Origin of the sequence: Halomonas sp. KX33721, assembly GCF_001596805.1 — a bacterium.
In the GTDB taxonomy this organism is placed as follows: domain Bacteria; phylum Pseudomonadota; class Gammaproteobacteria; order Pseudomonadales; family Halomonadaceae; genus Vreelandella; species Vreelandella aquamarina.
In genome coordinates, this window is record NZ_LVIA01000003.1 from 115,344 (window position 1) to 166,388 (window position 51,045).

Genomic DNA, 51,045 nt, shown 5'->3' on the forward strand with positions numbered 1-51,045 from the left:
GTCTTTCCGGTGCCGAACTCGTAGAAGTTGTTGTAGTTACTGGCGTCATCATAAGGGGCGATCTTATCTTTATCGGGGTCGTCCGGCGTAATGGCCCGCCACTCTGTCCCACTAATTTTCTCTTTTAGCCAAGCGGGTGAGTCTCCTTGCGGAACATCGGAGTAATCGGCATTGGCGTGCGTGGGGTTGGAGAGGGCAAGGCCTGCCCCCAGGCCGACGACTCCCCCCATAAAGCGTCGGCGTGACAGGTAGATAGACTCCGGGGTGACATCCGCTTCAGTAAGATCGCTTGGTTTTGCAATGTTTATCAACATGGGAAGCCTCCGGGTGAAAAATCTATTAGGTAGACGCAGTGTGACCCTCTTTAAGACGTCTCAGGGAGTACTAAGTTCGTCAAAACTTATGCAAGCGTACAATATTTATGGCATATGAAAAGGTGGCAACACCATAGCGCCTACCCTGTTCGGTAAGCTTCCGTGCCACTCTTGCTTGCCGGATAGGGTAACGTGGTCTGTACTTTGACCAACCATCGACACGGATAGCCCACTGATTTAAATGGGCGGGCGGCACAAGCCGTTGGTTGATGGCGGGTATTGGCTCACTTTTACTGAATAAGGCAAGTATGAAAAATTACAGCTCGTGGCCCGTTTGGGGTGTGCTGGTCGTCACGCTACTGTTCTCTAGCGTTGGCATGGCGCAAACGCAAGGCGATGAGAGCGAGAACCCGCGTTGGTTCACCATGGATGCGATCAACACAGGGTTGGGTGAAGTTCCCGAAGAGGCGAAGCGTATGTCGCCACGGGAAACGATCCGCAGCTTTTTAAACTTCACCGAAGAGGAAAATTACGCCGATGCGGCGCATTTGTTGAACCTAGCAGACGTTGATCCTAGCGAGCAGTCAACGCGGGGAGCCGAGCTGGCCAAACAGCTGGCGGAAGTGCTAAGGCGCGGCGAGTGGCTGAACGCTTCTAATTTGCCTGGCCGCCAAGACGCTGCTATTGAGGATCCGTCTGGCCAAAACCCTTTGGCTGGCGAGCCACGGCGCAACATTGAACTGGCTGCGTTGCAGGTAGAAGGCCAAGCCTATGATGTGCGCTTAGGCCGCTACCGTGTTGGCGAGGAAGACCCCGTATGGTTGATTATGCCGGAAAGCGTGTCGTCGATTCCCGCACTGTATGAGGAGTATGGCCCCTCCATGCTGGAAAGCTATATTCCCGAACGCTTCAAAGCGTCGTTTGGCGTGCTGAAAATCTGGGAGTGGCTGGCGATCCCTATTTTTCTGATCACGATTGGCTTAGTGGGAGTGGCAACGTATTACCTTGTCAGTTTGGTCGCGCGCATTCTGCCCTCCGGGCTCTCGACCATTTTTGCTGATCAAATTGGCGTGCCCGTCGCGTTCATTGTGGTGTCATTGTTCACCCAGATGCTGCTGGATTACGTGGTGTCGTTTTCAGCGGTAGCGACCACGACGTTTAGGGTGCTACTGATCGCGATCATGGCCTGGGGGGCAGGCACTATTGCGCTGCGGTTGGTCGATACCATCATGCTGCGCATGACCCGCCGCTTGGTGGGGGAAATCGACGATACCAAACCCAAAGACAAACGCCGGCTGCTGACCTCACTCTACGCCCTGCGCCGGGTGATTATTTTAATCACCGTGGTGGCGGTTTCGGTGTATGTGCTGGGGCAAATCCAGCTGTTCGAATCGTTGGGCCTGTCCATTCTGGCCTCGGCCAGTGTGTTGGCCGTGCTGGTCGGTATCGCGGGGCAGACGGTGCTGGGCAATATTCTGTCGTCGTTCCAACTCTCACTGGCCAAGCCCATCCGCATTGGCGATTTGGTGATCTTCGAAGGGCAGTGGTGCTATGTGGAAGGGATTTTCTACACCTTCATTCGGCTGCGTTCTTGGGATGAGCGGCGGTTGATCGTGCCGGTCACGTACTTTACGTCCAAACCGTTTGAAAACCTCTCGGTGAAAAGCACCAAAATGTACCGCTTCATGGAGCTAACCCTGCACCTCAGCGCGGATATCTCTCAGGTGCGTGAGAAGTTTTTAGAATTCGCTAAGGAAGAAGAGTGCGTGATTGAGCACCATAAGCTGCTCTGCTACGTCACAGGCCAAACTTCCTACGCACAAACGGTCACCTGCTACTTAATGACCTCGGACCCGCTAGCGGGCTGGACCGCTGAGATGAACGTGCGTGAGAAGCTGATGGCCTATATCCGCGACGAACACCCCGAGTGGTGGCCCCGCGACGTGGTGGTGATTAGCCATCATGATATTGCGCGTGGGGAGCATGCTAGACAATCAAGCGGCCAACAGAAAGGTGCGACGGGACAAACCGGTGAGTCAAACGACTCAAGTGACGCACCGGACGGCGGTGCTGAGTAAGTTCGCCAGAAAGGGCAGCGGCCATGCCGCTGCCCTTTTTACTAAGATGATTCAGCCGCCAGCTGCGCTTCGGCAAGCCGTTTCGCGCCAGCAAAGTCTGCTTTTCCTGACCCTAGACGAGGTATCTCTTCCACGGTGAGCCAGTCGCTGGGAATCATTAACGCGGGCGTACCGTGGCTGCGCAGGGCGGTTTTGAGCGTTTGGGCGTCCAGCGCTGCTTCGCTCAGTAGGACGATGCGCTCGCCTTTGTTTGCATCGGGCAGGCTGACGGCCATCAGCGGTATGTTGGGGTCGTCGACGACCGCTCTGACCGCGGCTTCGACGGCGCTGAGGCTGACCATTTCGCCGCCGATTTTGGCAAAACGGGCGTAGCGGTCGATCAGTGTTAAAAATCCATCTTCATCGATAAACCCTTTATCGCCGGTAACGTACCAGCGCTGGCCGTCGAAGCTTTTGAGGACCTGTTCGGTGCGCTGGGGGTCGTTGAGATAGCCCTGCATCACCTGCGGCCCGCTAATCACAATCATGCCTGGCTCGTTGGTGGGTAGCTCCTCGAAGCTTTCTGGATCGACGACCTTAATGCTGGTGCCGGGGAGCGGCATACCCACGGTGCCGGGCTTATTGCCTTTTTGAACCTGCTGGTAGTGAACGCCGACGGCGTCGGGTAGGTTAACGGCCGCTACGGGGGCGGTTTCTGTCGCGCCGTAACCTTCATAAATCGCCTTACCGAATTTTTGCGCAAACCCTTCACGTACGCTGTCATCCAGTTTCTCGGCACCGGCCACCACAACACGTAGGCTTGCCAACATGGCGGGCTGTACCTTTGGGCTGCGGTTGAACAGGCGCAGCATGCTGGAGGTGCCGAACATAATGGTGGCTTTATGCTTGGCCACCGCGTTGGCGACGCCTGGGGCATCGGTGGGGTCGGCGTGACTGGCCATCGGCAGCCCTTCGATCAATGGCAGTAGCTGGGTGACGGTAAAACCGAACGCGTGAAAGAGCGGCAGCGAGGCCATGACCACATCGTCGTGCTGGGTATTGAGCACGTCGGAGGTCTGCTTGATATTCGCCATCAGGTTGCGGTGGCTCAGCATCACACCCTTAGGCTGCCCTTCGCTGCCGCTGGAGAACAGAATGGCCGCCGTGGCGTCCGCATTCCGTCCATAGCAGAACAGCGCTTGTAACAACCAAGCGGGCAGCAGGCGCACGGCAAGAAACGTACTGACGCGCTCAAACCGGGAGATCCCCGCCTGTAGATCTTCCAAATAGATCACCTGCTTACCTTCCAGCAGCGATTCTACTGCCAGCCCCCGCTGGCTCAGCTTTTCCACAAAGCGGCGCGCGGTGACGACGGTGCGAATATCGGCTTGCTGCAGCGCAGAGGCAAGGGACGCTTGGCTGGCGGTGTAGTTCAAGTTCACCAGCGTTTTACCCGCGAGCAGCGTGGCCATATTGGCCAGTACCCCAGCAGTGCTGGTAGGCAGCAAAAGGCCAAGCGTCGCTTCGTTGAGGCTACGGTGGCGAAAGCGCTTGGCGAGCAGCAGGCTAGCGGTGAGCGCTTGGCCTGCGTTGAGTGGGCGACCCAAGGCGTCGGCCAACGCTGGGGCGCTTGGGCTGCGTTTGACACTGTTGATCCAGGCCTCAGACAGCGAAGGCAGCTCCTCCATGGCGTGTTGCCACGAGTGGGTCGCCTGCTCGAAGATACGCCGTTTGAGTACGTCGGCGGGGGTGTCTTTGGGCAGCGGTTTACCAAAGGCGACTACCACAGAGCGGTGCAGCGGCGCATTGCGTAGCTCTTTGAGTTTACTAGACGAGCGGGAGAATTGGCTGCCCCACAGGCCACGCAGGTAAAACGGCACGATGCGCACGTCTGGGTGGGCGTGTTTGCAGGCGCGCTCGTAGCCTCGGCGCAGCTCGCCCAACTGGCCGTTGCGGCTAATCGCTCCTTCGGGAAACAGGCAAACCACTTCCCCTGCGTTGAGCTGCTCGGCCACGGCGGCCAGCGCGTTCTCGGCCCCTGCGCCGCGCTCAATGGGAATGCAGCCCAGCGCTTTAAAGAACCAGCGTAGGTACCAGCGCTGGTAGATGTTTTTCAGCATCACAAAGCGCACCGGGCGCGGGCTAGCAATTTGCACCATCGCCCAGTCTACCCAACTAATGTGGTTGCCCAGCAGCAGCACGCCGCCTTGGGCGGGCAGGTTTTCCAGCCCGTGAACGTCTACGCGGTAACGGCGGGTAATCAGGAAGCTGAGAATAAAGCGCACTAAGCTCTGGGGCAGTTTGAAAATGGTGTAGCCGCCGCCCACCATCGCCACGCTGGCGACCAACAGCAGCAGGTAGTGGCTATCGACCCCCGCTAGTGTGAACAGCGCAGTGAGCACCAAAAAGCCCAGCATCGAAAGGTTTTGGATCCAGTTATTGGCGGCCAGCACGGTGCCTAGCTCGTGATCCGCCGCATGAAACTGGATCAACGCGTTGAGCGGCACGATAAATAGCCCGCCCATCATGCCGATGAACACAAAGTTGAGCGCTTGGCTGGTGGGCGTGGTGAGGAGAGGAAGGCACCAAAGTCCGACGGCGACCCCGACAGCACCCAGCGGAATTAACCCGGTTTCAATACGGTTGCGGGAGAGCTTGCTGGCTAACAGCGAGCCGAGAGCAATGCCGATACCGCTGGCGGCGAGAATGGCTTGCAGCACCAGCGTGTTCCCAATGCTGAGCGCCTCTTTGGCATAGGCGGGAAAAGCGGCTAGCAGCACTTGCCCCACCGACCAGAACGTCGCCAACCCAATGATGGAGAGCCGCAACACCGGCTGGCGGGCAAGAATACTCAGATTGTTTTTTAGCGCAGTGCCGCTGCGGTAGCGTGCCCACGTTAGCGGGGTAGCCGCAGGCTGTGCTTCATCCAGTTTGAGCCGATAGAGGGCGACGACCTGAAGGCCACTGTTAAGCACCAGTAGCCAGCCCAGCGGGGCGATATGGCGCAGCAGGTCGCTGGGCGTGCTGGCGCTGGGGGTGACCCAGTGTTCAAACAGGGCGGTAAACGCCACCGTGCCGGCCAGGATCGCACCAATGGTAACCGCCTGCACTAGCCCGTTGGCTTCGGCTAGCCTCGGTTTACCAAACAGCCCTTTCACTAGGCCGTACTTGGCGGGTGAGTAGAATGCAGACTGAATAGCCAGCAGCAGCGTCATCGCAAAAGCGAGCCAGAACCAGCCCTGGTAGTAGGCGGCGGTAATGCCCAGCGACACCGCCACCGCCGCCCAGGCGGAGAGCCTTAGCACACGTACTTTGGGCGTGCTGTCGGCAATATGGCCTGCTGGACTGAAGAGGAGAATAAACGGCAGCAGAATTAGCCCATTCACCAGAGCGGTAAGCACGACCTGGGTCGCGCCATCGTAGCTTTTGAAAATCGTATTCTGAATGACGATTTTGTGCCCGAGATCTACAAAGGCATTGAGAAAGATGGCCATCAAGTAGGGCCAAGCGCCCGCGATGCGCAGCAAAGGTTGCATGGTATGTTGCCTTAGTCGCCGAAAGTTAACGCACTGTCGGCAAACGGGGTGAGTGTTGCAACGCTCACCGTTCAAGTTGAGTTATATGGGCTTTCCGGTATCGTTAATGTTTAGATGCCTGATGCCCATCGATGATGTGTCAGCATATTGCCCGTCTATTCACACCAGAAAAAGCCGTCACGAGAAACTTCCGATGAATCGTACCCCTTTTCAGGCCCTGGCCTGCCCGTTAGACGGCGAACCGCTCCAGTTGGAAGGTGGCACGTGGCGGTGTGCCTCAAACCATAGTTTCGATGTGGCGAAACAGGGCTATATCAATCTGCTACCAGTGCAGCAGAAACGCTCCACCGACCCTGGTGATAGCAAAGCCATGGTGGCCGCACGCCAGCGCTTTTTGGCGGCGGGTGACTATGCGCCTATAGCAAAGGCGCTTAGCCAGGCGGTGATGCGCCACTGTGAGCAGGCAGAAACGTACAGCTGCCTGGATGCAGGCTGTGGCGAGGGTTACTACCTGCGCCAACTGTCCCAATACATGACCGAGTCGCAGGCGCTGTCACTGATGGGGCTGGATATCTCGAAGTGGGCGGTGCAGTCGGCGGCGAAGCAAGACGATAAGCACGCACCGATCAGCCGTTGGGTAGTGGGCAGTAACGCCCAATTGCCGGTGCAGTCAGCAACGCTGGATAGCGTGCTGTGTATGTTTGGCTTTCCAGTACATAGTGAGTTTGCGCGTGTGCTGAAAACGGGCGGGCAGCTGCTGCAAGTAGAAGCGGGGCCGGAGCACCTGCGCGAGCTACGGAAAATTATTTATCCCACCTTAAAACCTGCACGTGAGAAAGCGCCTGATGTACCGGAAGGGTTTGTTCACCGAGCTTCCGAGCAGATTCGCTACGCTATTTCATTAGAAGGGGCAGACGTTATCCGCGATTTGCTGACCATGACGCCGCATTTGTATCGTGCCAGTGCGGAGGGGCGCGAGCGAGCAGCTAACTTGGAGCAGCTAACGCTGACTATTGATGCTCAACTAATCGTATGGGAGAGGATTTAATACCCAAACGCAAAAAGGCCCGCCGAGGCGGGCCTTTCTGTTTGAACCGTTCACCTAATGGGTGAGGGTTCTAGCAAACTTTTCAGTGCTATCTAGAAAGATAGGACTTAGGAGATTTGCTTGATGTTAGAAGCCTGAAGGCCTTTTTTACCCTGGGTAACGTCAAAAGAGACGTTAGCGCCTTCCTGAAGGGTTTTGAAGCCGTCAGACTGAATTTCAGAGAAGTGTGCAAACAGGTCGTCGCCACCGTCAGAAGGAGCGATGAAACCGAAGCCTTTGGTGTCGTTAAACCATTTAACTGTGCCAGTTGCCATTGTGTAAATCCTTTCGCGCTAATGCGCCGTAATAAAATTCCTGGTATTACCCAGATGAAGTAGCGGGTGAAACAAGGAATACAATATCAGGCTGCCGAAAAAGATCGTACACTTCTGAAACCATGCTGCTTGCTAACCAACTGACGCTACAGTGTCATGCTTCTTAGCCTAGGTCAAAGCCTTTCTGCATTTATTTTCATAGGGCAGCGAGTGGTAGGTTCGCTACTTCCAACCCATTTTCCAGGTGCTATCGTCTTTTAGCGCTTGCCATGCCAGCGTTGTTTCCCGGTGGGAGTGAACCGCTTCCAGCACCACGTCCACTACGTTCTCCTCTTCATCACGTAGCAGTTGGGTCACGATAAAGTGTTTTTCTTTATTACGTGGCGTCACCGCGGTCCATTTGCTGTGGTGGAGTTTGTTAGGGTTGATCGTATTCATAGTGGCTCCTGTTAGTGGCGTTGAGGAGAGGCAAGCAATCGGCCCTGTGTAAAGTCGCCATAGGTGCCATGCTAAGCTATTTAGTCGGCGTAATGGAGCTCAAGCAAACGCCACGCTGGTTTGGCAACCCGCGATGATGCAACATGACGTGGTTTTCCATTGATTTATACCAACCTGATTTAAACCAACAGGGCATTCAATGACATATTTATGGAAGCGCTACCTTCAAGCGTCGCTCATTTTGCGCGTCACCATCGCGCTGGTGATGGGTGTTCTGGTGGGTATTGTGGGCGGTGACTGGGTGGCCGTTTGGCTGGCACCGCTGGGCGATTTACTGCTTCGTCTCCTGACTTTCCTCATCGTACCGATTGTTCTGTTTACGCTCATGGTAGGGGTGAATCAGTCTCGGGAAGGAAGCGCAGGGCGCGTTGGCGGCAAAGTGTTTATTTACTATTTGGCCTCTTCTGCATTCGCCATTGTGGTGGGCTTAACCGTGGCAACGCTATTTAGCCCAGGCAGCGGCATGACGCTCAACGACAGCGCGAGCTTCTCGGTACCCGAGAATCCCGGTGTGGTCGATGCGCTGCTCAATATTGTGCCGGGCAATATCGTGGCCGCTTTTGCCGAGCTCAATATGCTGGGCATCATCTTTACCGCGCTGGTGTTCGGGATTGCGCTGTTGAAAATGCGCCAATCTGAGCAGCAGCACGCGCTTGGCGAGCAGCTTTATCAAGTTATTGAAGGGTTAAACGAGGTGACCCTGAAAGTGATGTCGGGGGTGCTGCATTTTGTGCCCATTGGCGTCTTTGCCATTGTTGCTGAAACGGTGAGCCAGCAGGGGATGGAAACGCTTCTCTCGTTGGGTGACATGGTGATGGTGCTGTACATCGCACTCGGCGCACAGCTGTTGATCTACTGCGCGGTGATGCTGCTGTTTGGCGTGAAGTTACGCAGCTTTTTTGGTGAGGCGCGCACGCCGATGGCCACCGCGTTTGCAACCCAAAGCAGCTCCGGCACACTGCCTGTCACGATTAACGCCGCGCAGCGTTTAGGCATCCCGAAAAGCATTTATGGCTTTAGCCTGCCCCTGGGAGCAACGCTCAATATGGACGGTGCCGCCATCCGTATTGCCATTTCAGCGGTGTTTGCCGCCAACGTGATTGGCGCGCCTCTGGATTTGATGAGCATGGTGCAGATCGTGCTGATCGGCACGCTGGTCACGGTAGGCACGGCCGGGGTGCCAGGGGCGGGCATCATCATGATCGCCACCGTGTTTGCCCAAGTAGGCCTGCCCATCGAAACCGTGGCGCTACTCACCGCCATTGATGCCCTGGTAGGTATGGGGGCAACGGCGCTGAATGTCACGGGAGACTTGGTCGGCACGACCGTGATTGCCCGAAGTGAAGGGCATACGCTGGCTGAAGCGCCTGATGAAGAAGGCGGCCACGCGGTGGAGAACGGCTAATCCGTATTCAGACGATAGGGGAGGTCAGCATGGTTTACGATCATGAGTATCGCTACTTAGAACGCGCCGTGGCGCTAGCAGAAGAGGCGCTCAACGCCGGTGATGGACCCTTTGGCAGCGTATTAGTCAGCGCCTAAGCCGTTTCAACCAGAGTTTAACAAACGCCGCCTTGCGCAATGCAAGGCGGCGTTTGTTAAACTAATGACGCAATGAGAGATTACGCAATGAGAGAGGCTAGTGCTTCAATATGACGTAGAAGGCGTGAATGATGCCTGGAATGAAGCCAAAGAGCGTCAGCAGGATGTTGAGCCAAAAGTGTCCTTTGAAACCGACCTCAAAAAACACCCCTAGCGGGGGAAAGATAACCGCAAAAATCATCTTGATCGGGTCAGTCGCGGTAAACGCCATGTAGCCTCCTTTGCTTACACCGTTAGTATAATGTTGCCCAGCCGCCAGTGTAGAACTAATCCCTACACTTGGCTAATTAGTCACTCCATCATACCACTACCATTTTACGTAGCCGTTCCCCGATGAACGTCATAACGTTGAGCGCTCACTGATGATTCATTGGGGTTTTTCATTGGAAAGGATGCCATGACTCGCTATCTCCCTCCTTCATTATTGTTACTCAGCACCGCTTTTTCCGCCCCCGTATGGGCACAAACCGATACAGAAGCCGTACTGCCCACTGTAGAAGTCAGCGCACCGCGCTTGGCGCGTGAGATTTACGCCACGCCTGCTGCGGTCTCGACGATAGAGCAAGACGCCATTGCCCAAGGCCAGCAGCGGGTGCGTTTGGATGAGTCGCTCAACCGGGTGCCGGGCGTTTTCCTGCAGAACCGCGATAATTTTGCCCAGGGGCAGCGTATTTCGATTCGCGGCTTTGGTGCCCGCGCACCGTTTGGGGTGCGTGGCATTACGGTGATGGTGGACGGTATTCCTTACACGCTGCCGGATGGGCAGGCCCAGCTAGATGCGATTGATTTGGATAGCGCTGAGCGCATTGAGGTCATTCGCGGGCCGTCCTCGGTGCTCTACGGCAACGCGGCGGGTGGCGTGATCGACATCACCACCGCCGATGGACGCGACAACCCCGGCACTCGGCTGCGTATGGGCGCCGGTAGCGATGGCTACCAGAAAATGGCGCTGCAAAATGGCGGCGTGCAGGGGGATTGGTCGCACCATATCAGCCTCACTGCGCTGAACGTAGATGGCTACCGGGAGCAGAGTTCCACCGAGAAGTATCTGCTCAATGCCAAGCTGCGCCGTGAGCTGGGCAGCGATCGGGCACTCACCGCCATCATCAACTTGCTGGACAACCCGCGTTCGGAAGACCCCGGCGCGCTCAACGCCCGCGAGGTTGCCGAAGGGCGTGACCAAGCCGCACCGAACTCGCTAGCGCTGGATGCTGGTCAAACCGTCGACCAGCAGTTGATCGGCCTGCAATACGAGGATTTGTCTGCAGGGGAGGGTGAGCTGTACCTGAAAGGCTTTATCGCTCAGAGGGATTTTGAGCAACAGCTACCGTTTGTGGGCAGCAGCCGCCTGGGCTATCAGCGCGATTACATGGGCGCTAGCGCCGAGTATCACCACGAGGTAACGCTAGGCAACCTGCCGCTGAATTACATCGTGGGGGTGGATGCCGTACGCCAGAAAGATGACCGCTTCCGCAACGATGTGAATCCCCAAGGGGCGGTGGGCGAGCCCCTCGCCGATGAAACCCAAACCGCGACCTCCACTGGCGTGTTTGCCCAGGGGGATTTAGCGCTGTCGGAGCTGCTGACGCTGTCGTTGGGCACGCGGTTTGACCGGGTAGATCTCGATGTCGACGACGATTTTGCCGCCGACGGCGACCAGAGTGGCCAGCGCACCTTTAACGAATGGAGCGGCTCTGCCGGGCTGAGCTACCGCTATCGCCCGCAGCACCAAGCGTATATCAATACCGGCACGGCCTTCGAGACGCCGACGTTCTCTGAGTTTGCCAACCCCGCTGGCGGTGGCTTCAACCCCAGCGTAGAGCCGCAAAAAGCCTGGAACCGTGAAGTGGGGCTGCGTGGTTACATCGAGCCGCTGGCGCTGGATTACGATGTCGCGCTCTTCTCCGTCCGCGTGCGCGATGAGCTGGTACCCTACGACGAAGGCGGCCGTACGTTCTACCAGAACGCCGGTGATACCAAGCGTGATGGTGTCGAGCTGGCGCTGGGCTGGCAGTTGGCCGACCAGTGGCGCTTGGACAGCGCGCTCACCTTGGCACGCTACGAGTTCGATGAGTTTGCCACGCCTTCTGAGCGTTTCGATGGCAACCGCATACCTGGGTTGCCGGAGCAAACCTGGGTGAGTCAGCTCACCTGGGAGAGCCTCGACGAGCGTTTTGCCACGCTGGAGACCGAGTATGTGGGCGATTTGGTGGCCGACAACGCCAACCAGACGGCGGTGGATAGCTACTGGTTGGTGAACCTGCGGGTAGGCGACGGCTGGCAGCTGAGCCAACAGACTCGGCTAAGCGCTTATGTGGGCCTGCGAAATCTGCTGGATGAAGAGCACTACTCCAATGTGCGCTTGAACGGCACCTTTGGACGCTTTTACGAACCCGCACCAGGGCGCAGCGTTTATGGTGGTGTCGAGCTGAGTTTTTAACGCTGGCTATGCTTAAGGCTGACTCAGGGTTCAGGTAGCGCCAGATGCAAAAAGGGCGGCCTATGGCCGCCATATCAGTCAGTTAAAGTATTGATCTATCAGTTACGCTTGGTAAGTCTGCTGTGGGAGGCCGCTTTAGCGGGCGAATGGCGCCGTCAGGCGCCTTGGCTAAGCCACCAGTCGCGAGCTGAAGCTCCCTCCCACCAGCACTAGCTGACTCCGTAGAGCTAGCGGTTACTCCGGTAACGCGTAGCCAATCACGTAGTCACCCATCTTGGTGCCAAAGGTACCGTGACCACCGGCCGTCACCACCACGTACTGGCGGCCGTCGGCGCCGGTATAGGTCATCGGCGTGGCCTGACCACCGGCGGGTAAGCGCGCTTTGTAGAGCTCTTCACCCGTGGTGATGTCGTAGCCGCGTAAGTACTGGTCCAGCGTGCCGCTCAAGAAAGAGACGCCGCCAGCGGTGGTCAGCGGGCCGCCCAGCGCGGGCACGCCCACGTTCAACCCAATCGGCAGGCCAAAGGGCATGCTGTCGCGGGTGGTACCGTTGCGATGTTTCCACACCACTTCCGACGCTTGCAGGTCGATACCTGCCACATCGCCCCAGGAGGGCGCTTGGCAGGGTAAGCCCAGCACGGAAAGCAGCGGGCCTAGTTCTACCGCATAGGGTGCGCCTTCGTTAGGCTGTAGGCCTTGTTCACTGGCGGAGCTTTGGCCCTCTTGCACTTGGTCACGGGGCACCAGCGTAGAAACAAACGCGAGGTACTTCGCACCGGTAAACAGCGCCTGGCGTTCAGGGTCGACCGCAACGCCACCCCAGTTCATTACCCCCACATTACCCGGGTAGACGATGCTGCCTTCCAAGGAGGGCGGCGTGTACTGGCCTTCGTAGCGCAGCGAGCGGAACTGGATGCGACACATCATCTGATCGAACGGTGACGCGCCCCACATATCTCGCTCGGTGAGCGGTGGTGGCAGCAAGTTCAGCGCCGAACGTGGCTGCGTTTCTGCGGTCCAGTCGCCTTCGATAGCCCCTTGCGGTGCGGGCACTTCTTCGATTGGCACGATGGGCGCGCCGGTTTCCCGGTTGAGCACGTAAAGGCTGCCCTGCTTGGTGGGCTGAATCACGGCGGGCTGGGTGCCGTTAGCCGTTGCTAGGTCGATCAGAACCGGCTGAGCCGGGGTATCCATGTCCCACAGGTCGTGGTGAACGAATTGGTAGACCCAGGCCACTTGGCCGTCGTTCAGGTTCAGCGCTACGAGTCCTGCGCTATACGTTTCATCGTTTTCAGAGCGATCGGCACCGTACTGGTCCGGGGTGGCGTTGCCCATGGGCAGATACACCAGCCCTAATTCTTCATCGACGCTGATAGGGGCCCACACGTTGGGAGAGTTGCGGGTATAGGTTTCACCCTCTTCGAGTGGGGCGGTGTCGTCTGGGTTGCCACTGTCCCAGTTCCACACCAGCTCGCCGGTATGCACGTCGAAGGCACGAATCACGCCGGACGGTTCGTCGATGGAGCTGTTGTCGGTGACGTGGCCGCCCAAAATGACCAAATCTTCCGTCACCGTGGCCGGGGAGGTGGAGTAGTAGCCGCCGGGGGAGAACTCGCCAATGTTATTGGTGAGATCCACTTCGCCGTTGTTGCCAAAGCTTTCGCAGCGCTCGCCGGTATCGGCATTCAGCGCAATCAGGCGGGCATCGGCAGTGGGCAAGTAGAGCCTGCGCGGGCACATTACGTCCGTGGCGCTGAGCATGGCCGCTTCACCGCCGTCCTCAGACGCTGGGTTATCGCCTAGGCCGCTGATGAAGAGCAGGAAGGCCAGGTCCAGGTCGAACTGGCTGCCGTCATCAAACAGCACGCGAGGAGTGGCCGCGGCGTCTTCCGCAGACGCCGTGCCATCGTTAGTGCTGCTGTCGGTGTTTTCAGCGTCGTCGTTCGAGGCTTCGTAGTTAGACGCATCGTAGTTAGACGCATCGTAGTAGGCGAGGCCGCGGCAGGTCATGTGGGCCCAACCGGAGAAATCGTCTGCGCCCATGGTGCTGATATTGGGATCAAACTCCCAAAGGGTTTCGCCGGTTTCCGGTGACAGCGCCATGGCACGGCTATGCGAGGTGCAGATATATAGGCTGTCGTTGACTTTCAGCGGCGTATTCTGGTTGGTGATTTCCGGCGGGGCATTGGGGCCGGGTTCATCGCCGGTTTGAATGCGCCACACTTCTTCCAATTCGCCAACGTTCTCGGGCGTGATTTGGTCGAGTGACGAGTAGTGGGTGCCAGCATTGGTACCACCGTAGGCAGGCCAGTCGTCGCCCGCGACCTGGGCCGGGTTGACCGCCTCGGTGTTATTGGCAGACTCGATGCTGCCCTCAATGGTGCCTGGGTAGCTAAACTGGCTGGCAATAGCGACGATGATAGCCGCGCCAATGCTGGCCGTAAGGGCGAGGCTGCCACCGCGCGAGTTGAGCGGTTTGCGCCACCACGGCAGCAGCATGATGATGCCGATTAGGCAGGGAATGGCGACCCTAGGTACCAGTTGCCACCAGTCTAGGCCTACTTCCCAAAGCGCCCACACCAGGGTGGCGAACAAAATGAGGGCGTATAGCCAAAGTGCTGCGCCTTTGCGCAAGGCCAGCAGCAGCCCAGCCACCACCACGGCGACCCCAGCAATTAAGTAGTAAGCACTACCGCCCAGCATAAGCAGTTGGCCGCCACCTACGGCAAGTGCTACGCCAGCTATCGCTAGCAGCAAACCCAGCAGCAAGGCTGGCCATTTGCCACGATCACGCGTGTGTTCATCCATGAGGTAAACCCCTATTGACAACAAGTTGATGCTGCTTTGATAAACATCAAAGCAGCGGCTCCACAACGTGCCCTAACCCATCGGCAGCGCCGATGGGTTAAAACACACATTGATTAGCTGTGATTTTAATAATCAATTCGCTTTTGGTCTAACACTTTGCTGGCTAATTATTTCTATCGACAAAAAAGCCGCGCTATTCACCATAGCGCGGCTCAGATAGATAAGCTGGGAAAGGTGTCAGATTTAACCTAGCGTAACCTCGTTAACAGCAGCCTGGTGCTTAATCAGATAGCTTCACCAGCATTTTGCCGGTATTGCCGCCTTCAAACAGCGCTAAAAAGGCGTCTGGCGTGCTTTCAAGTCCTTCTTTGATCGTCTCTTTATAGTCCAGCTTGCCATCAGCCACCTGAGGAGCGACTTCATTTAAGAAGTAGCCATAGCTGGCCCAGTGGTCGGCGACAATAAAACCCTGCATTTTGGCTTTACGTGCCACCAACTGCGACAGGTTACTTGGCCCTGGGGCTGGGGTTTCCGCATTGTAGCCATCAATCATCCCGCAGACGGCAATGCGTGCGCCTTCGTTAAGTTGGCTGAGTGCCGCTTCCAAACAGATACCGCCTACGTTCTCAAAATAGATGTCGATGCCGTTGGGGCTGGCGAGTTTAATGGCATCGCTTAACTCTTGCGCGCTGCGGTCACGGTAGCTGACCGGTTCAACGCCTAGCGACTCCAGCCAAGCAAGCTTATGCGCAGCACCTGCGATACCCACGACATGGCAGCCTTTTGCTTTTGCCAGCTGCACCACCAGAGACCCCACCGCGCCGCTGGCGGCACTCACCAAAACGTTATCGCCCGGTTTGCACTCGGCTATTAGGTTAAGGCCTGTCCAGGCGGTCATGCCGGGCATGCCCAGAACGCCTAGGTAGGCTTGGTCTGGCACGTTGTGATCTGGAAGAGCGGTGACACTATTTCCCGGCAGCTGTGCGATATCGCGCCAGCCGCCCATGTGGCTCACTTTATCGCCCACTTTCAAGTTGGGGTGGTTAGAGGCGATGACTTCGCCAATCGCGCCGCCTTCCATTGGCTTTCCAAGCTGAAAGGGCGCTACGTAGGTGTGCACGCCGCTCATCCGGCCACGCATGTAGGGGTCTACCGAGAGCCAGTGATTGCGAATGCGTACTTCGCCTTCATCTAGGTCGGGAAGCTCCTGGCTCTCTAAGGAAAATAGCTCGCGCTTAGGTAGGCCGGTGGGGTGGTCGGTGAGGGTATAAAAACGAGATAGCATCGCTGCCTCCTGCATCAAGATGGTAAGTTACGCTTCTAGCAGGGTAGAGACCATTAGCACGCATGCAAGTTCGCGGACTTAACACGAGCATATAAAAAAGCGGCCCTGGGTGGGGCCGCTTTACTCAGCATTTGCTGCAACGCTGATCGCTTAAGGGGTATCACACGCTTGCGGATGTGTTATCCGTTAATCTACCAGGGTGATCATTACAGGTGCCGTGCCTCGGCGAATCATCCCGAGGGCTCGCGCTGCCCGTTTAGAAAGGTCGATCACGCGTCCTTTTACGAACGGGCCACGATCATTGATCATGACTTCGACTTCTTGTCCGGTATCGGGGCGGGTGACCAGCACCTTGGTACCGAAGGGCAGACTCGGGTGCGCTGCAGTCAGCGCTTGTTGATCGAAGGGCTCACCACTGGCGGTGGTGGCCCCTTGGAAGCGGTCGCTATAGAAAGAAGCCACCCCTTCTTGTAACTCAGTTTGCGCATTGGTTTGATGAGCAACTGCTTGATTGGCCGTCAAAAAAAGCAGTGCGACTGCCAAGCAGGTCGTTCGTAGTCGGTGTTTATGGGCTCCCATAGGAGTACCTCAGTGGTTCGTAAAGCGGACTCCGCATTCGTCGACGAGGTGCCGATAGGCGTATGGATAGTAGCTTGCTATGCAGGGGTCGGCAAGCTTTAAGAAGATCGGCGCAATTGGCCGCATAATTTCACTTTTTATCACATGCCGGTATGCCCTTGCGTTTCAGTGAGTTATGCCGTTCCCATGAAGCCAGTTAATGATGATATTTGTGCGGTGCAATATTTTTCATTAAACGCTCACTTTAACTCGTTTAGCGCCATATAATTCATGTACGACATCACTGCGCTCTACTGCTGACCACTATCTCGCCAATGAACAAGGATGCACCCATGGCTAAGTCTTCCTCTCTTACTCTTTTGATTGTGGCGGTGGGCGGCGTTGCCGTTGGCTACTTTGCCGCGCAAGCGTTACCCAACCAAGCGGCCGCTATGGAAGAGCCTGTAGCAGAAACTACCGCTGAGCAGGACACTACGCCTGCTGCGCTACAAGGCCTGGATTATCTGACCTTGGGCGAGCGTGCGCGGGGTGAAATCACTTCTGCCAGCGAGCTTAACGGTAAGGATGGCAGTCGCTTCACTCGCTACGCTATTTCACTTGAAGAAGAGACATTGGTGGAAATCGCTTTAAGCGGTGCACTGAAAGGTACGGTCGCGCTGTATGACGACCAGCTCCAGCTATTGGCCAACGCTGAAACGGTACGCCACCGTATTGAAGAGGGGGCGATTACATTGTGGTGATCAGCGGTGTTGATGCCCATAGCTATGGGCCTTTCAACGTCAACAGCCGCACTATTGAGCTGAGCGATGCCGATACCATGACGGTGGGTACGCCCATCGATAGCTGGCTCGATACCACCGAACGTGAGATCACGCTAACCATCGAAGAAGCAGGCATGTACCAGATCGAAATGCGTGCCGATGAGTTCGATGCGTACCTAGAATTGGAAGGCCCGAACGATTACTACCGCGAAGATGACGACAGCGCGGGTGAGTTGAATGCGCGCATTGCCGATTTTCTCGCGCCGGGTACTTACCAACTCACGGCCCGTACCGCCTATGGCACCGACAGCGGGCTGTTCACCCTCGCCATCGAGCCGCGTGATCTGCCGAACGATGTCGAGTTACGCAACGAAGGTGCGCTCACTCCCGATGAAACGCTCAACGGCTGGTACAGCGGCGAGGCTCTGACCTATCAGCTCACGATAGAGGAAAGCTCGCTCGTCACGCTGAGCATGAGCTCTAACGACTTCGATACGTATCTTGAACTGTACGGCGAAGGCGTGTCCTATACTGACGACGACAGCGGCGGTGGTACCAACGCCCGTTTAGAGCAGGCGCTACTGCCCGGCACCTATACCGTGAGCGCACGCGGTTTTAGCGCCAGCGGCAGCGGTATGTTCGAACTAGCGGTGAGCGCAGAACCCACCGAAATGCAGCCGGACACCTAAACGCGACCGCGAAGTATCGGTTCGTTTTCAACAACGCCCCTGCCGCTCTGCAGGGGCGTTGCCGTTCTACGATGATCAGCCCGCCTCATAGGGTGAGTGATTCACAAGGAGGTTAAGATGCTACGCACGTTCAAAACACTAGGAGTGGGTCTATCGCTCGCCGGAGCGCTTCTCTTGGGCGGCTGTTTGGCCGCTGATACATCGCCCTCAGAGCCGTTTGCACTGGCCTCGCTGGCTGTGGAAAAACAGTACGTGGCCCCGGGATGCCAAGGGGAGCAGTGTTCGACGGTGACTATCTCAGCGCTGGCATTTCCCCAGGCGCCTGCGTTAAGCGAGGCCCTACAAACCCGCTTGCTCACCCTAGGCATGGCGATCAGCGACGAGACGGCTGCCCCTGCCGAGAGCTGGGACGCGTACGCTGAGCGCTTCCTGAGCCTAGCTGAAGAGGACAACCAAGCCGCGCCTGGCGACATGACCAGCGAAGCGCTATTGGAAGCCACGGTGTACGCACGTCATCACGACCTGTTGGTCATCGAACTCAATAGCTATGTGTATCATGCCGGCCAAGCGCATGGGCTTCCGTTGACCGAATACATGGTCATCGATGAGCGCGAGCGGCGCATCGTCGAGCCCGAGGACATGCTGGTGGACGGGCAGGAGGCCGCTTTCGATGCCCTTTTGGCTGGCGCGCATCAGCGTTGGATCACTGAGATGGGCCTCGATGCGCAGTTTGCAACCCAGTGGCCGCTGAGTAAAAGCCGCAACATTGCGCCGCTGGAGGACCGCTGGGAAGTGACCTACAACGTTTATGACATTGCGCCCTATGCGGCGGGCCAGCCAACCCTTACGCTCCCCCTTGAGGCGCTGAAAGGCGTGGCCAAGCCGCGTTACCTGGGCCAATAAACTAGCTCTGCGATTGCTCCTAATGGCGTAAAACAAATCGCCGGTTATCGACTACGCTGAAAAGCAGCTCGCCGACACGAGACGTGTGGGGGAGCTGCTTTTTTATTGTTCCCACGAAGACCAATAGGCATGGATCGCTTATGACACCCGATACGCAAGCCGCTCGGCAAGTGCAGCTACTGGTGGTCGATACGCAGGGCCGCTTGCTGCTCAAACGCGAGGCATCGCCTCCCCACTGGACGCTACTGGGCAGCGCGCTGGCTCACGATGAAGATTACCCGGCGGCGGCAATTCGTTTGCTCTTCGAGGAGGCCGGGCTTACCTGCCCCTTGGGGCCGCTACTTCGCCAGCGTGCCCACACCGCGAAAGCGGGCCAAACCGGTGAAGAGCGCTTTTTCTTGGTGCGCTGTCCCGATACCCAGCTTGACACCCACGACAACGCCCAGGGCAGGCTGATGCTGGACGATAGCCGTGACGCCACGCCCTGCTACGCGTGGTGGCCACTCTCGGAAATCCAGAGCAGCGAGAGTGACACCTTTGCGCCGTCCTGGTTGCCAGAGCTGCTGGCCAGCGTGCTGTTTAGCGAGATGATGATGCCCACCTCAGCGGCCCGCCTTTAAGCACCCAACGACCACCAGCAGGGCGGCCGTAGGTAGCCGCCAGTCGAATACGCTCATGCCTGCCAGGATGAGTAGCAACGCTGCCAAGATAGGCACGCCATACGCCAAGCTGCCCACGAGGCTGGCGTGACCGAATCGCAGCGCTTTGTCCCACGCCACCATGGCGATGCCGTAAGGCCCCAAGCCTAGCGCGATGCCTGCCACGAGCGCTTCGCCGCGAGGCAGCGCCACGTCACCCTCCAGCCAAACGCTAGCGATACAGGTGAGTGCACAAGCAATCAACAATAAGCGCGGCAGCAGCGGCGTGAGTGAGATAGGGGCCGCTTGACCTAGCCAGGAATAAAGCGCCCAGCAGAAGGCGGCGAGCAGTGCCAAACCATAGCCGGATACGGCGCCTCCAAAACTACCATTCAGCGCTTGGGGCAGCAGCAGAAGCGCTGCGCCTGAAAAGGCAATTAGCGCGCCAGCCACACTAGCCCACCTCAGGCGACCCCAGCGGCTCCATTGGCTCAATAGCACAAACAGCACCGGCCACGTGTAGGTAATCAACGCCGCTTCGGCGGCGGGGGCAAGGCGCATACCGATGAAGTAGCTGCTAACGGCCCCAACGATCAGTAGCGGGATACCCAGCCACACGCTTAGCCGCCAGCCTAGCGAACAGGTTTGCGTAGCAGCACGGCGACTCAACGGCAGAGTGGCAAGTGCACCTGCTAGCAAGGTAAGTGCTGTTAGCTGAAGAGGGGCGGTGTCGTGGGCAAGCTCCACCAGCAGCGGCGCAATGCTCCACAGCGTCACCGCTACCAAGGCGGCGCAGACGCTGAATTTCGGGGATATGACTACTGGGGAGTGAGTGGGATGCATGACGCGCCTCCTGGAGCCTGCAGTGATCCAACCTTTGAATAGGACCAAGTCTTGTAATGATCCTATGGCGCGCAGCATACTCATCACCCACTCATCAAGATAACGATCTTTTATGATCAATATCATCAACAGCGGTGATATATGCGCGCACCCACGTTTGACTTAACGCTGTTGCGAACGCTAGTGGCGATTGCGGATACCGGAAGCGTGACCGCAGCGGCGAAACGGCTGGCCTATACGCAGTCCACGGTGAGTATGCAGCTACAGCGGTTAGAAGCGCAGTTAGCGGTCAGTCTGCACGAGCGAGATGGGCGGCGGCTGCGCTTTACCGCTGAAGGTGAGCGCTTACTGGCTCATTCGCGAAGGCTGCTGGCGCTAAACGACGAGGCCTGGAGCGATATGCAGGCCCGCCAGATTACCGGAGATCTCACCCTCGGCATCCCTGAGGATTACGCCTCGCTGCTACCGTCGGTGTTTGCCTACTTTCACCAGCTCTATCCGGCGGTGGGATTAACCGTTAAGTGCGGCACCAGTGCTCACTTGGTCGAGCAAGTGAAAGCCTCGGAACTGGATCTGGCACTGGTAACGCGCCAGCGCAACTCCCCAGGGGGCGATGTAATTCGTCGTGAGCCGCTGGTCTGGGCGGTAGGGGTTCACCAGCAGCCATCATTGAGCGACCCCATTCCGCTAGCGCTATATTCCCCAGGGGCGGATGTGTTTCGTGAGGTGGCGGAGCAGGCCTTACAGGCCGCCGGGCGGGATTGGCGAGTGGCTTACACTAGCCAGTCTATGGCGGGGCTTGCGCCGATTGTGACTGCTGGGTTGGCAGTGGTGGTTGTGACGAGGAGTATGCTCACACCTACGCTGCGACCGTTAGATGAGAGTAGCGGGCTGCCTGCTTTGCCGATGATTGAGCTGGCGTTGCACCGTGCGCCGCACCGGCCTTCAGAGCCAGCTCGACGGCTGGGTGAATTGATTCGCGAACAGCTAGCGGCTCCCAGCGAAGCGTTATAAGGTATGTCATTACCTAACAATTATTTTTCTATCGTGACGCCGCTGAACTAAGCTAACGCTGACGACGCTACTGGGCAGGGAGTTTTGAATGCACGAGTTAGATCACTATATCTACCCGCATCGGGTGCTGCACTGGCTGGTAGCACTGGCGGTGCTGCTATCGCTAGCGAGTGGCTTAACCCTTGGGTTTTTGGGCTATGAACGTACTGTAGCGCTCGTCGGGAATACGCTGACCAACCTACTTTATACTAGCCATAAGACCCTGGGCGTCACGGTTCTGCTGCTGATGACGCTGCGCATTATTACCCGAATTGCCTTTGTAGTACCGGATCATGATCCGCCCCTGAATGCCTTTGAGCGCATTGTGAGCACCAGCGTGCACCATTTGCTCTATGTGGGGCTGGTCGTTATGCCGCTCCTCGGCTGGGCAGCCACCGCCACAGGCGGTTTTCCGGTGGAATTTTTCCACTGGCATTTGTCAGGGCTACTAGGTAAGAATGAGGCGCTCTCGGAAACTCTGTTTATGTGGCACGAGCGTGTAGGTTGGGCACTGGTGGTGCTGATTACGCTGCATGTGGCTGGCGCGCTGTTTCATTGGCGAATTAAGCGCGATAACGTGATGAAGCGCATGAGCCTGTTTGATTAAATCGCTGCCTACGCATCTTCTAAGTCACGCTGAACCATAGCCATAAAAACGGGTGGTTTGGCGTGCTTTTTCCGTACTCATAAGCTGCCGTTGGAGAGTAATGGGGCTGCTCTGGTTCCTTGAGTGTAGACCTCTTTTTAGAGCCCTGAGTAAACATGATGCTAAAGCGTGAGATGGTTCAGCCTTTCCGTTAGTCGCTGAATCAGCTGCCCGCTGTGACGCCAATAGTGCCAGTAGAGCGGTACGGTTAATCCTTGCCCCGGTGCGATACTCACCAGTTGGCCTGCTTGCAACTGTTCAGCAGCTTGGCGCTGAGGAATCATGCCGTACCCAATCCCCGCCGTTGCTAAGCGCACGAAGCCCTCTGACGAAGGGCACAAGTGGTAGGGGAAGTGCCCTTGGTAGCCGCACTGCGCCAAAAACTGGTGCTGTAGCTGGTCGTGGGGGCCAAAGACGATAGCGGGGGCTTTTTGAAACGCCTCTGCGCTCGGGCCTTCCGGAAAAAAGCGTGCGGCATAGCTGGGCGATGCCAGCGGTTGATAAGACATATCCCCCACGTGTAGGCAGCGGGCACCGGCAATTGGGTTGGGTGTGGCGCATAGGCAGGCGGCAACATCGCCATCGCGTAGACGCTTTAAGCCTACCTCCTGGTCTTCAATGACCAAATCCAGCAGCACCTCTTCCGTTTGGCAGATATCCGCCACGGCGTCGGCCCACCAGGTCACCACGCTATCGGCATTCAGGGCAATGCGTAGCCTTGGCGCGGCTTTTTCTAGAGAGGGAAGAGCATCGTGTAAATCGCGCTCCAAGAGCTGCACCTGCTGGTAATGAGCTAATAATCGCTGGCCGGCAGGCGTGGGCGCGAGAGCGGGGTGGCGCACCAGCACCGGCTGGCCCAAACGAATTTCCAGCGCTTTTATCCGTTGAGAGATAGCTGATTGCGAAAGGCCCATCACGTCGCCTGCTCGCTCGAAGCCGCCGCACTCCACCACGGTGGCCAGTGCATGCAGTAATTTGTAATCCACCATGATGTCCTCTCTGTTGTTGGCTCTGGCAGTTAATCAACACCGCAACGGCGAGTAAAGGAAGGCGCGCGGGCCAAGATGCGTAAATGAAAATCAGTCTCTTTGTTTGACTTGCCGGGGAAGTGCGTCACAATTCGCCGCTTATGTGTAAAGGGGTTGCAGCATGGAATTATTGCGAGTGGTGTTTCGCCATTACCGCTGGCCGTTTCTAGGCGCACTAGCGCTGAGCCTGGTGAGTGCTGGGCTTGGGGTCGGTGTGATTGCGTTCATCAACCAGCGGCTGATCGAAGCGGGCAGCGCCCTCTCCGCATTGCCCCAGTTTTTAGGGCTATTGGCGCTGCTGCTGGCGGTCACGCTGGGCACGCAGCTAGCGCTCACCTTGCTTGGCCACTACTTCGTCTTTGATCTGCGCTCCCGGCTGGTGAAGCGGATTCTGGATACCGATATCGAACGGTTAGAGCAGCTTGGTAACGCGACGCTGCTGGCAAGTCTCTCCAGCGATGTGCGCAATATTACCATTGGTTTTGTGCGCTTACCTGAGCTGGTGCAGGGCGTAGTACTCACGCTGGCCTCGGTGGCGTACCTTGCGTGGCTCTCGCCGCAGATGGTGGTGATCACCGTGCTGTGGATGGCCTTCACCATGGGCGTTGGCTGGGTGCTGGTATCGAAGGTGTATCGCCACTTCCATCAGGTGCGCGAAAGCGAGGATCGGCTGTATAAGGATTATCAATCGGCGATCGAAGGTCGCAAAGAGCTGGCGCTTAACCGTGACCGTGCGCGGCGCTTTTTTTGATGAATCCTACACGGATAACGCAAAAGCGTATCGCCACCATATTATTCGCGCAGACACCTACCACCTCAGCGCCAATAACTGGTCCAACATCATGATGCTGGGCGCTATTGGCGTAGTGTTCTTCATGGCCAACGTGCTGGGCTGGGCAAGCCCTGCGGTGGCAGCCACCTTTGCTCTAACCCTGCTGTTTTTACGCACGCCCTTGATTCAGGCCGTGGGCGCATGGCCCACGTTAATCAGCGCCCAAGTGGCGTTCGATAAATTGGCCAGCCTGGAGCTAGCGGAGTACCAGCCGGGCTTCGATGTGGAGGATCGTTTCCAAGGTTGGCAGCGCTTAACGCTCACCAACGTGGTGTATCGCTACACGCCGTCCTCCGGGGGGGAAGGCTTTCAGGTGGGGCCGTTGAACCTCACCCTAATCCGTGGCGAGCAGGTGTTTCTGATTGGCGGCAACGGCAGCGGTAAATCGACGCTGGCGCGCCTGCTTTCAGGGCTGTACCGCCCGCAAAGTGGCCAAATGAGTGTGGATGGCAAAGAGCTTAGCCCGCCAGAGTGGGCTGCGTTTCGGGCGCGCTTTGCCAGCGTCTTTACCGATTTTCACCAGTTCGACCAAGCCATGGGGCCGGGTGGCAAAGCGGCTGACCCGGTACTGGTCGCGACCTGGCTCGAGCGGCTGCAGATGCAGCAAAAGCTTGAATGGCAAGATGACCGCGTGGTGAATACGCAGCTCTCGCAAGGGCAGCGCAAGCGTTTGGCACTGCTGCTGGCGATTGCCGAAGAGCGGGATATTTTGCTGCTGGATGAGTGGGCGGCGGACCAGGACCCGCAGTTCAGGCGGCTGTTTTACCGCGAACTGTTACCTCACTTGAAAGCGATGGGCAAAACCGTGTTTGCCATTAGCCACGACGACAGCTACTTCGTCCATGCGGACCGCTTATTGGAGATGTCTAAGGGGCAATTGAGTGAGCTGACGGGAGAGCAGCGGGCACAGGCCAGTGAAGATGCGGTGGCGCAGATCAGCTCGTGAGCCTACAGCAGCCACCGACGCAGGGTGGCCACTTTTCAGCGGCCAGCTACTGGGCAACGGCGATATTGTGCTCTCCATTGGGGTGTCGGATGACTTGCATCGGCAACCCGTAAATGGCTTCCAGGGTGCTGTCGCGCATTAGCTCGTGGGGAGAGCCGTGTGCCAGGAGTCGGCCGCTGTGCAGGGCCATCAGCTCATCGCAGTAGCGGGAGGCCATGTTGATATCGTGCAGCACGATCACCACGCCCAAATCGAGCTCGTCGCACAGCTTGCGAATCAGCGCCAGCACTTCGATTTGATGGGCAATATCCAGCGCCGCCAACGGCTCGTCCAACAGCAGGAAGCGGCTGCCCTGGGCAAGCAGCATCGCCAGCCAAACCCGCTGGCGTTCGCCGCCGGAGAGGGTGTCGACCAGTCGGTCGGCGAAGGCTTCCGTATGCGTGAGCGCAATGGCGCGTTCCACGGCTTCTTCGTCGGCCTGGGTGTGGCGCCCCAAGAGACCGTGCCACGGATAGCGGCCAAAGCCGACCAGTTCACGCCCGGTCAAGCTCTCGGCGCTCGGCAGGTGTTGAGGAAGGTAGGCCACTTGGCGAGCAAACTCACGATGCCCCCAGTCACTCAGCGGGCGCTGATCGAAATGGATCGCGCCCCGAGCGACCGGCTGCTGCTGTGCCATCAGCTTGATGAGCGTCGACTTGCCGGAACCATTATGGCCAATCAGGCCATACACTTTGCCTTCGTGAAACGTGTGCTCGATGGGGTTGAGGATGGGTTTGCCATTGACTTCAAACGTGGCGTCTTTGATCTCGAACATGGACGACTCCTGGTGGCGAATGCATCAATCATCATGCTGCCATTCTAGTGCTAATGGTTCTCATTTTTAATGAAAAAATGAAAAAAAATAGCCGAACGCTCAATGGGACCCGCCTTGTACTCATCGATCATCTTCTGGGCGTAGGCCTGCTGAGTGAAACCCTCGGAAGTATGCCCGGTGAACGGCATGTCGACCTCGTGGGATTTCAGTTCCGGTGCCATCATGATCCCCTGCTGCTGGAAGAGCACAATACTGTTGGCATGGCTCATCAAGGTACCAGGGGACGTATAGAGGTCTGTGCGCCACCCTGGGGTGCCCGTCACTTACACCACGATACTCGTGGCATCGCTATTCACGCCCTTGCAGCGTATGAAACTCCGCGAGCGTTATGTCACTAGTGCAGCAGCGTATATCGGCCGCGTTGGTCAACGCGCCGGTGGTGTCATCGAACGCTGGCGGCACGCTGCACTACCCGGCCAATGGCGTCTCGACGATATTGGTGGTGGCGTGGAGGTCACACTGTGAGTGGCGGCAGACTAGTGCTTCGTTGGCGGTGAAGGCGACGTCGCACTCCAAGATATCGGTCCCGCCCTGAGCGCCTGCGATATACGACTCGAGCGTGTGTTCGGGAAACTGAAGCGGTGCGCCCCGATGCCCAATCGGCAGCGGCGAGCAGTGCCAGGTGGTTCGCTCGGCGGCACAGATCAGTAACGTCGCTTTGAGTGCCTGCTCGTGAGCATTGTCCGCACTCATGTCGTTGACCAGAAAGAGCGGGCGGGGTCCCAGCGTCACTGCCTACGCCGCCTCGATCAGCGCCTCGTTCCAGCGGGGCGTCTTCTCGCTCTCTTCAGCAATGGCAAGGGCAGGAGCCAGCAGGCTGCCTAGCCCGGATGTTGCACCGGGTCAGTCAGAAGTCCCCAGATGCCAGGCTCGGTGGGGATAAAAGGGATCTGGAGTGGAGTTTGGCTGCTTTTTGATCAAGTTCCTGTGCTCAGGGCGCCCCCCCCACCCCCTATGTCTTTTCTGTGCCGGGGACAGCACGCCGCGGTGCTATCCAGGCACCAGTTTGCCAGCCAGCTTCAGGAAGAGGTCCTGCTCCGGGTACTGGCTGCTCAACATCAGCCGGATGGTGCGCGTGTTGCGGGTGATGACGGCGCCGATCTTCAGCAGCTTCAGGCGGATGGTGTTGACCTGGGCTTGGGCGAAGGCGGTGCGCTTAAGGTAAATCCGACGCAGCCGCTCCAGGAGCAGGTAGGCCAGCCCCGAGAGCAGCAGTCGGTACTGATTGGGCCACCATTCGTGGCAGCTGGTGCGGTCGGAGAACAGGAACTGCTGCTCCACATAGCGGGTGTTGAAGCCACGCCGGCTGGTCTCGGACTTGACGATCACCCTTCGTCGACGCTCCTTCCAGCTCTTGGCAGCGTACTCGATGAAGCCGAAGACACGCTCCTTCTCCCAACTCTTCTCGAAGCGGATAGCCGACGTGTAGTCGATGTCCAGAGCCAGCTTGGCCAAGCGCTTGTTGCCGGCGAGGCCGATGATGTAATCGACGCCGTGGCGGTCGCACCAGTTGAGAATCAGCGGACGGCAGAATCCGCTGTCGCCTCGGAAGACGATCTTCACCTCAGGCCACGCCTGGCGCAGCCGCCGGACCAACAGGGCGAGGATGGCGCCGGCGTGGTGAGCGGCATCCAGCGAGGCCGGACGCAGGTAGCTGACCAGCAGCTGGTCGCCACAGAACACGAACAGCGGCAGGAAGATGTAGTGGTTGTAGTAGCCGTTGAAGTGCCGCCCGAGCTGCTGGCCATGCACCCGATCGGCGGTAGCATCGAAGTCGAGGTAGAGCGGCTTCTTGGGTGGCCGCCGGAACGAGCGGATGAACTGCTCGATCATCTCCTCGTGGATGGTGATCGCCCAGTCCCGGTCAGCTTGCTGCTCGAAGCGGCACAGGGTGGACTGACTGGCCAGCACGCCATCGGTATCGACGGCGGTCTGCAGGGCGATGTCGTGACGCAGCGCCTGGTGGTCGTTGAGATCCTCGTAGCCCAGCGCCAGGCCAAACACGCGCTGCCGAACCAGGGTTTCGGTGCGATGCAGGCAGCGTTGAGGATCGCGGTCATCACTCAGCCGGCGAGCGATAGCGCGGGTCAGGCCCATCTCGCGATCGAGCTGCCGCAGCAGCAGGATACCGCCGTCGGAAGTGACATCACCGCCATCGAAACGTTTACGTCGTCAGACTCATGACAGGACACTCTTTATGAAACTGATTTTTGGTTACCTGGCTGGTTTGTTGTTTGGCCTGGGTCTGGCTATTGGCGGTATGACTGACCCCCATCGTGTTCAGGGCTTTCTCGACGTCTTCGGTAACTGGGACCCAACGCTCATATTTGTGATGGGCGGAGCCGTGGTAACAACGTTTGTCGGCTACCAATTGGTGTTCCGTCGCCAGGGCCCTCTGTTCGCGGAAACGTTTATCGTGCCCACACGTCGTGATATTGATACCCGTTTATTGATTGGTGCGGCTGTGTTTGGGATAGGCTGGGGTCTATCAGGTTATTGTCCGGGCCCGGCCTTTGCGTCAATAAGTGGTATAACCTGGCCTCTCGTGGCGTTGTTGCTGTCGATGGTCGCTGGTTGGTGGCTGGCTCGCCGGGTCTGAGGTAGCGCAGCATAGTTTGTCTGCTGGGGTAAGATGGCGATTTCTTGACCACGTCAGCGTTCGGCGGCTTTCTCGCATGGATGCCGAACACAACACTAGGCACATCATACGATGTCGCGAACAATCATAAACTGGGCACCCAGTCCGATGATGAATGTGGCTGCAACCGTCGCAAACACCACGAATCCCAGCCATGCATCAAGCTCAACGGATGCAGAATCCCCTCCCCTGTACATCGGCACAACAATGCGCAGATACACTGCCAGCGACAGTGCACTATTGATGATCGCCACCACCGCCAGCCATGTGAACTGGACGTCAATGGCTGCCGCAAACAGAAGGAACTTGCCGACGAAACCTGCCAGTGGCGGAATGCCCACCAATGACAGCAGGAAGACTACCATTGCGATGGCAATCAAAGGCCGCGACCGGCCCAGCCCGCTAAAATCGTTCAGAGTGCGCCCGGCTATGGCGGCAACCGCGAAAGCGCCCAGGTTCATAGCCGCATAGGCGGCGGCGAACAGAATGATCGATGGTAAGGCCAGCTCACTGGAGCCCACCGCGAGGATGCCCAGCAGGAAATAGCCGGACTGGGCAATCGACGAATAGGCCAGCAGCCGGATGACGTTATCCTGCACCAGTGCCGCAAGATAGCCATAGGTCATGCTCAGCACGGCCAGCCCCGCCATGACCGCAGCCCAGCCGGTTTCCGGTGGCAGGTGACGAACCACCTGAGTGAGCGCAAACAGGGCGCCAATCTTGGGCACGACGGATAGGTAGGCGGCAATCGACAGTGGCGCGCCCTCGTAGGCGTCGGGTGCCCAGAAGTGGAACGGAACCAGTGATGCCTTGTAGCCCAGGCCCACTACCACAGCCACGAACCCGAGAATAACGGCCAGCGGCATCGCGTCCATGGCCGGCAGATCGGCGATCAGCGTAGAGCCGGAGGCACCGAACCAGTAGCTCAGGCCGAAAATCATGATCGATGTGGTGACTGAAGCGAACACAAAGAATTTCATGGCGGCTTCGGTCGCCGGGTCGGTGTCCGGATAGGCGACCAGGGCGAAGGTGGCCAAACCGGTCAGCAGCGTGCCCAGCACCAGAAACATGGTGTCCCCTGCCCCCGCCAGCACCAGGGCGCCGAGAGTGGAAAAGATCAGCAGGCTGTAGACCGTACCCTCACGGGCGCTGCCTCGGACATCCACCCGCGCCAGTAACATCGCAAGCACCGTTGCTGGCAGCAGAATGAGCTTGGCCCAGATGCTTAACGTGTCGATCCGGAAGCTGCCGCCAAATATCGTTGTGTCTGTGCCGAGCAGGCGCAGGGCCAGCCCCGTGGCAACCACCAGGCCGATGACGGCAATGATCAGCGAAATCCGGGGTTGTCGCAGCATTTCCGCGATCAGGGCACCGACAGCCGTCAACAGAACGGCAATTTCCGGAATGATTAATGCGAGATCTCGACCCATTACAGCACCAGTGCCGATGTGGTCCGGTGAATAACGTCCAGCACCCAGGACGGCGCCACGCCGGTGGCAACGGTGAGCACCAGCAGGGGCGCCACCGCGAGAATTTCTCGCGGGCTCAGATCCGGCATTTTATTCCAGCGATCCCGGGGCTCACCCAGAAAGGTTTCACGCAGTGCCTTGAGAAAGGTTCCGGCGATAATGGCAATACCCAGAATCACCACAACCGCGATGGGAGTAGTGCCCAGGGTGGCGAGAAATATTTGGAACTCTGCCGGGAAGTGCGCCAGGCCAGGGAGACCCAGAGACGCGAAAGCCGCCAGCACAAAGGACCAGCCAAGCAATGGAACCGTTTTGAGCAAGCCGCCAAACTCCCCCATTTCGCGGGTATGGGCGCGCTCCTGAATCATGCCCACCAGGAAGAACAGGGCACCGGTGACCAGGCCGTGACTGAACATCTGCAGCACGGCTCCATCCAGCGCGACGGCACGCACCGACGGGTCCAGAGTCAGTGCGGCAACGGCAACGCCGACAATGACGTAGCCCATGTGGTTGATTGAGGTATAGGCCACCAGGCGCTTGAGATCAGTTTGTGCCAGGGCGGCAAAGGCACCGTAGATTGCGCTGACGACACCGAAAAACAAAACAACGATGCCGGCATCGCGGAGGGCGTCAGGGGTCATTTGCAGGGCGAACCGCACCAGCCCGTATGTGCCGAACTTCAGCATGATACCCGCCAGGATGACGCTACCAACGGTCGGTGCCTGCACGTGTGCCGCAGGTAACCAGGTATGCAGGGGTATCGCAGGAATCTTGACCGCGAAGGTAATCAGCATGGCGATCAACGCCCACATGGCCGCCGCCCCCTCGAGGGGAGGGTTGGCAATCCACGCCCGCATATCGAAGGTGGGGTCGGGGCTGCCGAGGTAAAGCCCCAGAATTGCGAGCAACAGTGGCAGGCTGCCCAGCAGGGTGTAGATAAAGAACATCAGGGCGGCCCGCTGCCGGTCTTCATGTCCCCATCCGGCAATCATGAAATACATCGACACCAGGGAAACTTCGAAGAAGACGTAGAACAGAATGCCGTCCAGGGCGGTAAAGGTACCGATTGCCGCGGTTTCCAGAAGCAGGATCAGAGCTACGTAGGCACGCGGACGGTCGCGAAGCGACGACGCATAGATCAGAGAAACCAGGAAAAGCACGGCACTCAGCAGCACCAGCGGCAGGCTGATGCCATCAACCCCGACCCGGTAGGCGGCGCCAATGGCCGGCATCCATACCAGCTCTTCGACCTGGGAAAAGCCGTCACCACTCACGCCCTGAAGCCACATGGCCAGAGCGCCGACCAGGGTCAGGGCGGCACTGGCGATCGCTATGCTGTGCACCGTCCGTGCCGTCGGCTTCGGCAAACACAGAATCAGCACAGCGCCGACGAGTGGCAAAAACAGGGTCAGGGATACAAGTGGTAACATGAGTACAGGGTTCCTTTAGACACTCAGTGAAGCTGAAAACAGGATGGCCAGGAGCACAGCGGTGGCTACGGCGCTGATCGCCAGGCTGTGATGGATCAGGCCGCTTTGCAGGGTTCTCGCCCGCGCGCCGAGGTCCCGCACACCGGCCACGAGGGCAAAGATCAGGCCGTCGATACCACGCTCATCCCCGCTGCGAACCCAGCGACCCACCGCCAGATTGGCGCGGCCGACGCCAAGTACGGCCAGATACAAACGTTGTTCCAGTCGCTCGCCCCCACGGGCAATGCTGAGAGCTGTATGACCAATGGCAAGCGCGGCCGCGTACAGATGATCCTCCAGACGGTCACAGCCCCGGGCAACAGCCATTGCGGGCCGGCCTATCCAGGCGGTAAGCCCGCCCGCGACCTCCAAACCCGATTCTGCCCATTGATGGGCAGGTCCAAGCAGGCGCTGGACCGGCACCAGCCAGCCCAAGGCCAGCCCGACCAATGCGGCGACGAGCCCCAGCACTATGGCGACGGTACCTGCGGTTTCCGGAGCGGGCAGATCAAGTATTGTTTCCAGGGGACCAAAGGCCAGACCCAGGCCAGCGGCGGGGATCGCCAGACCCCAGATGCCAGCGCGCATCCAGCCAGTACCTTCTACCGGCCGGCTGTCGCCCGAGCCCTGCCAGAGCACCCGTAAAGCCCGGCCCATATAGGCGCCGGTAAGCAGAGTGCCCGCCAGAGCCAGGGGGCCGAGCCAGGCGGCGCCTTGCCCCGACAGCGCGGCAGCAATTACCGCATCCTTGGAAAAGAACCCGCTCAGCGGTGGAATGCCCGCCAGTGCCAGCGCTGCCAGCGCAAAGCCGGCAAAGGCCCAGGGCCTGGCGCGGCCAACGCCTTTCAACTGATCAAAAGCGGTACCCTCGCGGGCATGTTGAAAGTCACCGGCAGCAAGAAACAGGGTGCTTTTAATGGCAGCATGGGCGAGAAGGTGCAACAGCGCGGCTGTCGGAACCCCGGCGCCCACTGCAATCAGCATCAGGCCGTACTGACTGGCCGTGGAAGCCGCCAGCAGGCGTTTGAGATCACGTTCGGCAAGCGCAATCACCCCGGCCGCCACCGTGGTGATACCACCCACAAGCCCTATAGCGAAAAGCGCTTCAGGACTCAGCAGCGTCGCAGACCGGATCAGCAGAATGGCGCCCGCCGCCACCAGCGTGGCCGAGTGCAGCAGCGCCGAGACCGGTGTCGGGCCGGCCATGGCGCGCATCAGCCAGTCCTGCAGGGGAACCTGGGCCGACTTACCCATGGCCGCCAGCAATAACAGCAGGCCGGCGGCGGTCGAGGCACTACCGCCAACTTCCAGAGAGGCGGCGATCTCACTGGTACCTGACGACCCGATGAGTATGAATATCGCCACATAAAGCCCGAGATCGGCGCTGCGGGTATAGAGAAAAGCACGGCTGGCTGCGTTTGCGGCTTCCGGCCGCTGGAACCAGAAGCCGATCAGCAGGTAACTGCAGAGGCCGATGAGTTCCCAGGCCGCCAACAACAGAACCCAGTCGCCAGCCAGCACCAACGCCTGCATCGCCGCCAGGAACAGCGACATTACGGCATAAAAGCGCGCCTGGCCGGACTCCCGCTTCATATAGCCGATGGCATAAACCAGAACGAAGGTTCCGACCGTGGCCACTGCCACACTCAGCAGTGCCGTCATCGGACCCGAAACCAGGCGCAAGGGCATGTCCGGCAGCCCGGGTAGAAGCAGGGTTTCGGCCTGGCCGTCAAGGGCTCCGGCCAGCAGCCGGACACCGCCTGCCAGGCTGAGCGTCGCGCCAGCCAGGGCCAGCGCAGCGCTGCCACGGCGCAGTATCAACACCGCCAGGGCGGCTATCAGCGGTGGCAATATCGGCAGAAGCACTGCACTCATCCTTTCAGGTCCTCCGCTTCTTCCATCTCGACTGAGCCCTTGGCCCGGAAGCGCGCAATAGCAACGCCAAAGCCGACCGCCATCTCCAGTGCCATAACCGTCATCACCACCAGCACAAACATCTGGCCGGAATAGGCTTCCGGATGCAGAAAGCGCCAGAAAGCCACCAGATTCACCATGGCGCCTGCCAGCATCAGCTCCACGCCCATCATGATCATCACCAGATTGGTCTGTGACAGAGCTCCATAGACTCCGATACCGAACAGGATGGCGCCGGTCACAAGCGCCAATATCAGAATCATGGTCATTCCGATGCCTCCTTGCCGTCTTTACTCGCCAGCTTTTTCACCGGTATTGACACCGCAGTGGCCGCGATCATTGCGGTCAGGATGGTGATGCCGGCGGTTTCGAAGATCATCATTGAGCGTCCCAGCAGTTCCATGCCCAACGCCCGTGTCTGCGCTTGCGCGTCCACCACCTGCTCCGCTGCGGGGCCCCAGTCGGACAGCAGCGCAACGGCGATGGCGACAACGGCGGCACTCACCCCGGCACCTATCGAGAAGCGCTTCTGGTGGCTCATATCCATACCGCCAAGCCCGCCGGGATCCATCATGAACATCACCATGAAGATGGCCATGATGCTCATCTCGGTGGCCATCATCATGATCTGCAGCACGCCCAGGAATTCGGTTTGCATCGCCAGGAACAGGCAGCCGACGGCGGTCATCGAAAACAGCAGTGCCAGTGCGGAACGCATCATGGACGAGGTGCGAAACACCACCACGCCGAAGCCAATGGCAGCCAGCCCGAAAACGGCAACGAAAAAAGCCTGTGCATACATCAGGGAACCACCAGAATCAGTAAGCCGACAATAATGATATTGAGCAGTGCGAGGGGAATACCCAGGACCCAGCACCACCGCATCAGATTCGCCTCGCGGATGCGTGGCAGATAGTGGCCGACGAGCAGCATCGACACGGCCACGGCCAGGGTCTTGATCAGGCTCCAGGCCGAGGGCGGCAGCAGCGGCCCATGCCAGCCGCCGAGATAGAACACCGTGGTCGCGGAGGCCAGCGTAACCACCAGCGTCAGCCGGGCAAGGCGAAGCACCGCCAGGCGTACCCCGGTATACTCAGCGTCGACACCGCCGCCAAGCTCCCCCTCTGCAGAAGGCAGGTCGAAAGGGGCGCGGAATGCCAGTGCCATGGCCGCAATATAAAACAGCACGAAGCCCAGGGGCTGGTAGACGATGTTCCATAGACCCGCTTGGGAGCCAACGATCGCAGTGTTTGCCAGGGATTCGGCACGCATGGCCACGGCCGTGATCGGCATGACAATCAGCATGGAATAGGCAATAAGCTGGCCCAGAAAGCGCCAGCCACCGATCATCGCGTAGGCTCCATCCGGCCCCCAACCCGCCATGATCACCGCGACGAGCACGTAGGCCAGGGCCGCGTTCACAAACAGTGCGCCAGTGCCAAGGTCCGCAATGATCAGGTCCGGCGCCAGCGGCAGGACTGCCATACCGAGCACGGCGACAACCAAAAGAAGCACGGGCGCGGCCTCGAAGAAGACCCGGTCTGGTGAGCGCGGTACTATGGACTCACGGCCGAGGTGAGCCAGGCCGCGAAACAGAGGCGCGGCCGGGCTCAGGCGACCAGTCGCCATCCAGCCCTCAACCACAGCCAGCAGCCAGGCGCTGCCAAGCAGCGCGAGCAAAACAATAGCGACGGTCACGAAGTCACCTCCCAGGGCGAAAGGTCCAGTGACCCGACTGCCAGCAGCGCATCGCCCAGTTCCTGGCCCTCGACAAGCTTAGGGACCAGGCCGATATGCTGACTACAGGCGGTGTCCAGCTTGTATGACTTAACATGGCCGCGCTCCAGTTTCAGACTTAGCCGGGCCTCGCCGCGCGGAGTGTCAACGGTGGCCTCACCGGTTCCTGACACATCGCCAACGTCGCGCAGAACCGGCAGCTCCGGTTCCCCGCCCGACTTTATAAGGTCAAGGCTGGCCGAAATTTCGGCCAGGCGTTGCCACAGGCGCGCCCAGGCATCACCGCCTTCATCCGCAGCACGCGCTACGGGCCCGCGCAGACCAAAAGAGTCCGTTGGCAGTAGGCCGACACCCTTAAGCCGAGATTTGAGCAAAGGCGTTCGCCCGAGGCGGATAGTTAATTTGTGCAGCGCTGGCTCCAGTGCAGCAAGACTGTCCCTGTTAGCCTCTCTGACTTGCAGTTGCAGAGTTGCTGCCCGTTGCGTCAGCCAGGCAAAGCCGAGCTGGCGCCCTAACTGAGCCAGCCAGCCAAGGTGACTGGCGATGCGCTCACGCTCAAGGGCGCCGGTGCGAGCACCGGCGTTTGCCGAATCGTCCTCCAGCCCTGCCGCTTGCTCTATTGCCAGACAGACTAAAAGACGGTAGCTCACCGGTGCCAGTGGAATTGCGGCTGACAGATACCCAATGAAGGTCTCGGCATCCATCTCTTCACTTTCTTCAATATTCTCACCTTCGCTGGTCACCCCCACCAGGGAGGTCGCCTGCCCCTCCGTTACGCCGTCACCATCAAGGGTCAACGTCAACTTCAGTCCGCCGGGCAAGCCGGGGAAGACCGGACCGAACGGCACCTCAAGCCAGTCCATCTGCAGGCCATCGGCGCTGCGTGGCAGATCCTTGGTGACTTCAATCATCGACATGAATCCCGAGGCGCCATGATCGTGGCCACCGTGATCGTGCCCTCCATGCTCATGCTCACCGTGATCATGGCTGGAATGTTCATGTTCTGAGTGGCCCTCATCTTCCCCGTCCTCGCGGACTACCAGGTCCATACCGCACTTGGGGCAGCTGCCAGGCTCGTCCCGAACAATTTCGGGGTGCATGGGGCAGGTATATTCGGTCCCGGCATTTTCGTGAGCGTGTTCCGGTTGGTGTTCGTTACTGTGTTCGTTACTGTGGTCGTGGTCGTGGTCGTGGTCGTGGTCGTGGTCTTGGCTCTGGTGTTCGTGATCATGGTGATGTTCATGATCGTGGCCGCCCTCAGGGGTTTGCTCCCCCGCTTCGCGTGCTACCAGATCCATGCCACATTTGGGGCAACTGCCCGGCTCGTCTTCGACAACTTCCGGGTGCATAGGGCAGACGTACTCGATTTTGACGTGCAGGACGGAGGCATCAAAATCCTCCGCTGAAGTAGCGAAGGCACCTTCCGCCAGTGCCCGCTTCAGCCGCCCAACCGCGTCGGCCAGTGCCTTTTGCGACAGACCCGCTGATACATCAGCATCCGGAAAAGACGATGGCGTCTTGCCGCCAAGCATGAGAATAGTGCGGGGCCGGGGCATCTGCGCATAAAGCACCGTTGCAACCTCGCCCATTTTTTCTGAAAGCCCGCCGACGATCAGAAGCACATTCGCATCACGGGGTGAGGCGCTGACACGCATGCCGGTGGCACTCACATTCAAGCCATGCGCCAGAGCGACATCCTGTCCCGGGACGATGAGACAACTCAGGTCACGCGCAAATGCACGGGAAACCCACTTCTGAAGAGCGGCAAACCGTGTCTGCCTCTGACGCGAACCTGTGGTGTTAATGGGATGATCAGAAGTCATTGACGCCTCAATGCCCCCTGACTCCAGCCATAAAGCAGGCCCAGAAAGAGGATGGCAAGAAATACGCCCATATCATACAAAGCAACCAGCCCTACTTCTTTGTACACGACGGCCCATGGGTACATGAACGCCATTTCCATATCGAAGGCCAGGAACAACAATGCGTAACCGTAGTAACGCGCGTGATAGCGCCCCCACACCGGATCCCGCGACAGCACACCGGAGCTTGCCGGCACATCCTTGCCCGGCTCCCCGCGCGCAGAGCCCATCACGCGCACAAACCCGTAAAGGCCCAGGATGGTAGCCACGATGCCGACCACCAGGGCAAGTAAAAGACTATACAGTTCCAAAAAACTCATTATCCAATCCTCGGATCGAGCAACCAAATAGCCCCTCACTCTCTTGCCAGGATGCCCGATGAAAATAATTCCCGGGTACCCTACTCCAGTCCGTGATGCTTCCCTTCGTATAATTTAACATTCCTGATCTCGCCTCCCTCATTGACCAATTCGAAATTATTGCCAGACAAAGGCTTTATCTTGTTACAGGAATAGTTGCGACCGGAGTTATTGTCAAATCTGGTGTATGAGCATCAGGCGGCGTCTCTGCCGGATTGATCATCCACCCGTTCTCCATCCCGAAACTGAACGTTATTCACGACCAGCTTCAGTTGGTTAAACCCCTTGATCCGCTTCCAGCGTTTCTGGGCGGATTGGAGCAATTTAAATACCATCGATAACGTAGTGTCGCGGTTGCCACAGGACCGGCTTCGCTTGGTCCTCAGCCTGACTGTGGCGAAGGTGGACTCAATGGGATTCGTGGTCCTCAAGTGAATCCAGTGCGCTGCCGGGAAATCGTAAAAGGCCAGCAGTTCATCCCGGTCTTTTTCGAGGTTTTCCATGGCCTTCGGGTACTTGTCCCGGAATCGCCTTAACGTGCTGTCAAAGGCTTTGTGAGCGCCATCACGGGTCTCCGCCAGATAGATCTCATGCAGGTCTGACTTCACCTTCGGCTGTACGGACTTGGGCAGCTTGTCCAGCACGTTGGCAGTCTTGTGAACCCAGCACCTCTGGTGCCGGGTATCCGGAAACACCTTGCTCAGCGCTTTCCAGAAGCCCAAAGCCCCGTCGCCTACGGCCAGCTTGGGCGCATTGTCCAGGCCACGTTCACGCAAGCCGGTGAGCAGCTCTCGCCAGCTGGCTTCGGACTCGCGGTGGCCATCTTCCACCGCGACCAGCTCCTTGTGGCCATGCTCTGTGACCCCGATAATCACCAGCAGGCAAAGTCGATCATCCAGACGAACATTGCTGTAGACACCGTCTGCCCACCAGTAGACGTAGCGCTTCTGGCCCAGGTCACGGCGACGCCAATCCTCGTGCTCCTTCAGCCACCGTGCCTTGAGCCGTGACACCGTGTTGGCGGACAGGCCCTTGGCCTGCTCGCCGACCAAGGCACTCAGGGCCTCCTGGAAATTGCCAGAGGAGACACCGCGCAGGTAGAGCCAGGGGATGAGTTCATCCAGACTCTGGGCCCGCTTCAAATACGGTGGCAGGAGCTGACTGTTGAAGCGAATGCCGGAGCCGCTGCGGTCCCGGACCTTGGGCACCTGAACGTCAACATCTCCAACGCCTGTCTGAATGGTTCGCTTTGGTAAATGACCGTTTCGGACTACCGCCTTGCGACCACCGGGTGTCAATACATCGGCATACTGATCCAGTAGCCCCTGAAGCTCAGACTCGACAGCCCGCGCAATCAGGTCACGGGCACCCTGTCGGATCAGATCGTGCAAGGGATCGTTCGTGGTCGCCTCTGGTTGTGAAAGAGCATGCAGGTTAGACTTGGACATGGCGTATCCATCCTCTGTTGGTTGTGATCTTGGTGGTGATCAACCAACAGGATACGCCATCCTTTCAGCCTGCTTCCATACACCAGAAATCACCATAACTCAACGGGCGGGCGATGACCTGACGGCCTTTGCAGCGTGGAAAGGAAGCGGACGGCGTGGTACATTTTGTCATGGCGGCTGAGGCGGTTGGTTCTTGTGTAGGAGCTTGAATTATAACCGATTTTCAGCCGCCTTTTTCATGTCTTATGCAATATCCAGGTTAAGCGGGTTGTCCGCATGGTCTTCGATCACGCGGTCGATTACCCCACCCAATGGGCGTCTACCGGCGCCATTGCCCCCAAGATTGGCTGTACACCGGAGACTCTGCGTAGCTGGGTTCGTCAGGCCGAACGTGACACGGTACATCGAGAAGGCACGACCACTACTGAACGCGAGCGGATCAAAGCCGACGATCAGCTCGGTGGCCAGCAGGCTGGGTTCGGCGGGGACGAGGCCGAGGATCATGCGTGCGGTGATGCGCCCCTTCTCGGTGCTGTCCTGGCGCACCGTGGTCAGGCGCGGCGAGCGGTACTGCCCTTCGGCGATGCCGTCGAAGCCGGTCAGGCGCAGGTCCTCGGGGATGCGCAGGCCACGCTGCTCGGCCAGGGTCAGGGCGGTGAGGGCAATGCGGTCGGACATGCACAGCAGCAGATCCGGCCGTTCGTCGTCGGGCAGGTCGAGAATGGAGGCGATCACCGGAGCGCAGATGTCATGGGTATTCTCCTCGATATTCCACACTGGCACCGCCGCCGGGTCGATGCCGTGTTCCTCGAAGGCGCGATGGAAGCCATCGAGACGGGCGCGGGTAATGGTGCGTTCGGCGGTCAACCAGGGTTGTTCCTCGGTCACCCGCCCGTTGCAGGGTGTCTCGGTGAGTCGCAGGGCGAGCACGCCGATGCGCCGTGGCGGTGTCGCCAGGGCATAGCAGGCGATAGCGTGACTGGCGGGCTCATTGTCGATGTGCACCATCGGCTGGCCGTCGATGTTGAAATCCACGGCGACCAGGGGGCGCTGGGCGGGCAGTTCGTTGAGCAGCATCGCGCTCGGCATCAGGCCATAGACGATGAAACCGTCGGCCATGCTGGCCGTGCCGGAGGTCTGCCGCGAACCGGGTTGCCGACCCGATAGCAACAGCAGGGTATGGCCATGATCGTCGAGCACTTCGGCGATCCCGGTCAGCAGCTCGCTGGATACCGCGTCGTTCAGGCTGTAGGTCAGGGTCTCGGCGAGGACTACCGCGATGATCCGCGAGCGGCCGGTGCGCAGGGTGCGGGCGCGGGCATCCGGTCCTTGATAGCCCAGGCGCTGGGCCTCGCTGAGGATACGCTCGCGCAGGCGCGGCGAGAGCTGGTCCGGTCGGTTGAAGGCGTTGGAAACGCTGGCGGTCGAGACGCCGAGTTCGCGGGCCAAGTCCTTGAGTGTGATATGCCGAGAGGGAGGTGTCACAGCGGAGTTCCATGCCGAATGCGTTGGGTGCCCAGCATACCGGCACGGCCGGGACTGGCCCAGTCCCGGCCGTGCCGGATCCTCCGACCCGCCCTTCGGAGCTCGGCCATATTCGGTACCGAGCGCCCGGGGCGAGCGATGTCAGCGATCCGGCCAGCCATCGGCGGTCGAAGTGATGGCGATGCCTCGTGCCGGCAGCGTCACGCTGCCCGCTTCCCATCGGCCGTTGACGCATGACGGCGCGTCGTCCAGCGGCGTGATGGTCGTCGGGGCGGGCAGGGTGCGGGGCTCGTCGGTGAAGTTGAGGGCCACCAGGAGGCGTTCGTCGTCGTGCCGACGCTCCAGGCGCATGACGCCGTCGCGTACCGGGTGATGAACGACCTCGCCCTCGACCAGGGCGGGATGGTGACGGCGGAAGGCGAGGAAGGCGCGATAGGCGTTGAGCAGTGAAGCCGGATCGTCTTCCTGGCGGTCCACGGCCAGGGCCAGGTGCTCGGTGGCGATCGGCAGCCAGGGGGCGGTCGTCGAGAAGCCGCCATGAGCGGCGTCGTGTCGCCAGGGATGCGGGGTGCGGCAGCCGTCGCGTCCCTTGTAGGCGGGCCAGAAGGCGATGCCGGCGGGGTCGACCAGGGAGTCGAAGTCCAACGTCACTTCGCCCAATCCCAACTCCTCGCCCTGATACAGGCAGATACTGCCGCGCTGGGTGAGAAGGAAGGCCATGTAGAGGCGCAGGGCCGCCGCGTCTTGCTCGGCATTCCAGCGCGTGGCCAGCCGTGTCACGTCATGGTTGCCGAGTGCCCAGCAGGGCCAGCCGTCGTCGAGACGGGCTTCCATGGTGGCCAGGGTGTGATGCAGGTAGTCGGGGTCGTGCCGTTCGCCCAGCAGGTCGAAGGAATAGCACATGTGCAGCCGCTTGCCGCCCCGGGTGTAGTCGGCCATCACCGTCAGCGAATCGTCGTCGCCGACCTCGCCCACCGAAGTGGTGCCGGGGTATTCGTCCAGCAGGGCGCGCAGGCGCTCGAGAAAGGCCAGGTTCTCGGGCTGGGTCTTGTCGTGCAGATGGTGCTGGAAGGCATAGGGATTGTCCGGGCGGACACCCATGAAGCCTTCCTCGAGCGCCTCCCGTGGCGGGTTGTCGCGCAGCTCCCCGTGGGTGCAGAAATTGATGGCGTCGAGACGGAAGCCGTCCACGCCTCGATCCAGCCAGAAACGCACTTCGCCGAGGACGGCCTCGACGACCTCGGGATGGCGAAAGTTGAGATCGGGCTGCTCGGCCAGGAAATTGTGCAGGTAGTACTGGCGGCGCCGGGTATCCCATTGCCAGGCCGCACCGCCGAAGATCGATTGCCAGTTGGTGGGCGGCGTGCCATCGGGGCGCGGGTCGGCCCAGACATACCAGTCGGCGCGTGGATTGTCGTGATTCTGACGGCTCTCGACGAACCAGGGATGCTGGTCGGAAGTGTGCGACAGCACCTGGTCGATGATGACCTTGAGCCCCCTGGCATGGGCGGCCTCCACCAGGCGGTCGAAGTCCTCGAGAGTGCCGAACAGCGGGTCGACGTCCCGATAGTCGCTGATGTCGTAGCCGAAGTCCTTCATCGGCGAGGTGAAGAAGGGCGGATGTCGCCGTCGACGGAGTATCGCGAGCGCTATTTCGATTTCACCTGGGACGCGATGGTCTGGAATGGCGAAACCTACGGTTATCCCATTTCAGTGGAGTCGCTGGGCCTGATCTACAACAAGGATATCGTCCAGACAGCGCCGGAAAGTTTCGAGGCCCTGGCCGAGCTCGACGCCGAACTGAGCGAGGAGGGCAAGAAGGCGATCCTGTTCGACTACGGCGAACCCTATTACGGCTGGCCCCTGCTGGCCGCCAATGGTGGTTATCCCTACAAGCGGACCGCCGAGGGATATGACGTCGGCGACATCGGCGTCAACAATGCCGGGGCCGTGGAGGGCGCGCAACGCCTGCGCGAGCTGATCGACTCCGGCGTGCTGCCCGAGGGAACCGACTACAACGTCATGGCCTCGCGCTTCAATCGTGGCGAGGTGGCGACCATGATCAGCGGCCCCTGGGCCTGGAGCAACCTGGAAAAGAGCGGCATCGACTTCGGCGTGGCGCCGCTGCCCAAGGTAGGGGAGAAAAGGGCGAAGCCGCTGTTCGGGGTGACCGCGGCCATGATCAATGCCGCTTCGCCCAACGATTTCCTGGCCACCGAATTCCTCGAGGGCTACCTGCTCGATGAAGAAGGGCTGCGGACCTTCAACAGTGACGGTTCGCTGGGCGCGGTGGCGCATCGGGCCTATCAGGCGGAACTGGGCGAGAACCCCAATATCGCGGCCACCCTGGCCAACGCCGAGATCGGCGACCCCATGCCCAACATTCCCGAGATGGGGCCTTCTGGTCGGCCATGGAGCCGGCGCTGGTGGTATCCTTGCTGTGGCTGGTGGTGGCGTTCCACCTGCGGGGGCAGTGGATGTTCGCGTTGCTGTTCCTGGTGCTGGGGGCTTCCCTGGCGGTAGTGTTCGGCAAGCGCGAGCTGATGAGTCATCGCTACGTCTTCCCGGCACTGGCCGGCATGGGCGTCTTCGTGATCTTTCCACTGCTGTATACCGTCGGCATCAGCTTCAGCAACTACAGTTCGAGCAACCTGCTCAGTGAGGAGCGGGTGCGTGCCCAGTTTCTCGAGCGTACCTATCAGGCCGAGGGCAGCGCCTTCGATTTCCGGCTTTACCGCGAAGGCGAGCGTGTCCGGCTCTATCTCGAGGCCCAGGGGGAAGAGACGAGTATCGGGGCGTCGCGCCTGATATCCGAGCCCCTGGTCGACAGCGAGTCGGGAGGCTCCCTGGCGGTGCATCCCGCCCAGTCGCCACCGGCTGGAGAGGTCCTGGGCATGCGCGAGGTGATCGCCGAGCGCGAGCGCCTCCAGCGACTGGTACTGACCACTCCCGAGGGCGTCGAGCTGCGCATGGCCGGCTTGCGGCACTTCGCGCCGATTCTGCCGCGCTACACGGAAAACCCCGATGGCAGCCTCACCGATCTACGTGACGGGACTCGACTGACGCCGGATCGCGAGCATGGTTTCTTCGTCGACGGCGAGGGCGAACGCCTGACACCGGGCTGGCCGGTGTCGGTGGGGCTGGACAATTACGCACGCGTGCTGCTGGATCCCGACGTGCGGGGCCCCTTCCTGGCCATCTTCGTCTGGACCTTCGTCTTCGCCGGTCTCACGGTGCTCTTCACCCTGGCGGTGGGCTTCGTGCTGGCCTCGTTGCTGCAGTGGGAGCAACTGCGGGGCAAGGCCGTGTATCGCACGCTGCTGATCCTGCCCTATGCCGTGCCGGCCTTCATCTCGATCCTGATCTTCAAGGGCATGTTCAACCAGTCCTACGGTGAGATAAACCTGATCCTCGAAGGGTTGTTCGGCATCCGTCCTAACTGGTTCACCGATCCGGCCATGGCCAGGACCATGCTGCTGATCGTCAATACCTGGCTGGGGTATCCCTACATGCTGCTGTTGTGCATGGGGCTCTTGCAGTCGGTGCCGCGTGATCTGTATGAAGCCTCGGCGGTGGATGGCGGGGGGGGGGCCTGACCAACATGTTCCGGATCACCCTGCCGCTGATCATCAAGCCGCTGACACCGCTGCTGATCGCTGCCTTCGCCTTCAACTTCAACAATTTCGTGCTGATCACCCTGCTCACCGGCGGCAGCCCGGACATTCTCGGGGCGAGTACGCCGGCAGGCACCACCGACCTGCTGGTCAGCTACACCTATCGCATCGCCTTCCAGGATGCCGGGCAGGACTTCGGGCTGGCAGCGGCCATCGCCACCCTGATCTTCCTGCTGGTGATGGGATTGTCGTTGCTCAACCTGCGGCTCTCCCGGGTCGAGGTGTAGGTCCGGATTCCAGGAGGATTCTTCCATGGCCATGGTTCAACCGCGTTCCATCCGTGCGCGCAAGCTGGCCGCGCATCTCGCCCTGCTGGGTGTTGTCGCCCTGGTGGCATTTCCCTTGCTGCTGGTGATCTCGATCTCCTTTCGCGAGGGCAATTTTGCCACCGGCAACCTGATTCCCGAACGCTTCTCCCTGGAGCACTGGTCTCTGGCGCTGGGGATTCCCTGGGAGCGCGCCGATGGCAGCGTCGTACAGCCACCGTTTCCGGTGCTCTTGTGGCTCTGGAATTCGGTCAAGGTGGCGGCGGTGTCCTCGGTGCTGATCCTGTTGCTCGCCACTACCAGTGCCTATGCCTTCGCCCGTATGCGCTTTCGCGGCAAGGCGGGGCTGCTCAAGGGGATGCTGATTTTCCAGATGTTCCCGCCAGTGCTGTCGCTGGTGGCGCTTTATGCGCTGTTCGACCGGCTCGGCCAACTGGTGCCCTGGCTCGGCATCAACTCCCATGGCTCGCTGATTCTCGCTTCGCTCGGCGCTGTGGCCCTGCATATCTGGACCATCAAGGGCTACTTCGAATCCATCGACGGCTCCCTGGAGGAGGCCGCCATGATCGATGGAGCGAGCACCTGGCAGGCGTTCCGGCACATCCTGCTGCCGCTGTCGGTGCCGATTTTGATGGTGGTGTTCATCCTCGCCTTCATCATGTCGATCATGGAGTATCCCATGGCCTCGGTGCTGCTGCTCGACGAGGACAAGCTGACGCTGGCGGTGGGCGCCCAGCAGTATCTCGCCGAGCATAACCAGCGCTGGGGTGACTTTGCGGCGGCGGCGGTGCTCTCCGGCCTGCCCATCACCCTGGTGTTCCTGCTCTGTCAGCGCTGGATCGTCGGCGGCCTGACCGCCGGCGGCGTGAAGGGCTGACACTCCTCCTCCGCTTACTATCGCCTACGCCCCGTTCCTCCGCCCCTCATCCATGGGGCGGGGAGGACAACAGGGCGCCTCCTTTCCGACACAGTGATATCATGGCGGCATCCCGTCAGGGAGCCGTCGCCGCTAACGCCCGACCGGGCTTCAAGAGCGCATGGGTTTCAAGCCCGGCTTTGCCATACACAACAAGAAAGGGATCATCATGACCTCACTCAGGACACGACGCTTTACGCTCTCCACCCTGACCGCCGCCATCGCCCTGGGAGCGACCGGGGCTGCACAGGCCGCCGACGTCGACTTCCACAGCTATGGTCGCTCGGGAATCGGCTCGACCACCGGCGGTGGCGACCAGGCGTGCTTCAAGGCAGCCGGCGCGCCGGCCAAGTACCGCCTCGGCAACGAGTGCGAGACCTACGCCGAGCTGGGCCTGGGCTCGACGCTCTACGAGAAGGACGGCAAGACCTTCTATTTCGACAGCCTGGTGGCCTACGTCAACGAGCAGGGCAACGACTTCGAGGCCCTGGACAGCGAAAGCGACGATGGCAACACCATGGCGCTGCGCCAGCTCAACGTCCAGGCGACCGGGGTGATCGAGGCACTGCCCAACGCGACCCTCTGGGCCGGCAAGCGCTACTACCAGCGCCATGACATCCACATGAATGACTTCTACTACTGGGACCTCTCGGGGCCCGGTGGCGGTATCGAGAACATCGACCTGGGCTTCGGCAAGTTGAGCCTGGCCTGGTTGCGCAACACCAGCGAGGACACCGAGTTCCCCGATGGGCGCCAGAACCTCGCCAACAACACCCTCGACATTCGCCTGGCGGACATCGCGACCAATCCGGGCGGTAGCCTCGAGATCGGCTACGACTATGGCGCGGCAACGCTCACCGATGCCCAGGACCGCGCCGGCATCGATCCCAAGAAGGGGTACATGGTGACCCTGCAGCACACCCAGGGTGACTGGTTCGGCGGTTACAACAAGCTTGCGGTGCAGTACGCCACCGACGGCATCATCGGCATCTCGGGTCGTATCAACACCGCCTCGACCACGCCGGAAGGCAGCATGATTCGCGTGCTCGACCATGGCCAGGTCAACCTGACGCCGGATATCGACATGCTCTACGCCGCCATCTACGAGGACCGTGACCTGGACAACGGCCAGGGGCAGACCTGGCTGTCGGCCGGCGTTCGACCGACCTATTACTGGACCGACACCCAGAGCACGGCGCTGGAACTCGGCTATGACCGTGTCGACCCTCAGGATGACGGCATGGAAACCGCCGACCTGACCAAACTGACCCTGGCCCAGCAGTGGTCGGCGGGACGCGGGGCCTTCGCGCGTCCGGTGCTGCGCGCTTTCGTGACTTATGCCAACTGGGATGGTGATGTCTACAACGCTGCCAGCGAGTCCATCGACATGGGCGAGTACGACGGCGTGACCGTGGGGCTACAGGCCGAGGCCTGGTGGTAAGCCTCACGCATGGCGTGAGATGACAGTTTGCTGATCGTTGGCCGGTGCCCTGGGGCACCGGCATTTTTCCTTGTCACCGCTTTCCTGCCACCCCACGAGGTCATGATATGTCCATCGAAGTTTCCCACAGGGCGGCCAAACGCCGTCTCGCCCTGGCAGGCGCCCTGGGAGCGCTGCTGCTCGGCGGCTGCGCCACGACGACGCCTTCGGCCACCGAACACCGGCCCGACGAGGCCTGGCTCGAGCGCGCCAGCGATTGCTGTCGAGGGCTCGATTCCCTGCCGTTATCGCCGCTGGCCGGCCATGACGAGCGAACCTTGCGCTTCGGCCCCGAGACGCCGATTCACCGCTTCGATACTGGTCCCAGCCCCTTTCACGCCATGGAGCTGCCGCGCGGCATGGGGCCGCTGCGCCTGGAGCTGATCAGCCGTGTGTGGCGCGACGACCAGGGGCATCTGTCACTGTTCGCCCCCCTGGTGTTGATCCTCGACGAGACGGGCGCGATACAGCGCCGCTTCGACTGGCGGGAGTTCACCTACCAGCCGACACGGGGCCTGAACGACGACCGCCTCTACCTGAGCTTCGGTATCACGCCCTCGGCCCGGGCCGACCGGCTGGTGGTCCTGACGTCCGATGCCGCTCGGGCCGCGGAAAGCGAACTGCTGCACCCGGCGCGAGCCCAGGCACGGGCGCGTCATCTCGCCGAGCCGGCGGTGGTCGATCCGGTGGCGCCGCACCTGGCCAGTGGCGAGGTATCGCTGCGGGTGAGGCCGCTGGGCGAGAGTGATGGTCTGCTGGCGCCACTGCTGGGCAGCGGTGGCGCCGAGACGGTGCCGACGAGCCCGACACAGGCCGAGCCACCTCCTGAGCACGAGCCGGTCGATTCGGCGCCCCTCGACTGGCGACGCATGATCCGGGCCGCCCTGGATAGCGGTGACCTGGAGCTGGCGATGACACTGGCCGAGCATGCCGAACGTGAAGGAGAATCGGGCACCCGGCGTTGGCTGGCGGAACGCCTGGAGCGGCGCTGACGGCCATCGCCGGCGCTGGCGGGAAGAGACGCGACGAGGGAGAGGAGGGATAACCGTGACGGTTCAGGACACCCTGGTTCACTATCTGGAGCGCCTGACAGCGCTCATGGAGAAGATCGAACGACACGATACGGCGCGACACGGCATTCTGCAGGCCAGCCTGGCGCCGGATATGTTCCCCTTGCACACCCAGGCCAGGATCGCGGCAAACTTCGCGCTCCGCGCCTGCTGCCGGCTGGCCAGGGTCCCGGAGGTCTGTTTCGACGCCGGCGACGACCGAGACGATGGCGAGGTCAATCGCTACGCCAGCGTCCGGGAGCAGCTCGATCGCAGCCGTGAGTTCATCCTGGCGCTTTCCATTCCCCGGGATCCCGGGGACTCGCCGCTGGGCGAGGACACGGCGGGACACGCGGTCATCTCCCTGCCCATGGACGAATACGTCCAGGCCTTCGCCCTGCCGAACTTCTTCTTCCACTTGTCGATGGTCTATGCCATCGCCAGGGCGGAGGGCGTGCCGCTGGGCAAGGAGGATTTCGATGGCTATCACCGGTATCCGCCCGGCTTCTCCTTTCTCCAGTAGCCTGACGGGCCTGGCCGATCGTGACGAGAAGCCGGATCAGCAGTCGCTCGGTGTCAGGCCCGCCAGGCACCCGGGAGGCCCCGGTGCGGCGCACCGGGGCGGACGCGAGCCGCCCGCGTCATCGGGCGATGCCGGGGATCTCCACCTGGCGGGGACAGGCTTGACCCTCGGCATCGAACAGATGGCACTGCTCGCCGGACAGGCCCAGTGTCAGGGCTTGTCGGGGCTCGAGGCACGCCAGGCGGTCGAGACGTTGGGTCACGGTGCCTTCGACACCGTCCACGTCGATGTGGGCGAGGGTCTCGTAGCCGAGCCGTTCTGCGACGCCCAGGCGACCTTGCAGCAGGGCATCGGCCGTATCCGGCGTGACGAAATCCTCGGCACGAATGCCCAGGGTGGCCGTGTCGCCCTCCGTCAGGCGCGAACCATCCACCGCCACGGGCAGTGTCTCGCCGTTGGGCAGTCGCACGCCGGTGCGCCGCTTGCCGGGATCGATGACCGTGACCGGTAGGGTGTTGATGCGGGGAGAGCCGATGAAGGCGGCGACTTCCAGGCTCTCGGGGAAGTGGTAGAGCGTCAGCGGCGCGCCGACCTGGGCGATGCGACCGCTGCTGAGCAGGACGATCCGGTCCGCCAGGGTCATGGCCTCGACCTGGTCGTGGGTGACGTAGACCATGGTGGCGCCGAGTCGGCGATGCAGTTCGGCGAGCTGTACGCGCATCTCGACGCGCAGCGAGGCGTCGAGGTTGGACAGCGGCTCGTCGAACAGGAATACCCGGGGCTGCTTGACCAGGGTGCGGCCGATGGCCACCCGCTGGCGCTGGCCGCCGGACAGTGCCTTGGGGCGGCGATCCAGCAGTGGCGATAGCTGCAGGGTGTGGGCGGCGGCCTCGACCCGTTGCTTGATCTCGGCCTTGTCGGCGTGGGCGAGCTTCAGCCCGAAGGCCATGTTTTCCGCCACCGTCATGTGGGGATAGAGCGCGTAGGACTGGAAGACCATGCCGATATCGCGCTCCTGGGGCGGCGTCTCGTTGAGACGCTCGCCGTCCAGGCACATCTCGCCCCGGCTGATCTCTTCCAGGCCGGCGATCATGCGCAGCAGCGTCGACTTGCCGCAGCCGGAGGGGCCGACGAAGACCACGAATTCGCCATCCTCGATGCTCAGGTCGATGTCTCGCGAGACTTCGACGCCGTCGTAGTCCTTGCCGATGCCGGTGAGTGTCAGGTGTCCCATTGGTGATGTCTCCCTGTCAGGCAGCGTGGCGCTGCGTGGCGATGGCCAGTGCCCGGTCGGAGGCGTCGAACAGGTGAGTATGCTCGACATCGACGCGCAGAGCGACGTCCTGGCCGACCTGCCAGTCGCTGGGCGCTTCGCTGCGGTGGATCAGCAGGGTGTCGCCTTCCCGTGGTTCGAGATAGACATAGACCTCGTTGCCCAGGTACTCGACGTTGACGATCTCGAAGCGGTTGTCGCCCTCGGCCTCGGCCAGCCGCAGGTGCTCGGGGCGCACGCCCAGCGACAGCTCGGCGCCGGGCCCTTGGCCGCTGGCGTCCTGGGGCAGCGACAGCTCGCCGAGCCCCGGGGCCTGGACCCGACAGCCCTCCTCGTTCCCGCCGAGCAGTTCGGCCGGCATGAAGTTCATGGTGGGCGAGCCGATGAAGCCGGCGACGAACCTGGTGGCCGGCTGCTGGTAGAGCGTCTGGGGGCTGCCGACCTGCTCGATGCGACCGTCGCGCAGTACCACGATCTTGTCCGCCAGGGTCATCGCCTCCACCTGGTCGTGGGTGACGTAGATCATGGTGGAGCCCAGGCGGTGGTGCAGGCGGGCGATCTCGTTGCGCATCTGCACGCGCAGCGAGGCGTCCAGGTTGGAGAGCGGCTCGTCGAACAGCAGGATGCGCGGCTCCCGGGCCATGGCGCGCCCCATGGCCACGCGCTGGCGCTGGCCGCCGGAGAGCTCCTTGGGCTTGCGGTGCAGCAGCTCCTCGAGCTGCAGGATGCGGGCCGTGGCCATCACGCGCTCATCGACGGTCTCGTTGGCCATCTTGGCCAGCTTGAGGCCGAAGGCCATGTTCTCGTAGACCGTCATGTGCGGGTAGAGGGCGTAGGACTGGAAGACCATGCCCACGCCGCGCTCGCGGGGCGGCAGGTCGTTGACCACGTCGTCGGCGATCCTGAGCTCGCCGTCGCTGATCGACTCGAGCCCGGCGATCAGGCGCAGCAGGGTCGACTTGCCGCAGCCCGAGGGGCCGACGAAGACCACGAACTCGCCGTCGCCGACCTTGAGGTCGACGTCCTTGATGATGTGTGTGCGCCAGGCATGGCGCGCAGCGCCTGACTGGTGCTGTTTCCGAGGGTGGTGCCTTGGAATGACTTGGAGGTGAAAGTCCCCTGCACGCCCGGCAAGGGGAAGTGCTAGCCGACGGCAAGGGTGTCTCCCGCGAGGGAGAATCTGAAGGCAGCCCGAGGCAAAACGCTGGCCTGACGAACAGGAAGCGGATACGAGGCGTCATGGCGGGGTGAGGTGGCACGCATCACCAAAGCCCGATACTTGCACGGAACGCCATGACGTAAATCCGACAGGCATAAGCGGGAAGGTCGCGCGTCTTACCCTGGGAGGTCTGGTGGTCTGCCACGGTGCTACCGGCGTCGAGAGGCGACGGGATGGGTCACCAGACGTCAGCAGAGGCCATAGTAAGTGCCGATTCACCCCGGCACCAAGGGCCGAACATGAAGAACCGCGAGTAGGCGATGACGTCTCGAGGATCGATCATGAAGACAGACACTGACGCTGATACCGTCACCCACCCAGAGGGGCAGGGGCGGAACCCTGAGTCCCGGCCGGTGGGCGTCGAGACGGTCCCGGCGTCGTCATCGTGGACGAAAGCGGAGCCCGCCCCGCTCATGGAGGCCGTGGTAGCGAAGGCCAACATGGCGCGGGCTTACCGGAAGGTGGTTGCCAACCAAGGCGCACCGGGTGCCGATGGCATGACGGTGGACCAGCTGGCCGATCACCTGAAACAGTACTGGCCGACGCTGCGTGAGCGGCTGCTGGCCGGTG

General features: G+C 60.2%; 42 protein-coding genes and 6 pseudogenes (1 of these 48 cut by a window edge). 21 read left to right on the forward strand and 27 right to left on the reverse strand.

From position 1 onward, the window contains the following. On the reverse strand, positions 1–314 hold the beginning of the coding sequence (gene msrP / locus A3220_RS00825; RefSeq protein ID WP_044629805.1) for a protein-methionine-sulfoxide reductase catalytic subunit MsrP. Its footprint begins 703 nt before the window's first position; only the first 314 of its 1,017 coding nucleotides appear in the window; its start codon is at positions 312–314; its stop codon lies off the left edge, out of view. 308 nt (positions 315–622) lie between these two features. Here msrP and A3220_RS00830 point away from each other — a divergent pair, with 308 nt between their 5' ends. Further along, positions 623–2,392: a mechanosensitive ion channel domain-containing protein gene (locus A3220_RS00830; protein ID WP_062372484.1), complete on the forward strand. Its 1,770-nt coding sequence runs from the start codon at positions 623–625 to the stop codon at positions 2,390–2,392. Between the two features lie 41 nt (positions 2,393–2,433). On the opposite strand, the gene A3220_RS00835 is transcribed toward A3220_RS00830, so the two are convergent. After that, positions 2,434–5,907: an acyl-[ACP]--phospholipid O-acyltransferase gene (locus tag A3220_RS00835; protein ID WP_062372423.1), complete on the reverse strand. Its 3,474-nt coding sequence runs from the start codon at positions 5,905–5,907 to the stop codon at positions 2,434–2,436. 193 nt (positions 5,908–6,100) lie between these two features. Here A3220_RS00835 and A3220_RS00840 point away from each other — a divergent pair, with 193 nt between their 5' ends. Continuing rightward, positions 6,101–6,955, forward strand: coding sequence for a putative RNA methyltransferase (locus A3220_RS00840; protein ID WP_044629802.1), 855 nt, complete (start codon positions 6,101–6,103; stop codon positions 6,953–6,955). Positions 6,956–7,062: 107 nt separating this feature from the next. Here the strand turns inward: A3220_RS00840 and A3220_RS00845 are convergent, their stop codons facing one another. Together A3220_RS00845 and A3220_RS00850 are read right to left on the reverse strand one after the other, a co-directional pair. Beyond that, on the reverse strand, positions 7,063–7,269 hold the full coding sequence (locus tag A3220_RS00845; RefSeq protein WP_009095703.1) for a cold-shock protein: 207 nt from the start codon (positions 7,267–7,269) through the stop codon (positions 7,063–7,065). Between the two features lie 222 nt (positions 7,270–7,491). Beyond that, positions 7,492–7,707, reverse strand: a complete 216-nt coding sequence (locus tag A3220_RS00850) for a TIGR02450 family Trp-rich protein (protein ID WP_044629801.1) — start codon at positions 7,705–7,707, stop codon at positions 7,492–7,494. Positions 7,708–7,906: 199 nt separating this feature from the next. Here A3220_RS00850 and A3220_RS00855 point away from each other — a divergent pair, with 199 nt between their 5' ends. Beyond that, the gene (locus A3220_RS00855; protein ID WP_044629800.1) at positions 7,907–9,172 is read left to right on the forward strand and encodes a dicarboxylate/amino acid:cation symporter; all 1,266 of its coding nucleotides are present in this window, start codon (positions 7,907–7,909) and stop codon (positions 9,170–9,172) included. 234 nt (positions 9,173–9,406) lie between these two features. Here the strand turns inward: A3220_RS00855 and A3220_RS16650 are convergent, their stop codons facing one another. Next, positions 9,407–9,580 (reverse strand): YqaE/Pmp3 family membrane protein, encoded by a 174-nt coding sequence (locus A3220_RS16650; RefSeq protein ID WP_044629799.1) that lies wholly within the window; start codon positions 9,578–9,580, stop codon positions 9,407–9,409. 186 nt (positions 9,581–9,766) lie between these two features. On the opposite strand from A3220_RS16650, the gene A3220_RS00860 reads away from it, so the two are divergent. Continuing rightward, on the forward strand, positions 9,767–11,809 hold the full coding sequence (locus A3220_RS00860; RefSeq protein WP_062372425.1) for a TonB-dependent receptor: 2,043 nt from the start codon (positions 9,767–9,769) through the stop codon (positions 11,807–11,809). A 234-nt stretch (positions 11,810–12,043) separates the two neighbouring features. Here the strand turns inward: A3220_RS00860 and A3220_RS00865 are convergent, their stop codons facing one another. From A3220_RS00865 to A3220_RS00875, 3 genes are all read right to left on the reverse strand, one after another. Further along, positions 12,044–14,617 carry a glucose/quinate/shikimate family membrane-bound PQQ-dependent dehydrogenase gene (locus A3220_RS00865; protein ID WP_062372428.1) on the reverse strand — a complete coding sequence of 858 codons (2,574 nt, stop codon included), beginning with the start codon at positions 14,615–14,617 and terminating at the stop codon, positions 12,044–12,046. A 280-nt stretch (positions 14,618–14,897) separates the two neighbouring features. After that, on the reverse strand, positions 14,898–15,902 hold the full coding sequence (locus A3220_RS00870; RefSeq protein WP_044629796.1) for an NADP-dependent oxidoreductase: 1,005 nt from the start codon (positions 15,900–15,902) through the stop codon (positions 14,898–14,900). Between the two features lie 186 nt (positions 15,903–16,088). Continuing rightward, positions 16,089–16,481, reverse strand: a complete 393-nt coding sequence (locus tag A3220_RS00875; RefSeq protein ID WP_044629795.1) for a septal ring lytic transglycosylase RlpA family protein — start codon at positions 16,479–16,481, stop codon at positions 16,089–16,091. Positions 16,482–16,813: 332 nt separating this feature from the next. On the opposite strand from A3220_RS00875, the gene A3220_RS18215 reads away from it, so the two are divergent. The 4 genes from A3220_RS18215 (at position 16,814) to A3220_RS00890 (ending at position 19,454) form a co-directional block, all read left to right on the forward strand. Then, positions 16,814–17,221, forward strand: coding sequence for a hypothetical protein (locus A3220_RS18215; RefSeq protein WP_232059490.1), 408 nt, complete (start codon positions 16,814–16,816; stop codon positions 17,219–17,221). Then, complete coding sequence (locus tag A3220_RS18220; RefSeq protein ID WP_307725477.1) at positions 17,215–17,931, forward strand: hypothetical protein; 717 nt, start codon at positions 17,215–17,217, stop codon at positions 17,929–17,931. The genes A3220_RS18215 and A3220_RS18220 overlap by 7 nt, the downstream gene beginning before the upstream one ends. Positions 17,932–18,048: 117 nt before the next feature. Next, positions 18,049–18,834, forward strand: coding sequence for an RsiV family protein (locus A3220_RS00885; RefSeq protein WP_058578672.1), 786 nt, complete (start codon positions 18,049–18,051; stop codon positions 18,832–18,834). Positions 18,835–18,974: 140 nt separating this feature from the next. After that, positions 18,975–19,454 (forward strand): NUDIX domain-containing protein, encoded by a 480-nt coding sequence (locus tag A3220_RS00890; protein WP_054641277.1) that lies wholly within the window; start codon positions 18,975–18,977, stop codon positions 19,452–19,454. On the opposite strand, the gene A3220_RS00895 is transcribed toward A3220_RS00890, so the two are convergent. Then, positions 19,437–20,315, reverse strand: coding sequence for a DMT family transporter (locus A3220_RS00895; protein ID WP_062372431.1), 879 nt, complete (start codon positions 20,313–20,315; stop codon positions 19,437–19,439). The two genes, A3220_RS00890 and A3220_RS00895, sit on opposite strands and share 18 nt — an antisense overlap. 141 nt (positions 20,316–20,456) lie before the next feature. Here A3220_RS00895 and A3220_RS00900 point away from each other — a divergent pair, with 141 nt between their 5' ends. Beyond that, positions 20,457–21,329, forward strand: coding sequence for a LysR substrate-binding domain-containing protein (locus tag A3220_RS00900; RefSeq protein WP_044628956.1), 873 nt, complete (start codon positions 20,457–20,459; stop codon positions 21,327–21,329). Between the two features lie 88 nt (positions 21,330–21,417). Next, positions 21,418–21,975, forward strand: coding sequence for a cytochrome b/b6 domain-containing protein (locus tag A3220_RS00905; RefSeq protein ID WP_062361355.1), 558 nt, complete (start codon positions 21,418–21,420; stop codon positions 21,973–21,975). A gap of 161 nt (positions 21,976–22,136) precedes the next feature. Here the strand turns inward: A3220_RS00905 and A3220_RS00910 are convergent, their stop codons facing one another. After that, positions 22,137–23,003 carry a LysR family transcriptional regulator ArgP gene (locus A3220_RS00910; RefSeq protein WP_058578669.1) on the reverse strand — a complete coding sequence of 289 codons (867 nt, stop codon included), beginning with the start codon at positions 23,001–23,003 and terminating at the stop codon, positions 22,137–22,139. Positions 23,004–23,163: 160 nt separating this feature from the next. On the opposite strand from A3220_RS00910, the pseudogene A3220_RS00915 reads away from it, so the two are divergent. Further along, a pseudogene (locus A3220_RS00915) lies at positions 23,164–24,820 on the forward strand (multidrug ABC transporter permease/ATP-binding protein). Positions 24,821–24,866: 46 nt separating this feature from the next. Here A3220_RS00915 and A3220_RS00920 read toward each other — a convergent pair. The 4 genes and pseudogenes from A3220_RS00920 to A3220_RS00935 all read right to left on the reverse strand — a co-directional run. Beyond that, entirely contained in the window at positions 24,867–25,634 is a 768-nt protein-coding gene (locus tag A3220_RS00920; RefSeq protein WP_062372434.1) for an ATP-binding cassette domain-containing protein, read from the reverse strand. Between the two features lie 50 nt (positions 25,635–25,684). Further along, positions 25,685–25,903: a hypothetical protein gene (locus A3220_RS17675; RefSeq protein ID WP_062372437.1), complete on the reverse strand. Its 219-nt coding sequence runs from the start codon at positions 25,901–25,903 to the stop codon at positions 25,685–25,687. A gap of 199 nt (positions 25,904–26,102) precedes the next feature. Continuing rightward, on the reverse strand, positions 26,103–26,426 hold the full coding sequence (locus A3220_RS17680) for a glycerophosphodiester phosphodiesterase family protein (RefSeq protein WP_062372440.1): 324 nt from the start codon (positions 26,424–26,426) through the stop codon (positions 26,103–26,105). 258 nt (positions 26,427–26,684) lie between these two features. Continuing rightward, a pseudogene (locus A3220_RS00935) lies at positions 26,685–27,854 on the reverse strand (IS1380 family transposase); the annotation flags it as partial. Between the two features lie 37 nt (positions 27,855–27,891). On the opposite strand from A3220_RS00935, the gene A3220_RS00940 reads away from it, so the two are divergent. Then, a complete protein-coding gene (locus A3220_RS00940; RefSeq protein WP_062372443.1) occupies positions 27,892–28,293 on the forward strand; it encodes a DUF6691 family protein in 402 nt (133 codons plus the stop codon). Between the two features lie 104 nt (positions 28,294–28,397). Here the strand turns inward: A3220_RS00940 and A3220_RS00945 are convergent, their stop codons facing one another. The 9 genes from A3220_RS00945 to A3220_RS00985 all read right to left on the reverse strand — a co-directional run bounded on the left by A3220_RS00945 (position 28,398) and on the right by A3220_RS00985 (position 38,590). Further along, the gene (locus A3220_RS00945) at positions 28,398–29,762 is read right to left on the reverse strand and encodes an NADH-quinone oxidoreductase subunit N (protein ID WP_062372447.1); all 1,365 of its coding nucleotides are present in this window, start codon (positions 29,760–29,762) and stop codon (positions 28,398–28,400) included. Continuing rightward, on the reverse strand, positions 29,762–31,231 hold the full coding sequence (locus A3220_RS00950) for an NADH-quinone oxidoreductase subunit M (protein ID WP_062372451.1): 1,470 nt from the start codon (positions 31,229–31,231) through the stop codon (positions 29,762–29,764). The genes A3220_RS00945 and A3220_RS00950 overlap by 1 nt, the downstream gene beginning before the upstream one ends. A 15-nt stretch (positions 31,232–31,246) precedes the next feature. Further along, positions 31,247–33,145: a proton-conducting transporter membrane subunit gene (locus A3220_RS00955; RefSeq protein WP_062372457.1), complete on the reverse strand. Its 1,899-nt coding sequence runs from the start codon at positions 33,143–33,145 to the stop codon at positions 31,247–31,249. After that, on the reverse strand, positions 33,142–33,453 hold the full coding sequence (gene nuoK / locus A3220_RS00960) for an NADH-quinone oxidoreductase subunit NuoK (RefSeq protein ID WP_036206236.1): 312 nt from the start codon (positions 33,451–33,453) through the stop codon (positions 33,142–33,144). Before nuoK ends, A3220_RS00955 begins: the two co-directional genes overlap by 4 nt. Further along, entirely contained in the window at positions 33,450–33,986 is a 537-nt protein-coding gene (locus A3220_RS00965) for an NADH-quinone oxidoreductase subunit J (protein ID WP_036206233.1), read from the reverse strand. The genes nuoK and A3220_RS00965 overlap by 4 nt, the downstream gene beginning before the upstream one ends. Beyond that, positions 33,986–34,882 carry a complex I subunit 1 family protein gene (locus A3220_RS00970; RefSeq protein WP_062372459.1) on the reverse strand — a complete coding sequence of 299 codons (897 nt, stop codon included), beginning with the start codon at positions 34,880–34,882 and terminating at the stop codon, positions 33,986–33,988. Before A3220_RS00970 ends, A3220_RS00965 begins: the two co-directional genes overlap by 1 nt. Continuing rightward, the gene (locus A3220_RS17685; RefSeq protein WP_252860392.1) at positions 34,879–36,477 is read right to left on the reverse strand and encodes a heavy metal-binding domain-containing protein; all 1,599 of its coding nucleotides are present in this window, start codon (positions 36,475–36,477) and stop codon (positions 34,879–34,881) included. The genes A3220_RS00970 and A3220_RS17685 overlap by 4 nt, the downstream gene beginning before the upstream one ends. A 263-nt stretch (positions 36,478–36,740) precedes the next feature. Beyond that, on the reverse strand, positions 36,741–37,103 hold the full coding sequence (locus A3220_RS00980; protein ID WP_036206228.1) for an NADH-quinone oxidoreductase subunit A: 363 nt from the start codon (positions 37,101–37,103) through the stop codon (positions 36,741–36,743). 233 nt (positions 37,104–37,336) lie between these two features. After that, positions 37,337–38,590 (reverse strand): IS256 family transposase, encoded by a 1,254-nt coding sequence (locus tag A3220_RS00985; RefSeq protein ID WP_062372463.1) that lies wholly within the window; start codon positions 38,588–38,590, stop codon positions 37,337–37,339. A gap of 276 nt (positions 38,591–38,866) precedes the next feature. Here A3220_RS00985 and A3220_RS17690 point away from each other — a divergent pair. Continuing rightward, positions 38,867–39,034 (forward strand): annotated as a pseudogene (locus tag A3220_RS17690) (IS3 family transposase); the annotation flags it as partial. A gap of 15 nt (positions 39,035–39,049) precedes the next feature. Here the strand turns inward: A3220_RS17690 and A3220_RS00990 are convergent. Continuing rightward, positions 39,050–40,075, reverse strand: a pseudogene (locus A3220_RS00990) (LacI family DNA-binding transcriptional regulator); the annotation flags it as partial. 141 nt (positions 40,076–40,216) lie between these two features. After that, positions 40,217–41,692, reverse strand: a pseudogene (locus A3220_RS00995) (alpha-amylase family glycosyl hydrolase); the annotation flags it as partial. A 3-nt stretch (positions 41,693–41,695) separates the two neighbouring features. Here A3220_RS00995 and malE point away from each other — a divergent pair. From malE to A3220_RS01025, 7 genes are all read left to right on the forward strand, one after another. Then, positions 41,696–42,598 carry a maltose/maltodextrin ABC transporter substrate-binding protein MalE gene (gene malE, locus A3220_RS17380; RefSeq protein WP_252860393.1) on the forward strand — a complete coding sequence of 301 codons (903 nt, stop codon included), beginning with the start codon at positions 41,696–41,698 and terminating at the stop codon, positions 42,596–42,598. Beyond that, a complete protein-coding gene (malF, locus tag A3220_RS01005; RefSeq protein WP_164834366.1) occupies positions 42,511–43,671 on the forward strand; it encodes a maltose ABC transporter permease MalF in 1,161 nt (386 codons plus the stop codon). Before malE ends, malF begins: the two co-directional genes overlap by 88 nt. Before the next feature lie 5 nt (positions 43,672–43,676). Next, entirely contained in the window at positions 43,677–43,976 is a 300-nt protein-coding gene (locus tag A3220_RS17695; RefSeq protein ID WP_164834367.1) for an ABC transporter permease subunit, read from the forward strand. Positions 43,977–44,001: 25 nt separating this feature from the next. After that, complete coding sequence (gene malG / locus A3220_RS01010; RefSeq protein WP_013333439.1) at positions 44,002–44,892, forward strand: maltose ABC transporter permease MalG; 891 nt, start codon at positions 44,002–44,004, stop codon at positions 44,890–44,892. 160 nt (positions 44,893–45,052) lie between these two features. After that, positions 45,053–46,372, forward strand: coding sequence for a maltoporin (locus A3220_RS01015; RefSeq protein ID WP_084812724.1), 1,320 nt, complete (start codon positions 45,053–45,055; stop codon positions 46,370–46,372). Positions 46,373–46,479: 107 nt separating this feature from the next. Next, entirely contained in the window at positions 46,480–47,403 is a 924-nt protein-coding gene (locus A3220_RS01020; protein WP_062372465.1) for a MalM family protein, read from the forward strand. 55 nt (positions 47,404–47,458) lie between these two features. Continuing rightward, a complete protein-coding gene (locus A3220_RS01025; RefSeq protein ID WP_062372468.1) occupies positions 47,459–47,983 on the forward strand; it encodes a DUF1993 family protein in 525 nt (174 codons plus the stop codon). Positions 47,984–48,101: 118 nt separating this feature from the next. Here the strand turns inward: A3220_RS01025 and ugpC (A3220_RS01030) are convergent, their stop codons facing one another. Then, entirely contained in the window at positions 48,102–49,217 is a 1,116-nt protein-coding gene (ugpC, locus tag A3220_RS01030) for a sn-glycerol-3-phosphate ABC transporter ATP-binding protein UgpC (protein ID WP_062372471.1), read from the reverse strand. Between the two features lie 16 nt (positions 49,218–49,233). After that, entirely contained in the window at positions 49,234–50,289 is a 1,056-nt protein-coding gene (gene ugpC, locus A3220_RS01035) for a sn-glycerol-3-phosphate ABC transporter ATP-binding protein UgpC (RefSeq protein WP_062372474.1), read from the reverse strand. Between the two features lie 467 nt (positions 50,290–50,756). Between ugpC (A3220_RS01035) and A3220_RS01040 the strand changes: the two are divergent. Further along, positions 50,757–51,045 (forward strand): annotated as a pseudogene (locus tag A3220_RS01040) (group II intron reverse transcriptase/maturase); the annotation flags it as partial.

Coding starts and splice junctions, on each gene's coding strand:
- A3220_RS18215 (WP_232059490.1), top strand. CDS start 16,814: ATGGCTAAGTCTTCCTCTCTTACTCTTTTGATTGTGGCGGTGGGCGGC.
- A3220_RS00830 (WP_062372484.1), top strand. CDS start 623: ATGAAAAATTACAGCTCGTGGCCCGTTTGGGGTGTGCTGGTCGTCACG.
- A3220_RS00840 (WP_044629802.1), top strand. CDS start 6,101: ATGAATCGTACCCCTTTTCAGGCCCTGGCCTGCCCGTTAGACGGCGAA.
- ugpC (WP_062372471.1), bottom strand. CDS start 49,217: ATGGGACACCTGACACTCACCGGCATCGGCAAGGACTACGACGGCGTC.
- A3220_RS00900 (WP_044628956.1), top strand. CDS start 20,457: ATGCGCGCACCCACGTTTGACTTAACGCTGTTGCGAACGCTAGTGGCG.
- A3220_RS16650 (WP_044629799.1), bottom strand. CDS start 9,580: ATGGCGTTTACCGCGACTGACCCGATCAAGATGATTTTTGCGGTTATC.
- A3220_RS00945 (WP_062372447.1), bottom strand. CDS start 29,762: ATGGGTCGAGATCTCGCATTAATCATTCCGGAAATTGCCGTTCTGTTG.
- A3220_RS01020 (WP_062372465.1), top strand. CDS start 46,480: ATGTCCATCGAAGTTTCCCACAGGGCGGCCAAACGCCGTCTCGCCCTG.
- A3220_RS00905 (WP_062361355.1), top strand. CDS start 21,418: ATGCACGAGTTAGATCACTATATCTACCCGCATCGGGTGCTGCACTGG.
- A3220_RS00940 (WP_062372443.1), top strand. CDS start 27,892: ATGAAACTGATTTTTGGTTACCTGGCTGGTTTGTTGTTTGGCCTGGGT.
- A3220_RS00895 (WP_062372431.1), bottom strand. CDS start 20,315: ATGCATCCCACTCACTCCCCAGTAGTCATATCCCCGAAATTCAGCGTC.
- A3220_RS00835 (WP_062372423.1), bottom strand. CDS start 5,907: ATGCAACCTTTGCTGCGCATCGCGGGCGCTTGGCCCTACTTGATGGCC.
- A3220_RS00920 (WP_062372434.1), bottom strand. CDS start 25,634: ATGTTCGAGATCAAAGACGCCACGTTTGAAGTCAATGGCAAACCCATC.
- A3220_RS17695 (WP_164834367.1), top strand. CDS start 43,677: ATGTTCCGGATCACCCTGCCGCTGATCATCAAGCCGCTGACACCGCTG.
- A3220_RS00870 (WP_044629796.1), bottom strand. CDS start 15,902: ATGCTATCTCGTTTTTATACCCTCACCGACCACCCCACCGGCCTACCT.
- A3220_RS00980 (WP_036206228.1), bottom strand. CDS start 37,103: ATGAGTTTTTTGGAACTGTATAGTCTTTTACTTGCCCTGGTGGTCGGC.
- A3220_RS00885 (WP_058578672.1), top strand. CDS start 18,049: ATGCTACGCACGTTCAAAACACTAGGAGTGGGTCTATCGCTCGCCGGA.
- A3220_RS00890 (WP_054641277.1), top strand. CDS start 18,975: ATGACACCCGATACGCAAGCCGCTCGGCAAGTGCAGCTACTGGTGGTC.
- A3220_RS00965 (WP_036206233.1), bottom strand. CDS start 33,986: ATGTATGCACAGGCTTTTTTCGTTGCCGTTTTCGGGCTGGCTGCCATT.
- A3220_RS00850 (WP_044629801.1), bottom strand. CDS start 7,707: ATGAATACGATCAACCCTAACAAACTCCACCACAGCAAATGGACCGCG.
- A3220_RS01015 (WP_084812724.1), top strand. CDS start 45,053: ATGGGTTTCAAGCCCGGCTTTGCCATACACAACAAGAAAGGGATCATC.
- A3220_RS17685 (WP_252860392.1), bottom strand. CDS start 36,477: ATGCCCCGGCCCCGCACTATTCTCATGCTTGGCGGCAAGACGCCATCG.
- A3220_RS00910 (WP_058578669.1), bottom strand. CDS start 23,003: ATGGTGGATTACAAATTACTGCATGCACTGGCCACCGTGGTGGAGTGC.
- A3220_RS00955 (WP_062372457.1), bottom strand. CDS start 33,145: ATGAGTGCAGTGCTTCTGCCGATATTGCCACCGCTGATAGCCGCCCTG.
- A3220_RS00860 (WP_062372425.1), top strand. CDS start 9,767: ATGACTCGCTATCTCCCTCCTTCATTATTGTTACTCAGCACCGCTTTT.
- A3220_RS00875 (WP_044629795.1), bottom strand. CDS start 16,481: ATGGGAGCCCATAAACACCGACTACGAACGACCTGCTTGGCAGTCGCA.
- A3220_RS00985 (WP_062372463.1), bottom strand. CDS start 38,590: ATGTCCAAGTCTAACCTGCATGCTCTTTCACAACCAGAGGCGACCACG.
- A3220_RS00865 (WP_062372428.1), bottom strand. CDS start 14,617: ATGGATGAACACACGCGTGATCGTGGCAAATGGCCAGCCTTGCTGCTG.
- A3220_RS17675 (WP_062372437.1), bottom strand. CDS start 25,903: ATGAGCCATGCCAACAGTATTGTGCTCTTCCAGCAGCAGGGGATCATG.
- A3220_RS00845 (WP_009095703.1), bottom strand. CDS start 7,269: ATGGCAACTGGCACAGTTAAATGGTTTAACGACACCAAAGGCTTCGGT.
- nuoK (WP_036206236.1), bottom strand. CDS start 33,453: ATGACCATGATTCTGATATTGGCGCTTGTGACCGGCGCCATCCTGTTC.
- malE (WP_252860393.1), top strand. CDS start 41,696: ATGTCGCCGTCGACGGAGTATCGCGAGCGCTATTTCGATTTCACCTGG.
- malG (WP_013333439.1), top strand. CDS start 44,002: ATGGCCATGGTTCAACCGCGTTCCATCCGTGCGCGCAAGCTGGCCGCG.
- A3220_RS00855 (WP_044629800.1), top strand. CDS start 7,907: ATGACATATTTATGGAAGCGCTACCTTCAAGCGTCGCTCATTTTGCGC.
- A3220_RS00950 (WP_062372451.1), bottom strand. CDS start 31,231: ATGTTACCACTTGTATCCCTGACCCTGTTTTTGCCACTCGTCGGCGCT.